General features: G+C 42.0%; 42 protein-coding genes and 1 pseudogene (2 of these 43 cut by a window edge). 26 read left to right on the forward strand and 17 right to left on the reverse strand.

Features of this window, described 5'->3' with window-relative positions:
- The 3 genes and pseudogenes from JMV76_RS00230 to msrB form a co-directional block, all read left to right on the forward strand.
- A pseudogene (locus JMV76_RS00230) lies at nt 1-681 on the forward strand (ABC transporter ATP-binding protein) (it extends 1013 nt beyond the left edge of the window).
- 222 nt (nt 682-903) lie between these two features.
- Nucleotides 904-2187 carry an iron-containing alcohol dehydrogenase gene (locus JMV76_RS00235; protein ID WP_201501203.1) on the forward strand — a complete coding sequence of 428 codons (1284 nt, stop codon included), beginning with the start codon at nt 904-906 and terminating at the stop codon, nt 2185-2187.
- A gap of 287 nt (nt 2188-2474) precedes the next feature.
- Nucleotides 2475-3680: a peptide-methionine (R)-S-oxide reductase MsrB gene (gene msrB, locus JMV76_RS00240; protein ID WP_201501204.1), complete on the forward strand. Its 1206-nt coding sequence runs from the start codon at nt 2475-2477 to the stop codon at nt 3678-3680.
- Nucleotides 3681-3810: 130 nt separating this feature from the next.
- Here the strand turns inward: msrB and folE are convergent, their stop codons facing one another.
- Nucleotides 3811-4407: a GTP cyclohydrolase I FolE gene (gene folE / locus JMV76_RS00245; RefSeq protein WP_193008042.1), complete on the reverse strand. Its 597-nt coding sequence runs from the start codon at nt 4405-4407 to the stop codon at nt 3811-3813.
- A 353-nt stretch (nt 4408-4760) separates the two neighbouring features.
- Here folE and JMV76_RS00250 point away from each other — a divergent pair, with 353 nt between their 5' ends.
- Both JMV76_RS00250 and JMV76_RS00255 read left to right on the forward strand, forming a co-directional pair.
- Nucleotides 4761-5567: an enoyl-ACP reductase FabI gene (locus JMV76_RS00250; protein ID WP_060491067.1), complete on the forward strand. Its 807-nt coding sequence runs from the start codon at nt 4761-4763 to the stop codon at nt 5565-5567.
- Nucleotides 5568-5677: 110 nt separating this feature from the next.
- The gene (locus JMV76_RS00255) at nt 5678-6373 is read left to right on the forward strand and encodes a YoaK family protein (RefSeq protein WP_201501205.1); all 696 of its coding nucleotides are present in this window, start codon (nt 5678-5680) and stop codon (nt 6371-6373) included.
- A gap of 48 nt (nt 6374-6421) precedes the next feature.
- Here JMV76_RS00255 and JMV76_RS00260 read toward each other — a convergent pair whose 3' ends face one another.
- Complete coding sequence (locus tag JMV76_RS00260; protein WP_167541670.1) at nt 6422-6580, reverse strand: hypothetical protein; 159 nt, start codon at nt 6578-6580, stop codon at nt 6422-6424.
- A 531-nt stretch (nt 6581-7111) separates the two neighbouring features.
- On the opposite strand from JMV76_RS00260, the gene JMV76_RS00265 reads away from it, so the two are divergent.
- Complete coding sequence (locus tag JMV76_RS00265) at nt 7112-8533, forward strand: SLC13 family permease (RefSeq protein ID WP_201501206.1); 1422 nt, start codon at nt 7112-7114, stop codon at nt 8531-8533.
- A 142-nt stretch (nt 8534-8675) separates the two neighbouring features.
- Complete coding sequence (locus JMV76_RS00270) at nt 8676-9479, forward strand: metallophosphoesterase family protein (RefSeq protein ID WP_201501207.1); 804 nt, start codon at nt 8676-8678, stop codon at nt 9477-9479.
- Between the two features lie 36 nt (nt 9480-9515).
- Here JMV76_RS00270 and JMV76_RS00275 read toward each other — a convergent pair whose 3' ends face one another.
- Entirely contained in the window at nt 9516-10019 is a 504-nt protein-coding gene (locus JMV76_RS00275; protein ID WP_201501208.1) for a hypothetical protein, read from the reverse strand.
- 75 nt (nt 10020-10094) lie between these two features.
- Between JMV76_RS00275 and JMV76_RS00280 the strand changes: the two genes are divergently transcribed.
- The 5 genes from JMV76_RS00280 (at nt 10095) to JMV76_RS00300 (ending at nt 16926) form a co-directional block, all read left to right on the forward strand.
- Nucleotides 10095-10688: a DUF1543 domain-containing protein gene (locus JMV76_RS00280; protein ID WP_201501209.1), complete on the forward strand. Its 594-nt coding sequence runs from the start codon at nt 10095-10097 to the stop codon at nt 10686-10688.
- Nucleotides 10689-10859: 171 nt separating this feature from the next.
- Nucleotides 10860-11177, forward strand: coding sequence for a hypothetical protein (locus JMV76_RS00285; protein WP_060491072.1), 318 nt, complete (start codon nt 10860-10862; stop codon nt 11175-11177).
- A 45-nt stretch (nt 11178-11222) separates the two neighbouring features.
- Nucleotides 11223-11981: a hypothetical protein gene (locus JMV76_RS00290; RefSeq protein WP_201501210.1), complete on the forward strand. Its 759-nt coding sequence runs from the start codon at nt 11223-11225 to the stop codon at nt 11979-11981.
- A gap of 252 nt (nt 11982-12233) precedes the next feature.
- On the forward strand, nt 12234-16382 hold the full coding sequence (gene hrpA, locus JMV76_RS00295; protein ID WP_201501611.1) for an ATP-dependent RNA helicase HrpA: 4149 nt from the start codon (nt 12234-12236) through the stop codon (nt 16380-16382).
- Nucleotides 16383-16557: 175 nt separating this feature from the next.
- Nucleotides 16558-16926, forward strand: a complete 369-nt coding sequence (locus tag JMV76_RS00300; RefSeq protein WP_201501211.1) for a hypothetical protein — start codon at nt 16558-16560, stop codon at nt 16924-16926.
- A gap of 212 nt (nt 16927-17138) precedes the next feature.
- Here JMV76_RS00300 and JMV76_RS00305 read toward each other — a convergent pair whose 3' ends face one another.
- Nucleotides 17139-17468 carry a hypothetical protein gene (locus tag JMV76_RS00305; RefSeq protein WP_087814267.1) on the reverse strand — a complete coding sequence of 110 codons (330 nt, stop codon included), beginning with the start codon at nt 17466-17468 and terminating at the stop codon, nt 17139-17141.
- A gap of 293 nt (nt 17469-17761) precedes the next feature.
- Complete coding sequence (locus JMV76_RS00310; protein ID WP_201501212.1) at nt 17762-18619, reverse strand: AraC family transcriptional regulator; 858 nt, start codon at nt 18617-18619, stop codon at nt 17762-17764.
- A gap of 185 nt (nt 18620-18804) precedes the next feature.
- On the opposite strand from JMV76_RS00310, the gene JMV76_RS00315 reads away from it, so the two are divergent.
- The gene (locus tag JMV76_RS00315; RefSeq protein ID WP_201501213.1) at nt 18805-19218 is read left to right on the forward strand and encodes an organic hydroperoxide resistance protein; all 414 of its coding nucleotides are present in this window, start codon (nt 18805-18807) and stop codon (nt 19216-19218) included.
- A 294-nt stretch (nt 19219-19512) separates the two neighbouring features.
- On the opposite strand, the gene JMV76_RS00320 is transcribed toward JMV76_RS00315, so the two are convergent.
- Both JMV76_RS00320 and JMV76_RS00325 read right to left on the reverse strand, forming a co-directional pair.
- Entirely contained in the window at nt 19513-19884 is a 372-nt protein-coding gene (locus JMV76_RS00320; RefSeq protein WP_201501214.1) for an MliC family protein, read from the reverse strand.
- A 169-nt stretch (nt 19885-20053) separates the two neighbouring features.
- A complete protein-coding gene (locus tag JMV76_RS00325; protein WP_201501215.1) occupies nt 20054-20974 on the reverse strand; it encodes a DMT family transporter in 921 nt (306 codons plus the stop codon).
- 335 nt (nt 20975-21309) lie between these two features.
- Here JMV76_RS00325 and JMV76_RS00330 point away from each other — a divergent pair, with 335 nt between their 5' ends.
- Nucleotides 21310-21993, forward strand: a complete 684-nt coding sequence (locus JMV76_RS00330; protein WP_201501216.1) for a DUF421 domain-containing protein — start codon at nt 21310-21312, stop codon at nt 21991-21993.
- A gap of 134 nt (nt 21994-22127) precedes the next feature.
- Here the strand turns inward: JMV76_RS00330 and creD are convergent, their stop codons facing one another.
- The 4 genes from creD to pnuC all read right to left on the reverse strand — a co-directional run bounded on the left by creD (nt 22128) and on the right by pnuC (nt 25800).
- The gene (gene creD / locus JMV76_RS00335) at nt 22128-23720 is read right to left on the reverse strand and encodes a cell envelope integrity protein CreD (protein ID WP_201501217.1); all 1593 of its coding nucleotides are present in this window, start codon (nt 23718-23720) and stop codon (nt 22128-22130) included.
- A 193-nt stretch (nt 23721-23913) separates the two neighbouring features.
- The gene (locus JMV76_RS00340) at nt 23914-24444 is read right to left on the reverse strand and encodes a TIGR00645 family protein (RefSeq protein ID WP_374190027.1); all 531 of its coding nucleotides are present in this window, start codon (nt 24442-24444) and stop codon (nt 23914-23916) included.
- Nucleotides 24445-24506: 62 nt separating this feature from the next.
- Nucleotides 24507-25088, reverse strand: coding sequence for an AAA family ATPase (locus JMV76_RS00345; RefSeq protein ID WP_201501219.1), 582 nt, complete (start codon nt 25086-25088; stop codon nt 24507-24509).
- The gene (gene pnuC / locus JMV76_RS00350) at nt 25039-25800 is read right to left on the reverse strand and encodes a nicotinamide riboside transporter PnuC (RefSeq protein WP_201501220.1); all 762 of its coding nucleotides are present in this window, start codon (nt 25798-25800) and stop codon (nt 25039-25041) included. Before pnuC ends, JMV76_RS00345 begins: the two co-directional genes overlap by 50 nt.
- Nucleotides 25801-26097: 297 nt before the next feature.
- Here pnuC and JMV76_RS00355 point away from each other — a divergent pair, with 297 nt between their 5' ends.
- The 6 genes from JMV76_RS00355 to JMV76_RS00380 all read left to right on the forward strand — a co-directional run bounded on the left by JMV76_RS00355 (nt 26098) and on the right by JMV76_RS00380 (nt 34992).
- On the forward strand, nt 26098-27243 hold the full coding sequence (locus tag JMV76_RS00355; RefSeq protein WP_201501221.1) for a beta-ketoacyl-ACP synthase III: 1146 nt from the start codon (nt 26098-26100) through the stop codon (nt 27241-27243).
- Between the two features lie 233 nt (nt 27244-27476).
- A complete protein-coding gene (gene prfA, locus JMV76_RS00360) occupies nt 27477-28568 on the forward strand; it encodes a peptide chain release factor 1 (protein WP_201501222.1) in 1092 nt (363 codons plus the stop codon).
- 201 nt (nt 28569-28769) lie between these two features.
- Nucleotides 28770-30308: a lysine--tRNA ligase gene (lysS, locus tag JMV76_RS00365; protein WP_201501223.1), complete on the forward strand. Its 1539-nt coding sequence runs from the start codon at nt 28770-28772 to the stop codon at nt 30306-30308.
- Nucleotides 30309-30420: 112 nt separating this feature from the next.
- Nucleotides 30421-31683, forward strand: a complete 1263-nt coding sequence (locus tag JMV76_RS00370; RefSeq protein WP_201501224.1) for a hypothetical protein — start codon at nt 30421-30423, stop codon at nt 31681-31683.
- Between the two features lie 69 nt (nt 31684-31752).
- Complete coding sequence (gene dnaX, locus JMV76_RS00375) at nt 31753-33855, forward strand: DNA polymerase III subunit gamma/tau (RefSeq protein ID WP_201501225.1); 2103 nt, start codon at nt 31753-31755, stop codon at nt 33853-33855.
- A 234-nt stretch (nt 33856-34089) separates the two neighbouring features.
- Nucleotides 34090-34992, forward strand: coding sequence for a LysR family transcriptional regulator (locus JMV76_RS00380; protein ID WP_201501226.1), 903 nt, complete (start codon nt 34090-34092; stop codon nt 34990-34992).
- Nucleotides 34993-35101: 109 nt separating this feature from the next.
- Here JMV76_RS00380 and JMV76_RS00385 read toward each other — a convergent pair whose 3' ends face one another.
- Together JMV76_RS00385 and JMV76_RS00390 are read right to left on the reverse strand one after the other, a co-directional pair.
- Nucleotides 35102-36283, reverse strand: coding sequence for an aspartate aminotransferase family protein (locus JMV76_RS00385; RefSeq protein ID WP_201501227.1), 1182 nt, complete (start codon nt 36281-36283; stop codon nt 35102-35104).
- 47 nt (nt 36284-36330) lie between these two features.
- Nucleotides 36331-36522, reverse strand: coding sequence for a DNA gyrase inhibitor YacG (locus tag JMV76_RS00390; RefSeq protein WP_201501228.1), 192 nt, complete (start codon nt 36520-36522; stop codon nt 36331-36333).
- Between the two features lie 209 nt (nt 36523-36731).
- Here JMV76_RS00390 and JMV76_RS00395 point away from each other — a divergent pair, with 209 nt between their 5' ends.
- Nucleotides 36732-37406: an SAM-dependent methyltransferase gene (locus tag JMV76_RS00395; RefSeq protein WP_201501229.1), complete on the forward strand. Its 675-nt coding sequence runs from the start codon at nt 36732-36734 to the stop codon at nt 37404-37406.
- Nucleotides 37407-37501: 95 nt separating this feature from the next.
- Here JMV76_RS00395 and JMV76_RS00400 read toward each other — a convergent pair whose 3' ends face one another.
- Complete coding sequence (locus tag JMV76_RS00400; RefSeq protein ID WP_201501230.1) at nt 37502-38896, reverse strand: ABC1 kinase family protein; 1395 nt, start codon at nt 38894-38896, stop codon at nt 37502-37504.
- A gap of 298 nt (nt 38897-39194) precedes the next feature.
- Entirely contained in the window at nt 39195-40523 is a 1329-nt protein-coding gene (gene purD, locus JMV76_RS00405) for a phosphoribosylamine--glycine ligase (protein WP_201501612.1), read from the reverse strand.
- Between the two features lie 457 nt (nt 40524-40980).
- On the opposite strand from purD, the gene JMV76_RS00410 reads away from it, so the two are divergent.
- On the forward strand, nt 40981-45828 hold the full coding sequence (locus JMV76_RS00410) for an NAD-glutamate dehydrogenase (RefSeq protein ID WP_201501231.1): 4848 nt from the start codon (nt 40981-40983) through the stop codon (nt 45826-45828).
- 146 nt (nt 45829-45974) lie between these two features.
- Here JMV76_RS00410 and JMV76_RS00415 read toward each other — a convergent pair whose 3' ends face one another.
- Nucleotides 45975-49928 carry an AAA family ATPase gene (locus JMV76_RS00415; protein WP_201501232.1) on the reverse strand — a complete coding sequence of 1318 codons (3954 nt, stop codon included), beginning with the start codon at nt 49926-49928 and terminating at the stop codon, nt 45975-45977.
- Nucleotides 49929-50031: 103 nt separating this feature from the next.
- Nucleotides 50032-51612 (reverse strand): exonuclease SbcCD subunit D C-terminal domain-containing protein, encoded by a 1581-nt coding sequence (locus tag JMV76_RS00420; RefSeq protein ID WP_374190028.1) that lies wholly within the window; start codon nt 51610-51612, stop codon nt 50032-50034.
- Between the two features lie 342 nt (nt 51613-51954).
- Between JMV76_RS00420 and wecB the strand changes: the two genes are divergently transcribed.
- The 4 genes from wecB to JMV76_RS00440 form a co-directional block, all read left to right on the forward strand.
- Nucleotides 51955-53112: a non-hydrolyzing UDP-N-acetylglucosamine 2-epimerase gene (gene wecB / locus JMV76_RS00425; protein ID WP_201501233.1), complete on the forward strand. Its 1158-nt coding sequence runs from the start codon at nt 51955-51957 to the stop codon at nt 53110-53112.
- 26 nt (nt 53113-53138) lie between these two features.
- Nucleotides 53139-54383 (forward strand): UDP-N-acetyl-D-mannosamine dehydrogenase, encoded by a 1245-nt coding sequence (gene wecC / locus JMV76_RS00430; protein ID WP_201501234.1) that lies wholly within the window; start codon nt 53139-53141, stop codon nt 54381-54383.
- 142 nt (nt 54384-54525) lie between these two features.
- Nucleotides 54526-57462 carry a CgeB family protein gene (locus tag JMV76_RS00435; protein ID WP_201501235.1) on the forward strand — a complete coding sequence of 979 codons (2937 nt, stop codon included), beginning with the start codon at nt 54526-54528 and terminating at the stop codon, nt 57460-57462.
- Nucleotide 57463: 1 nt separating this feature from the next.
- A protein-coding gene (locus JMV76_RS00440) for a glycosyltransferase family protein (protein WP_201501236.1) crosses the window boundary here: on the forward strand, nt 57464-57671 show its 5' portion. The gene runs 1952 nt beyond the window's last position; 208 of the gene's 2160 nt are visible here — the first part of the coding sequence; it begins with the start codon at nt 57464-57466; its stop codon lies off the right edge, out of view.

A 57671-nucleotide genomic window follows, 5' to 3' on the forward strand; every position in this document is an offset into this window, starting at 1 on the left:
GACGCTACAGAAAGGGTGGGCGTTAGGCATTGTAGGTGAGTCAGCTCTGGAAAAACCACGATAGCGCTTGCATTAAGTCAATTGCTTAGCAATCAAGCGCGTGTGGGTGGCGAAATAATAGTCAATGGACAAGATATTTCAGTATTGTCCAAGGGTGAGCTACGTCAGTTTCGCTCGCAAATTCAAATGGTATTTCAAGACCCATTTGCCAGTATCAATCCACGTATGACAGTGATGCAAATCGTTGAAGAAGGATTGCTCGTACAAGGCGTTGATAAGGCAGCACGGCAGCAGGCAGTGATGGATAGCCTTACTACCGTGCATCTGCCAGCTGAGTTTGCGCATCGTTATCCGCATGAGCTATCAGGTGGTCAGCGTCAGCGTGTCGCACTTGCGCGCGCCCTTATTATGCAGCCGAGTCTATTGATATTAGATGAGCCGACGTCCGCGCTTGATAGTACCACGCAGGTGACCGTCGTTAATTTACTACGTGAAATTCAGGAAAAATTGCAAATCAGTTATGTGTTTATTAGTCATGACTTAAAAGTGGTGCGCGCCTTATGTCAGCATATTATGGTGCTTAAAGATGGCATATGTATTGAGTACGGACGTACTGAAGATGTTTTTAATAGCCCACAGCATCCCTATGCGCAGCAGTTGCTGCAGGCGAGTATGATTTAGCTTAGCCAAAAAGAGTTAAGCAGATATAGCCAAATAAGCAGAACATGGCAGTTCATACTAATTGCGATATCCTAAAAATAGCAGTGATACAATAAGTTAAACAGACGTTCACTTTAGTTGGATGCTTAGATTTGTTTAATTTTTAGTTAAAGAGCCGTTTAAATTGCTGCTTTAAAGGATTGTCATCGCTATTATTACCATCATTAAAAAGGATTTTTACTCATGAAAAAACAAAATAGTATTGTTAAATTAGTAAATAACAAGTTAGTAAATACCAATGGATTGCAGAATGTCGGTTATTTAGCCGTTGCTAAAACACGCGCTAAAGTCTTAAAAGCGTTCGCTTATGTTGTTCCAATTAGAAGACCAATGCTATTTGTTGGTGAGAGCTCTTGTGAAGAGCTATGTGATATGGCTATCAACGAAGGCAGCACCAATGTATTTATCGTCACTGATGCCGTGCTTAATAAGCTAGGTATCCCAGCCAAAGTGACTGATTATCTAGATAGCAAAAATATCAGCTATACCGTTTATGACGGCATTACCCCAGACCCTACTTTTAAGGTTGTCGAAAAAGGACTGCGCAAATCTATCGATGCTAAGTGCGATTCAATTATTGCCATCGGTGGTGGTTCGGTCATTGATGCGGCTAAGATGATTGCGATGTCACAAGGCAATAGCTGCAAGCCGCAACAACTTATCGGCATTCTTAAAGCCAGAAAGCCTTCTATGCCGCTCTATTGTATTCCTACCACGGCTGGCACAGGTTCAGAAGCAACCCTTGGTGCAGTAGTATCAGACGATAAAACGCATCAAAAAGCGCTGTCTATTGACCCAAGAATGGTGCCATTAGCAGCGGCTATTGACCCTGTTATTATGAAAGGCATGCCGGCTCATATCACAGCGGATACAGGTATCGATGTATTGACTCATGCGCTTGAAGCTTGGATGAGTGCCAATGCCAGCGTCGAGACCGACTATTATGCGGCTTCTGCGGTCAAATCTGTGATGCAAAACCTACCGCTGGTCTATAAAGACGGCGGCAATCTTAAAGCCAGAGAAGCAATGGGTATTGCCGCTCATTACGGCGGTATCGCCTTTAATAAAGCGGGTCTTGGTTACGTCCATGCTATCGCCCACCAGTTGGGGGCGTATTATAGTATTCCTCACGGTCGTGCCAATGCCATCGTGCTGCCGTATGTGCTTGATGTCAATCGTCAAGGAAGTAAAAAAAGACTGGCAGAGTTGGCTAGAAAAACAGGTATGGTAAAATCGGGACAAGCTAGCAAGAGTGATGCTGAGATTGCCGACCACCTCATCGCGCAAGTACGCAAACTGATTGCTACTTTGAATATAGATCCAACGGTGAAAGGCATGCAAAGCAGTGATTTTGATAAAATTGCCAAAGCAGCAGCAAAAGAAGTCGGTGATACCTATGCCGTACCAACGTATCTATCAGCGTCTGAAATCAAGGCTATTTTTAACCAAGATTCAGCAAGCCAGTGATGAGCATACTGCTGGAAAATAAAAGAGTAACTAAGCTACATAAGCTGCCTAAGATATATTGATATAATATAAAAGAGCACACTACGCTGTCCGTAATGTGCTCTTTTTTAATTATTGTACTTTGTAGCAAACTTATCTTATTAAGAAATTGGGTATAATTCAAGATTATACTGTTTAATTATATTAAATAATATCTAATTACTGTTAAATTTTATCACAATGTAGGTATAGTTTAGTGAGGTCAAAGAGTTATCATAGTTATATTATATTACTTTTAGGAGGTATCGATGAATCATAAATTAAAGACGGGCGCTATTTCGATGGCTGTAGCAGCCATCAGTATGGTTTTCGTTGGCTGTGCTGCCACCGAAAATACGCCCGCTGTAAAAAATACTGCCATCGATAATCCTTATGCGCCAACGGACCCAAATCTCGCAGTCGCTACGGTCGCTGGCGGTTGTTTTTGGTGCGTGGAAGCGGGTTATGAAAAAATACCTGGCGTTGTAGAAGTGGTCTCTGGCTATACCGGCGGTCAATCGACCAATCCAACTTATAGCACTGTATCAGCAGGCGGCACAGGGCATACTGAAGCTGCGCAGGTCTATTATGACCCGACGAAAATCACCTATAATGGTATCGTTCAAGCGTTATGGCGCATTGGGGATCCTACCGATGATAAAGGTCAGTTTGTAGATCGTGGTACTCAGTATCGTCCTGCTATTTTTTATAATAATGCACAAGAAAAGCAGATAGCAGAGGCGGCTAAGCAATCACTGCAAGACTCTGGTGTCTATAGCAAACCAGTTGTGATTGAAATTGTTGCTGCTAGCAAGTTTTACCCTGCTGAAGAGTATCATCAAGATTACTATAAGAAAAACCCAATCCGCTATAAGGCTTATACCTTTAATTCTGGTCGTTATCAGTTTATCGAAAGTGTCTATGGTAAAGACTACGAGCTGGATTTTAGCCAGTTTAAACCTATGGCGGCAGGTAGCGTACAGGCAATATCAAACAATGCGTCAGCTACTAAAGCTAGTACAGGATTCAATCCAGATACCTTTGTGAAGCCTGCACAGGATGAGCTAAAGCAGTCACTCAGTGACATTCAATATAAAGTCACTCAAAAAGACGGCACCGAACGTGCTTTTGATAATGAATATTGGGATAATAAAGCGCCTGGGCTGTATGTCGATGTGATATCGGGGGAGCCACTATATTCCTCTCGTGATCAATACAAATCTGGCACTGGCTGGCCAAGCTTTACCCGTCCATTGAGCACGGATATGGTCGTTGAGAAAGAAGACCGAGGGATATTCGGAAGCCGTACCGAAATCCGTAGCCGCTATGCAGACTCACACGTCGGTCATGTGTTCGATGATGGCCCAGCACCGACAGGCAAGCGCTACTGTATGAATTCAGCGGCAATGCGTTTTATTCCACTGGCACAAATGGAAGCAGAAGGTTATGGCAATTGGATTGATGAAGTAAGCTAGGTTAGTTAAGCCTCGTTATATTGTAATCAAGGATTGATTGCTAATTATTAATGATAGCTATATTGAAAGGTACGCATTAAGAAAGGATACTTAAGTATCCTTTTTTTATTATCTATTGTTATTTGAAGCGTTAGAATGCAGGCTGACGTCTAGGGATCGCACTCAAAAACTCATTGCGCGCTTGATTGTCATGTACGTACTCACCCAACATCGATGTTGTACGTGTGGTGGAGTGCTGCTTATTTACGCCGCGCATCATCATGCACATATGCGCTGCATCCATCACTACTGCTACGCCGCGACAGCCAGTGACATCCATGATAGTTTGTGCCACTTGCTCGCTTAAATTTTCTTGAACTTGCAAGCGACGGGCGAACATGTCGACGATACGGGCAAATTTTGATAAGCCCAGTACTTGACCATTGGGTAAATAGCCTACATGAGCGATACCATGAAAAGGCAGCATATGATGTTCGCACAATGAATAAAATTCAATATTTTGTACCAATACCAGCTCGCGATTGCTCGATGGAAACAGGGCGTCGTTGACGACTTCATCCAAGCTTTGATGATAACCTTGGGTTAAATGTGCAAAAGCTTTTGCGGCACGCATCGGCGTTTCTTCAAGACCGGGACGCTGTAAGTCCTCGCCAGTTGAGAGAATAAGTTGACGATAAGACTCAACGCTTTCTTGGTAATTTGATGCTATTGTTGGGGTGTTACTCATAAGTTTGGCAGCCATCCAAAATGTGGGTGTAGCTTAACGCTAAATCCCTAATTACGAACAGTTACAAATAACTATTGTAAAGGATTTTTATAAAAATTGTGCAAGCTGGGAAGGGCTGTGATTATACTTGAAATCTACTTAACTTCATACTGCTGTGGCGAGCAGTTGGGCGTTTAATCGATATTAGACGACATTATAAGGTAATACAGTTTACGACTGTTTACTTAAATTAATTCGTGTATAATGACTTATTTTATAATTTGTACTTTTTACGCTGTGATATTCATCGTATCTCATCACTCTAAATAACTTACTATGATTAAACAATTTTGATCGACCCAAAAGGAAATATTATGCTACTACAAGGACAACGATTTGTCGTGACAGGCATTGCGAGCAAACTGTCTATCGCTTGGGCTATCGCTGAGGCACTGCACCGTGAAGGTGCCTCATTAATTCTCACTTATCCTAATGATAAGATCAAAAAGCGTGTCGATATGGCAGCGGAGAAATTCGAAGCAGATTTGGTACTTGAGTGTGATGTGGCGTCTGATGAGTCTATCGCTGCCTGCTTTGAGCAAGTCACTGCCCATTGGGGTGATGGAATCGATGGTGTGGTACATGCGATTGGCTTTGCACCGATGGATCAGCTTGATGGCGATTTTGTTAAGGCAACGACCCGTGAAGGTAGTCAAATTGCCCATGATATCTCAAGCTATAGTTTTGTGGCATTAGCCAAAGAAGCTCGTGCTTTATTGGCCATGCGTCATGGTTCGATGCTGACATTGACATATGAAGGTAGTATCTCGGTATTGCCAAACTACAACGTCATGGGTATGGCAAAGGCCAGCCTCGAAGCCAGTGTTCGCTATTTGGCTACTTCGATGGGCGGTGAAGGCATTCGTGTCAATGCGATCTCAGCAGGTCCTATTCGCACGCTTGCTGCCAGTGGCATCAAATCATTCCGTAAAATGCTCGATATCAGCGAAAAAATCGCGCCGCTACAACGTAATATCACACAAACCGAAGTTGGTAATGCGGCGCTTTTCTTGCTATCACCTTGGGCATCTGGTATTACCGGCGAGATTATGTTTGTTGACGCAGGTTTTAATACCGTTGCTATCAGTGAGCAATTAATGATGCTTGATGAGCCGAAATAATGCTCTTCAATAGTCGGTTATAGGGTTCTATAGATCAGGAAGGCAGCCAATAGGTTGCCTTTTTTGGTTATAATAGATGCTTTTTGGTGATAAGCCATTAGGCGGCGAATATGATAACCAAATTACCAAAGTGGATATTGTGGGGCGGGGCAGTACTGGCATTCAGTGCTGGCTGTGTTAACACCGCTGCGTTAATGGGGTTTACCAATCTATCGGTTTCTCATGTCACGGGCAACGTAAGCCTATTTGCAGCGGCTATTGCTTACTTGGATGTGCGTAGTATCTTGTATATCGGTGCGCTGCTACTGTCTTTTTTGGCAGGTGCGATACTGAGCGGTTATGTGATTGGGCAGACATCATTAAAGTTAGGTAGGCGCTATGGTAGTGCGCTATATATCGAGGCGGCACTGTTAATGGCCAGCTACTGGTTGTATCAGCAGCATGATTATTTAGGACAGTTGGCAGCGGCAATGGCATGCGGATTACAGAATGCCATGGTAGCGACTTATAGTGGTGCGGTTATTCGTACCACCCATTTGACAGGTTTGACATCAGATATGGGCGCAGCGATTGGTAACTGGTTGGCGGGCCGATCGATTAGCAAACCAACATTAGGGTTTCAAGCCATTATTTGGTATTGCTTTTGCGGTGGCAGCGCCGTTGGAGCATTTTTATTCGCCAAGGTTGGCTATGAAGCACTATTTGTACCCATTGCTATCGTCTTGACGGCAGCATTTATATATAACTACGCCTCAGATCGCTTGCCAGAAAAAAGAGAGCCAAAACACGAAAGGCGCTCATCATAATGATAAGCACCTTTCGTGTTTTGGCTTGGGTAATCATAAAACGTTGTTTTACTTCTCACCTTCATGGTCTTCATGTTCATGCATGCCCTGCATCATATCGAGTGCAGAGTCATCGGTACGCTGCTGATCTTTTTTAGCCAAACCGTCTTGATTGATATCTCTTGGTGCCATTTTAGTGGTTGAGTCTGTTTTATTTGCATCTGTCATAAAGTACTCCTATTTATTGTTATTCATTTTCCGATATAAATACTAATAAAAAATAGTTGTTAAGCTATTACTGGTATTAGAAATTTATTTTGACTTATTTAGTATGGGATAGCACCATACGCTTGTACATACTAAGTGTACGCTTGTTTAGTGACGATGTGTAACCGCACCTCACAAGGCTTGCTGTTTAATGAAAAGCAGTTACTTGGTTATAAGTTGCTCTCACTCACTCTCGGCGTTCGGTTCAAAAATAAAAAACTCATGAGATAAATATCATCTCTAGAAAGTACCGTTTTAAAGTACCTTTCCTAAAACGCATTAAAGTAATTCTTTACCTATAAAATAACCATATTTATTGCAAATTTTATAAGGGTTTTTTTATAAAGGCTTTGTTGCATCAGCTTTTTGTTATATATCTGTTATGATAACGGCGTATTTTTTGTGGTTGCTGGTTGAATAACCATTAATCACTAACATGCGTTTTTATTTTAGCGTCTTTTTACACTGTCTTTGGGAAAATAAGGACATTTTATGTCAGAGCAAAAACTAGATAGCCATCTTCCTGATGATGGCAATGAGTATTTATTTACCGATACCTTTCCAAAGGGTACTGGTAAAGGGTTGATAGTGGTCGCTATTGCGGCAGTTATCAGTATGATTATTTATAATGTATTGCCATTCGATATCAATGCCAATAGGGGTCTTGCCTTATTGTTCTTCATCGGCGTATTGTGGCTAACGGAAGCGTTGCACGTCACGATTACGGCACTACTGGTAGTCGTGGTTGGTGCCTTAGTTGGTATACCAGAATTCGATGCCGAAATAGGCTTACAAAGCTTTGCCAATCCGACCATTTATTTGTTTTTTGGTGGCTTTGCTTTAGCGGCAGCCTTGCATGTGCAGCAATTGGATAAAAAAATTGCCCTGAAGATTTTATCGATGTCAGGTGGCAAATTAAGCACGGCGGTATTTTTGATATTTGGCGTGACCGCATTTTTGTCGATGTGGATATCGAATACTGCGACGGCGGCGATGATGTTGCCATTAGCGCTAGGTATTTTAACGCAAGTTGACCGCGAAAAAGACCGAGGCACTTTTGTATTTGTACTATTAGGTATCGCTTACTCAGCAAGCCTTGGTGGTTTAGGTACGATCGTTGGTTCGCCACCAAATGCTATCGCTGCAAAGGCGCTCAATATTGCCTTTGTGGACTGGATGAAGTTTGGTGTGCCGATGATGCTGGTATTATTGCCGCTATTGTTAGGCGCGATGTATGTGTTTTTGAAGCCCAACCTGAACCGTAAAATTGTATTGGTTGAAGATGAGCCTATTGTATGGAATAAACCTCGCGTAGTGACGATTATCGTCTTTATTGTCACCGCGTTGAGCTGGATTTTCTCCAAAAAAATTGGTGCTGCGCTTGATATTACGGATACTGATGCAGTTATTGCCTTATCAGCTGCTGCTGCTGTGGTCAGCTTAGGTTTGGTATCTTGGAAGCAAGTGTCTGATAATACGGATTGGGGTGTGCTCATGCTGTTCGGTGGTGGCATCGCCCTATCGACTATTCTGAAAGTGTCAGGTGCGTCCTTGGTTCTAGGGGAAACGGTCGCTAATGCGTTGTCTTCTGCACCGCTTATCGTGGTGATGATTGAGGTATCAGCATTTATTATTTTCTTAACGGAGTTTGCTTCTAATACCGCTTCTGCCGCACTGCTGGTTCCCGTATTTGCTGCCATTGCAGAGCAGATGGGTTTACCGCACGAAGTGCTGGTATTGGTCATCGGTATTGGCGCATCTTGTGCCTTTATGCTACCCGTTGCGACACCGCCAAATGCGATTGTCTTTGGTACGGGATTGATTAAACAGAGCGAAATGATCCGTACGGGTGTCATTCTTAATATCATTGCTACCTTTATCGTCGGATTGTGGGCTTATTTCTTCTTAATATAGTTTATCAATCACATTAATCATAATTTATGAAACCCAATGTCTCAATAATCACGAGCCATTGGGTTTTTTTTGTTTCTCTTTTCTGTTCCTTTTTATGGTTAGTCGATGTATAACATAGTGGTTTGTTAGGAAAATAAATAAGATGGCGCACTCTAACTCCAACTCTAATAACAAGCATTTAAATACTATCGCGGCTATTTCTGATATTCATAGTAATGTCTTCGCGCTTGTAGCTGTGTTGACTGATATTAAACAGCGTAATATTGATCAAATTGTTAATCTGGGCGATATTTTATACGGACCGATTGCCCCTAAAGATACCTATGCGCTCTTAATGGCACAGCAGAACGATATCATTACTATTCGAGGTAATCAGGATAGACAGATTTATGAAGCGACAACGGCGGAGATTGGCAACAACGCAACCATGGCTTTTATCATAGAGGACTTGCCAAAAGCAGCGGTTAATTGGCTACAGAATTTGCCATTTGATTGTCATCTGAGTGAAGATGTTTATCTGTGCCATGGGTCACCAACCGATGACATGGTATATTTGTTAGAAAATATCGAGACGGGTCAGCCGACCTTACGTGATAATCTAGCCATTTTGGCACTGCTTAACGGTATCGATAGCACCGTTATCATATGTGGTCATACTCATATCCCACGTACGGTCACGCTATCGACAGGGCAGATGGTCGTCAATACAGGTAGCGTTGGTTACCCAGCCTATGAAGATGATTTGCCTATTTTGCATAAGATGCAAACCTATTCGCCCCATGCCAGTTACGCGATTATTAAATGTGTTGATACTGAACAGGCCAAATACTGGCAAACTGAGCATATCAAGGTGCCTTATGATTATGAAGCTGCGGCTAAATTGGCTTCAATGAATGGTCGTGAAGACTGGGCGTTTGCACTGAGAACAGGGCGAGTATTGCCTTGATGAGCAATTAAATAAGTATCAGGATTTTGCCTATTTTTAGCATGATTTACTAAGTTGCAAGCTATTATATGCATCAATATCTCTATGACCACACCAAACCTCTTTCAATGCGGGTAGCGCTTGAATATCTATTTGCCTAAAAAAACCGTCTACATTAAGCTGTCGATAATTTGGTCCTCGCTCCATTAGTTGATTAGAAAATAAAGAAAAGCTTGCAACTGGCGTCTCAGAATAGCTATAGATATGAATACTAATAACATTAGCTCCCTCTTTGCCGCCTAGACCTTCACGCCAAAAACCATGGCTTTGACTGTTTATCTCATCGACTATGGCCTGCATTTTTTCAGGCTGATGCTTTGCGTCGTAAGATAGTAGAATAGGGTTTGAATAAGGGTTCTCAATTTCAACTTTGCTGATGTCATGATAAGTAGCTCTTGATGTTAAGCTTGATTCTTTATTTGTACAGGAAGTTAAACACAACACTATTGGCAAAAATATAGTCGCTATAAACGTCAGCTTAATAGCTATCAGAATGCCCATATTGATCCTTTTTATATGATTTATCTAACATCACACATTTTACTCAGAAGTTATTAACGTACAAGGTAATTCTTTATGCCAACACTATTTATGGTGCAGCTTGGTGGTCGCCCCAAAGGTCGTTTGATTGAGCAGCACGATATTTTATTCGGTGTAGCCAATCAGGTAAGCGAGCTAATAGACGATATCAATAATCATTGGCCGGAAGTCAACAATAAATGGCATATTGATTCATACAGAGCGATTACCAAAGTGGGAAACCATACTGTTAAATTGATTGAGTCAGATAACCAAGCCGCGAATGATAACAGTTTAAAACTGTTCTTTATTAATTTAGGCGGCTATCAGCGGGGGAGTTTTGAAGAGTTTCATCATAAGCTACTTATCGTTGCTGATAATCAAAAAGATGCTATTAAACAAGCAAAGCAAAGTGAGTTTTATCAACAACTTACTTTTAAAGATAAAGACACACCTTTTAATGCCGCATCGCACATTGATGATAAATTTCAGGTAGATATCGATGATATATACGACGTGAACGACCTTGTCTCAAACATACAGATTTTAATTGAGCCTAGGATTCATAATAGTCACGAACTTACAAATGCTGATGAAGATAAAGAGTATGTTGGTTATCTAAGTATCAAGAATTTAAGGAAGTTATTTTAGGCTTGTTCTCAATTGAGGAGACTAGAGTTTAATGGACTAAAAGCGGTTATATCTCAATCATGCTTTGCAAGTTTTTAGATAATATATTTACATTTTCTGCGAAACCTCCTTTGACTGACAAGAATTCATTTCATTTTTAGTCTCATTATTTAATTAAGGACACACCCTAATATGGCTTTAAATATGTACTATAAAAATGGCATGATTCGCAAATCGCGTTGCCAACTCTCTGATGAGCTATTACCGACCCTTTATCAGATTCATGATAATGCTAAGTTTCCAAAACTCACTTGGTTGATTGATAATGTGTATGAAAATCCTCAGATTCAACCTGATGTCGCACAAGCATTAGCTGATGAAATGGTAGCGTTTGAGAGGTTAATACTTTCGCTGCATCTGCCTTTTCCTAGGCTGCCATTGCAAAAGTTGCAGAATTTCTTTACGGGGGCTGCCATTCGTCAACAGATTATTTATACAAGTAGCGTTTGAGCTGACAAATAATTTATTCATAAAAATAACATAGGACTGGCAGGTTTGAAAAATTTGATAAGAGGATTTCTTAAGTGGGTTATCGCAGGTATTGGTCTTGGGATAGGACTTTTTATTGTCCTAGTGGCTATAACACTTTGGGATAAAAAGGATAAAAAAGACACATCGGACGACACTACAGCGGTACTGAATAACGATACTGACAATGCTCGAAAAGAGAATGATGAGTCGTTAAACCTCCAGTTTACGGTCGAAGATCAAGACGTACCAGCAGGGTATAAGTTGACTGAGGATGGAAGCCTCATGTTGGATGCGCCTATTATGGGAATGGAGTGGGAGAGTATAGTGGACGAGAATGTCACTACTGAACCACGAATCTACGAACCTTTTATGATCTATCAGTGCATCACAGAAGAGGGTGAGCATTTACGTTTGGATGTGATTAATAGCAATATTGGTTATATGCTGAAGTATTATTTCGCTACCCAAGGCAATCGTTTAAGATTAGAGGCGCAGCAAGCTACTGAGGATACCTATTATACGACTCTTTCTAATGGTACTAATCTCGTTATGCGGGATCCGAATAATTACTATGAGCTGACACAGTTTGAAGATAGCGATACTTCTTTTTATATTATTAATGCCATCACTGGTCAGGAGATGAATCATTTTTTATGTGAGGATAACTCAATTGAAAAGGATCAGTATGCTTTGATTGCTCAAATGGAGCCAGAGCATTTTAAATTTAAGCCTATGACTAATGAGCTTAGAAATATTTTGACTGAGCGTTTTGAAAATAGATAATAGTCTGCATAGTTGCCAACCAAACACTATAACCACCTTGAATCACGCCCAAATTACCCTCATAATCTAACCACTTCCAAACAATAAATAGCCTAAGTAAATATGCCGAATACTTCTAAGAGCACCTCAGATATGCCGACTGGAAACAATACCAATGGATTTAAATCCGATGAATTAAGTAAATTAACAAACCCAAGTGAAGATGATTTAAATATTACGGCAAACAGTAATGAAGCGTCTTCACAACCTGATATGGTTGTTGATTTACCAGTACTCGCTAAAGACAGTTATTATTTAAGTCGTCTTGAGCGTGAGCTGGCAAGGGCTGCCGTGGCTAAAAATAAAAAAGTTTCTGACGATAAAGCGGATGATGGGCTAACTAAAAAACGTGCGCAGTATGAAAAAATCAAGACCCGCTCACAGCAAGCGGTGCAGGCACGTATGGATAGTATTCCAGACAAACTGGCAGAAAAACTGAATCTTGATTTGCCCGTGAGTCAACGTGCAGAAGATTTAGTACAGGCGATTATTGATCACCAAGTCATTATTGTTGCAGGGGAGACGGGTTCTGGTAAGACGACGCAATTGCCTAAGCTGGCAATGCTGGCAGGTCGCGGTATCACTGGGCAGATAGGGCATACCCAGCCTCGACGATTGGCCGCGCGCAGTGTGGCAAACCGTATCGCTGAAGAATTGGGCGAGCAGCTCGGTAATACTGTCAGCTTCAAGATTCGCTTTAATGAGCAGGGTACGGCGCAATCTGTTGTTAAGCTGATGACCGATGGTATCTTACTGGCTGAATTAGGTCACGATAGATTCTTGAGTAAATACGATACCATCATTATTGATGAGGCGCATGAACGTAGCTTAAACATTGATTTCATTATGGGTTATCTGAAAAAGCTACTGCCCAAACGTCCTGATTTAAAAGTGATTATTACCTCAGCAACACTTGATACCAAACGCTTTAGTGAATACTTTAGCCGCTATGATAATAAGCTCAAGCGCAACGTACCTGCACCTATTTTCAATGTCGAAGGTCGTAGTTTTCCTGTTGAAGTTCGTTACCGTCCCCTCACTGATGAGCCAGTGAACAGCTCCGATGATGACAGCTACGATGACTTTGAAGAAAATCTGCCACGTGCGGTTGTGGCCGCCGTCGAAGAATGCTTTGGCGATGCACAAAATAAAGGTCATGCTGACCAAGCAGACATTTTGATATTTGCCGCCACAGAAGCTGAGATTCGTGAGCTCCAAGAGGTGCTTGAGCGTCATGGGCCAAAGCATACGGAAGTGCTGCCATTATTTGCACGGCAGACTTATGAAGAGCAGCAGCGTATCTTTCAGCCGTCAGGTCGTGGCAGGCGTATCGTTATCGCGACCAACGTTGCCGAGACTGCATTGACCGTACCGGGTATCCGCTATGTGATTGATTTAGGGTTTGCGCGGATTTCTCGTTATTCGTATCGCTCACGCGTACAGCGTTTACCGATTGAGGCGATCTCGCAAGCGGCTGCCAATCAGCGTAAAGGTCGTTGTGGTCGTGTCGCACCAGGGGTTTGTATTCGTCTGTATAGTGAAGAGGACTTTACTGGTCGTCCGGAATTTACCGAGCCTGAGATTTTACGAACTAACTTAGCCTCGGTTATTTTACAGATGGCCAATCTTCGTTTAGGTAGCGTTGATGATTTTGCCTTTATTGAGCCACCTGATAGCCGCTTAGTTACTGATGGTCATAAATTGCTCGATGAATTGGGTGCCATTACCTCGAAAAGCGAAGCAACTGCTGCTCATCAAACCAATAAGCCAAAACCCAAAAACAGCCTCGACCATTTAAGCCTGACGCCCACTGGGCAAAAAATGGCGCGTATGCCAATCGATCCAAGACTGGCACGTATGTTAGTCGCAGGTAGTGATTTTGATTGTATCCGTGAAATGCTTATCGTTGTCGCCGCGCTTGCCGTACAGGATCCACGCGAGCGTCCTGCCAATAAACGTCAGCAAGCCGATCAAAAGCATGCGGAATTTCGTCAAGATGATTCTGACTTTTTATTCTATTTGAGTCTGTGGAAAGCATTGTTTGAAAAAGATGAAGATGGCAATAAGCTGTCTGGCAATCAGCGTAAGAATTTTACCAAGAAAAACTATCTGAGCTTCCCGCGTGTACGTGAGTGGAATCAAACCCATCGTCAGTTAGTACAAATGGTCACAGACCTTAAGCTGACGGATGTTAAAGAGGCAAAAGCTTCCGATAAAGGAACCGATAAAAATACTTCGTTAGAAAACATGACTAGCGATCCTACCGCGATCGAAGATGAAGAACTTAAAGCGGTTAAATATGCCAATTTACACCGCGCATTATTGACAGGTCTATTGTCTACGATTGCGCATAAAACCGAAAATCGCGGTGAATACTTAGCCGCGCGCCAGCAAAAAGCCAAAATATTCCCAGCCAGTACAGTATTTAAACAAGTACCGCCTTGGGTCATGGCTTTTGAAGTGGTCGAAACCTCGCAAGTCTTTATGCGCACTGTTGCCAAAATTGAACCAGAATGGATTATCTCAGCCGCTGGTAATTTATTAAAGTACCATTACTTTGAGCCGCATTGGTCGAAGAAGACTGGACGAGTGAAAGCTTACGCGCAGATTAGCTTATTTGGGCTGATTATTATTAGTAAACAGCTGACCAATTATGAGCAAGTGAACTTAGTTGAGTCACGAGAAATCTTCATTCGTGATGGTCTGGTGACTGGTAATTTGGGGCGTCAAGCGCCATTTTTACAGCATAATATGGATAAAATTGCCGACATTGAACGCATTGAAGATAAGTTACGTCGCCGTGATTTGTTGGTTGACGAAGAAGCACTGTATCAGTTTTATGATAAAAAAATACCTGAGCATATTGCCAGTCGCAAAGCCTTTGAAGATTGGCGTGCCGAGGTCGAAAAAACTGATGCTAACTATCTATTTTTTACCGATGATGACGTGCTCAATAGCCAAGCACCGACCACAGGCGATTTCCCAGAAGTGTGGAAATTGGGTGATTTAAAACTACCGCTACGTTATGTCTTTGATCCGTCCAGCGATGATGATGGCGTGACCATTCGTGTGCCACTTGCCGCCCTACCGCAGCTTGATGCGATCGAACTATTATGGGGCGTACCCGGTTGGCGTTATGAGCTAGTATTGCAATTGCTTAAGTCACTACCAAAGGATATTCGCCGTCAAATTGTACCGATTCCTGATACAGCCGATAGCTTGTTTGATGAACTGCAACCCGCTGGTGGACAAGGATTGCTTAAACAGCTTTGCCAAGCGCTCAACCGTCGCGGCGTTATGTCAGTGACGCCTGATAGCTTTAATCCCTCTAGCATTGATCGCTATTTACAGCCCCAAATCTGTGTGGTCGATGACAAAAACCGTATTATCGAAAAGGGTCGCGACCTGCAAACCCTACAGATTCGTCATGCTTCTGAAACCCGCCAAGCGGTGAATGAGCAGCAAGGTACGCATACGAAATTCCCTGAGCATTTTGCCTTTAGCAAAAATCATCATAGTGCAGGAGTGGTGATGAAGCAGTTTGCTGCGCTCGTAGCAGATGCGACAGGTGAAGCGGTATCTATCCATCAATATACCGATGTCAATGCCGCGTTACAGGCACACCGTATCGGGGTTTTGACCTTGATAAAAGGTAAGCTTGGTGCGAAGAAAAAACAGCTGACCAGCCAAATTGATAAGATATTTAAATTGGCATTCGCGCCACTTGGTGATATGGAGAAGCTAAAAACCATCGTCATCGATGCGGCATTGGACGCGTCGCTTGAAGAGCATTATGTATTATTTGATCATAGTGCTGATTTACCTGAAAGTGCTGATGATGCTGCCGTAGCGCTTGCTGAAGAATTGCCCTTTACACCAGAAGAGTGCGAGAAAACCTTGGAAGTGGTGTCGGGTAACTTTCTATTGACCGGTCAAAACGTCATAAAAATCCTTAAAAATGTTTATACTCGCTGGCAACGTATTCGCCAAAGCTTACTCATGCTCGATCGAGAGGTATTTGGTGAGTCTATCGAAGATATCGAAGACCAGCTAGAAGATTTGCACTTGGCTGATTTTGTTTATCGTATGGATTATAGCCATTGGCAGCAGTATCCGCGCTATCTAGAGGCGCTTGAAATTCGTATCGAACGGCTTGAGCACAATCTCGAATCTGATCTCGAAGGTGTATACGCGCTTGATGTACATATGGAGCGGTTGGCAAATCGTGCCAATGATAAAGCCATTAGTGAATACCGCTGGATGGTCGAGGAGTATCGTATTCAGCTATTCGCGCAACCGATGAAAACCCGCATGGCAGTGTCACCAAAGCGCCTAAGCAAGATGTGGGATAAAATTAGTTAGGATAGCCTTAGATTTTTAAAACTTGCTAATTGACAGCATATGACAATTGTCTTGTATAGCTCTTTGATTTAGTCGATAATATTTGATTAAATGAAAGAGCTATTATTTTTTATACCAACGTTTTTTGGATGTTACCTAATATATTGATGTAAGTTTTTGAGCAGGATAAAAAATAATGATTAAAGGTAGATTGATAATACTAGCATTTGCATCAACTATATTTATGAGTACGGGCTGTGATGAGACACAAGCCAGTAATAATAAAAATGTGAAGGGATTTGCGCCAACAAGCGTAGAAAAAGAAGTGCAGTTACGCGGTAAGTTTAAAAGAAGCTTTGAAGTTCACGAGTTCGTTTCTGATAACATCATTTACTATGTGTCAGACCCAAAGCAATTATTAATTAAAGATTCGAAAAGTCTCAAGCAAAAAGGTTATTACAAATATTTCGAAATTTGTGTCATTGGTAACATTAGCCCTATCGGTCAATATGGGCCTCTAGGCAAATATCAAAATCAAATAACTATTCGTGAGATTTGCGCGTAGCTTTGATAGCGTAGGTTATCGTATGGATATCCTATTGATTTTAAGTAACTAACTTTCACTCACTATCGATAAAAAGGCTGGATTGGCAATTGCTAACCCAGCCTTTTGTTTAAGTGCCATTGTTTTTTTGCGACGGATAAATCTTTTATGAAACAAAAAAGCAAAGGTAGCGTCATGAGAACTTTGCTCTAAAATTTAGCATCTGAGTAAAATTAGTGGCTGATCTTTTCTGTCAGCACACCCATACTATAAAGCAAGAATGCTATAACGGTCAGTGCTACAATAAATGGCGTGAGTATCCAAATCACCACATTGATCAATAATGAGGGCAATAATCCATTAAATAATACCGTGTTTGGTGTAAAAAAGTCCGTCATAACATCGACTGCACGCTTAGCTACGGGGAATAACAAAGTGCTTAGTGCCAGCATATAAATATACTTGCTAAAACCAGGGTCGCTCATGACCACCATAAAATAAAACACCAAAAAATAAGTGACACCCAATGCCCAGCATTTGAGAGTATAGCTTAGACGAATCATGTTAGTGCCTCCCGAAATATTCTGACGATCACACGTAGAAAAATTATTATAATAGTTGCTAAATTATGAATATACATTATATGTTATAATATGAATATATAGACCAAGTCAACTGTTTTTTTTCTTGGGTAAGATATTTCGTCGTTTGTTTGGCTGGAAAGAGGGAGGGTGTAGGAATCTGTTAAACAGATAATTAAATTTTGTACGCAGTTGCTTATGAAGCTGTCAAGACGCAGAGGGATTGCCTTAGCCAGAAACCATTATAGTAGGGGCATTATGGTAGAAGCCTCATTCTAGATATTTAACTCACTGCTTGGGCTTACTCCAAATAGCCGCTTATATTCACGGCTAAATTGGCTGGGACTCTCATAGCCTACTTGCATGGCGATTTGCGATACTTGTGCTTCGCCGAGTTGAATCAGCTGCCGCGCTTTCATCAATCGTAGGCTTTTTTGATATTGAAGCGGGCTTAGTTGAGTGATTTCTTTAAAATGTTGATGAAATCCCGACACGCTCATACCGCAGCGACTGGCCAAATCTTCTATGATGACGGGCTCTTCTAAATGCGCTTTTAGCCAATCGGTAGCTTGGGCAATACGGTGGGTGTGACTGCCATTAACCACCAGTTGCCGAAGTTTATGACCTTGCTGTGCTGAGAGTAGCCGATAATAAATTTCTTGCTGAATTAAAGATGATAAAAAATCTATATCATTTGGATAATTAAGCAAGTCTATCAGCCGCTCGAATGCAGTTAATATGGTGTCTTCTAATGGCCATTTTATACCTAGATGCTCATAATCGGCATTTTTCCGAGGTGGTATTTGCGCCATGACTTCACGAATGAGCGCCAAATTTAATTTCATAGACAATACGATGACAGGCTTCTCTACAGTGGCGTGTTTGATATGCATGCTTATAGGAATATTTACAGGGCAGAACATCAGACTGCTGTCATCAAATTTCTGGCAATCTGTACCTAAGTAAATTTCACGCGTGCCTTGTAAGACGATACATATACTAGGTTCTTGGATATAGCTGACAGTCTTTCTTGGTCTGTCGGCACAATAAAAAAACAAGCCTGAAATGTCTGATTCGATGGTTTGGTTTTTGGGTAATATACTAAGTAGCTGCTCAACCGTTTTTGTTTTCATGATTTCTACTTACTTTATAATTTGCCTAATGATATAAATATTTATAGGAATAGGCAAGGATGCTGGAGTAATGCTCTATCAGATTAGCGTGTTCACTTCTATAATGATGGCATCAAAACGCAGTAAGATTGATTTGCAGCGTATTGCCCAATACCAATAACATGCCAATCCATAAGGAATATATGATGAAAATTTTCTATAAAACGTGCGCAACAGCAACCGGTGGTCGTTCTGGTCATACAGGTCTTGACGATGGTTCGCTAGCTTTTGATCTGGTCTCTTTTCAAGAAACAGACAAGGAAGGTGTCAATCCAGAGCAGCTTTTTGCAATGGGTTACGCAGCTTGTTTTGATAGTGCTTTAAATCTGACCGCCCAGCAAATGAAACTGCCAATCACTGCCTCAAAAACCTCGACCCAAGTGGGTATTGGTATGAAAGCCGATGGTAGCTATAACCTAGATATAGATTTGTATGTTGAAGTGTCGGGCATTGATGAGGCTCAAGCGCAAATACTGGTCGAAACAGCTCACCAAGTTTGCCCATACTCTAATGCTACTCGCGGTAATGTCGATGCACGTTTGCATGTGACCGTGGTTTAACGGTCAGCAGTAGTTAATACCTAACAACTGATTCAACAGCTGTTTCTAATAACTATAAACAAATATAAAAACGACATGACTTTCAACTGCTTGAGTACATAAAGTATTCAGGCAGTTTTTTATTGAGTGATTCAACGTTGATCATTAAGATCAAATTATCAAGCATAAAAAGTTAAGCACAAAAAAGAGCCAGTAGTTTGACTACTGGCTCTTTCGTTTTCAATAGATGTGAATAAAAACATGGGTTTTATTCAAATAACCATCACGTATTATTTACGCTTGTTTCTAAGATTATTATAGTTGGCAGTTCACTTGGTATTGTTGACCATTGTCTGATTTGATGGTCATGATGCCGTAATCCGCTTTGGTGTGCCAATCGTAAGTGGTTTTAGGGTTAACGTTATTGACATAACGAGCGCCAGAACCTGATACCGCTTGCTCCATAGTGATTTTTGCATTGGTCAAGCCAACTTTAGGCAAGGTCACGTTTAGGTTAGCAGTTTGACCATTGGCAGTGTAGGCAGCAGTGAGTTGACCGTTGTCTTCACAAGTGAATGATTGGACTACTGGCTGAGTATTGGTCTCTGGGATCGTAGTAGTTGGTGCATTAGTGGCGCAGGCAGACAATAATAGAGCAAAAGGTGCTACGGCTAATAATTTTTTCATAATATGCCTCAAAAATATCGGTAAAAGTAGGTTGTTACTTCAAGCAATATGATACCGTAGAGAATGTAACTTCATGTTGTGTTTGAGGGCTATGGTAGTAATCTTATCTGTCTTTTTTATCACTAAGCCTCTATTAGCCTATTAGTTTTAAATAACGAATGAGGATATTTCACGTAGGGGCTTTTTCTCTATTTAAAATAAATACCAATACTGCACCCAAGATAACCGAGCTTGCTATAACGAATGGCATGGTCAATTGTTCAGATAAAAACACCACGCCTAACATCGCAGCCAGTATAGGTACACACAATTGTACAACTGCTGCTTGGGTGTTTTTTAACAAAGGCATGGCCATATACCAGATGCTGTAGCCCATACCAGATGCGATCGCTCCTGATGCACAGGCCAAAAGTACTCCCTTGATAGTAACGTCACCTAAATGGATGTTTTCCAAGCCTATATTGTCTAGATAAGTCATGCTTATCACTAACAGTATGGGCGCTGCTATCAGACTCCGAATGAAATTAAAACCTGTGGCTCGCAGCGGTGACACGCATGATTTGCCGCGTATGCTATATATGCCCCAAGCAGCACCACTGATTGCCATGAGCACCGCTGCTAGTAACGAAGGCACCGCTGCTGACGGTAGCATCAAATAGACAAACCCTGCTACCGCTACGATGAATGCCAGCCATTGTAAGCCGCTCAATTGCTCTTTCTTGTAGATGCCCCAACCAATCATCGTCAGCTGAACCGCTGAAAATAGAATCAGCGCTCCTGTACCAGTATCCAACTCTACATAAGCAATAGAAAAGCATAGTGCATAAATCACTAAGCTCACGCTACTTAACCAGCTGCCTTTGTCACTTAAAATAGCAGCGTGAGCAATGCTGTCAGGCTCTCGCACATGCTGTCGTAACCGATAAGCATGAATGGCCATGATAATACCTAGGCAGACAGCAGCGCTCAGCAGGCGCAAGATGGTAAAGCTCCAAGCATCTATATGACCCTCTGCTAACGCCATACGGCAAAAGAGAGAGTTTGCAGCAAAGGCAATTAATGCAATAACGGTGTACAAGGTGGCTTTCAAAAATAATTCCTACAATAAAGAAGTTGGTTTTTGAATAAAATAGGCAAATTCGACTTTTAGGGATGTTGTTATTACCGCTTTTTTACCAGCAAAAATACTGGCTGAAGTGCGAAAACTGAGTTGCTAGCTGCTAATTGCCAATTGGGAGGTGTCTCACAACAGACCATATTTTATTGCACTCGCAGGCGAAAGTGTTTTTTAAATTGGACTGATGATAGTTGAATTGACAATAAAGACTGACTACAAGGGTGGTGGCAGGTCAAGCGCATACTCAGAACGATTGCTTAAATGAATCGTCATAAATCAAATAAAAACAATAGATAGGAAAAAGTAATATGGATTGGGCAAGTATCTTTATTCATGACACCACTTGGGCATTTGCGCTTGAGATATTGGTGCGTGTCAGCGTCATGTTTGTGCTAATTATCTCGTTTTTGCGTTTGACGGGCAAACGCGGCGTCCGTCAGCTGTCAATCTTTGAGTTGACCATTATTTTATCATTGGGTTCTATCGCAGGTGACCCTATGTTTAACGAGGATTTGCCGATTATTCAGGCGGTGCTGGTCATGAGCGCCGTTATCCTGCTTTATCGATTGTGCACGTGGATCATGATGGAATCCCAACCTTTTGAAGATCTGTTAGAAGGGAAATCGCTCTATATTGTAGAAGACGGGATGCTAGTACTCGATAAGATTAAAAAGGGTAAAATGTCTCATGATGAGTTTTTTACTGAAATGCGCCAACAAGGGGTTGAGCATTTAGGTCAAGTGCGTACAGGCTTGCTAGAGACAGACGGTAATTTTAGTATATTGTTATATCCGCCTGAAAACACTGGCTATGGTATGCCGCTTTTCCCTAAGCAGTATCAACCTGTCGAAGAGATAGAGTCAGAAACATATTACGCATGTATGCATTGCGGCTATGTCGATCATATATCTGACCCCAATCAGCTCTGTGAACGCTGTGAGAATGGATGTCGAGACTGGGCGAAGGCCTTGAATAGTGAGATCGTTAGATAATAATAAATGAGATGATAGCTATATTAAATTATCTATGAGTAGATCGAGCTGTCTTATGTTGGCAGGCTTAATAATAGCCAATTCTACCAACGTAAGAGCCCTGGACTAAACGCTTTTGATATGCCCTATCTGAATTAGGCAATTTTATACCAATCAATTTTACGGGTCATGACCATCACGCAAGCGAGTAGCACAAAACAGAAGACAGCACCAAGCAATAAATTCATATCTTCGGTGGTTAATATGCCGAAAAACGCCGCATACAATCCTGCCAGTGTGACAGTAAAAATCGCCGCTCGCTTGACGCCGCCCAGTACATAATAAGTATACCAACCAATGAGTCCAATACAGGCGCTGGCAGCAATGGCATACGCTTTCCAAAAGACAATTTGCTCAGAAAGTGGTAATAGTAAGACATAAAACACAAATAGCGCGCAACCGACCAACAGATATTGAATAGGGTGAATACGGCTGGATTTAATGACTTCAAATAAGAAGAAAGTGCCGAATGATACTAAGATTAATAATAAGGCATATTTCATCGTTCGTTCAGTTTGTAAATACACATCATTAGGCTCAGCAAAACTCACACCAAAGCTGTTCAGGCGCACGTTTCGATAGCTATCAGGTATGTCAGTAGCTTCTGCTGTAGCAGCGCCTTCCATTGCTATAAGCGCATCACCAGAAGCCATTGACTGGCTGTTGTTATCAAGAGTGGCTTGACTGGTGACGACACATCGGTTGTTAGCGATGCTGACACATTGCGACAAATCTTGATTGTTGGCTATTGTTAAATACTGATTTTGCCAACTGGCTTCAAAACCTTTAGCGGTAAGTTTTTTGGCATTGGGGAGCGCCTTACCAATAAAGTTTGGCGCATGCCAATTACTGCGCATCGTTAAGTTAAAGTTTTGTCCAGTCGGCACAGTGTTTACATTGCTAATACCAGCTAACGGTAAATCAATGACGATTTCTGTACTGGTCAATGACTCGCTAGCACTGTTCGTAGCTAGGATGTTATTGCCATTCTGCTGGCTCGTTATATTTTTTACTGAACGCTGTAATATATCTTGCGGAATAGCTACTTCTACATAGGTCAGGTTTTTCAGCAGCGCTGTCTGAGGGTAGGTTGCTTTTATCGGTTTTTTATCAATGGTCACCGTTGGTAGCGTCGCCACGCCGCGCAGATCTGATACTGGAATAATCAATTTTGCTGCATTCCAGTGGATGATGGTTTTTTCTGGCTGGGTGTTATTTTTATTGGCGGGTGTACTGACAGAACCTTGTGCGTCACTAGTTTTGCTCGTAGTGTCATATAAGCTGCTGATGGCTTGATCAAATGTATAACGCTGGTCAAATGTCAACGTACCATCATAACTGGTCGCATGATAGATGCCACGTTTGTAGGTATCAGTGCTGACTTCAAGATCTTGTAGGGCTTGGGTCTGACTGGCAAAGACAATTTCATTTTTTGAATAGGATGGTGCACACTTACTGGTTATTTCAGGTGCTGTAATCTGACATTCAGGTGTAATTGTGGTAGGGATGATGATAAATGGGGTGATGATTTCTTGCGGATTGACGTGCTGCTGGGCAATTTCTTTGACCACCGACGCGGCATAATTTTGTCGTTCGTAGATCACTGAGCCAATCATACCGAGACCGATGGCAAAAATAATACAAAGCCCGGCGATGATGGACAATTTAGTCAATAGTGTTTTTTGCATGAAAGCTCCTCATATGAATCTTTAGTCCAAAACTGTGCATATAACAGTCAGTAGGTTCAAAGAAGATCATAGAGGAGAGATGAAGAAAAAATATGTAAGAACGATGGAGAGTGTGTGGAAAAATAAGCCTTAGTATTTTCTGATATCAGTGTTTTCTGATACCAGTATTTTTTGATACTAGTATCTTCTGGCATCAGTGTTTTTTAGTATCACCAACCACTTTATCCATAATAGCAAATAATAAACCAGACAACACAAAAGTCATATGAATAATGACTTTCCACATGAGTTTGTCCGCTTCACCCTCACTCAATTCATTAGGAATATCCATAAACGATTTTAATAGATCAATCGCAGAAATAGCGACGATGGCTCCGATGACTTTTAGTTTTAGACCAGAAAAATCTACTTTTCCCATCCAACTAGGTCGATCAACATGATCACCAGTATCAATTTTTGAGACAAATATTTCATAGCCACTAAATATGATAATTAATAATAAACTGGCTACTAAAGAGAGGTCGACCAACACTGATATATTAACAATGACATCTGATACAGAAGCGCTAAATACAGTATTGAACATCATGACTGTTTTTTGAATGAATTTTATAAATAATAAAACAATCCCTAAGACCAGCCCTAAATAAAAAGGCGCTAATATCCAGCGGCTGTTAAAGATGGTTTTTTCTAGGTATCGTTCAATGTTTCTTAGCATGGACATCTCTTAATGCTCTTAAAGGTAAGGTTGTAGATCATTTACTGATAACGTGGTATAGGATGGGTTTAAGAAAGCCATTCGAGCACTTGTTGTACCCGCTCATCTCTATCACCACCTATGCGATGAAATGGCTTTTGGTGACGGGTCAGCTGACTTTCAAAATAAGCACTGATTTCATCACGTTGATGTGGGCTATCTCTTAGGTCATCGGCGACCCACGGGATATCAACTTCGGTTAATAGAATCAAGTCGTAATGATGCGTTAACGCCGCATTGGTGAGCGCTTTAGGGCAATCACCATAATACCAATTAGAATAAACCATTAGCTCAAACAGACTGGTATCACAAAATAAATAATGGTTGTGATCGCTTTGAGCTGCTTGTTCAGCGAGTTTATTTTCTAACTCAATTTGACCTTGTGCAATAGGGAGTAAATCCTCCCAAGTGCAAGTCAGGTGTTCCTTATCCCATTTTGCTTGTAGATAGGTGCGCATGTATTCTGGTACCCAAGGGCAGCCAAAATGCGCTGCCAAGTCGCGACATAGCGTGGTCTTACCAGTGCTCTCTGCCCCTAGGATAGCGACATTGATGACCGATTTAGGCGTATGCTGCTTTAGGTTGCAAGCGGTAACGTCGTTGCCATTCATAGTAAGCCCAAATTGCGATAAGAGTGAAGACTACGTATTGTAGCGCAGTAAAAGTGAGACCTTTATAAAAGTACAGCGGGACTGAAATAGTATCGGCGATTATCCAGAGTATCCAATGCTCGATTTTTCGCCGCGCCATCAGCCACATCGCCATCAAAAACAGCGCGGTGGTCAGCATATCGGTGTAATCGACCCACGTAAATAAATGCAAACCTAATACCGCGCCATCAAAACTAAAGTTATTATTGATGACTGGTCTGAAGTAATACACCAACGCGACAAAGGCAATAGTTGCCGAGGCTAGTAAGGCTAGTATTGGCAAATCTTTTTTATCGAGATGTTCTACTTGAATAGCATTCTGAGCGTTAGTCCTTGCTAACGACTCATTTTGCTGCTGACCAGTAGGGTTGATATAGTCTTGCTGTTTTTTTATGGCTGTGTTTTTCTTACTCTGTGTCCAATTGATCCAGCCATATAGACTCATCACCGTATAGTAGGAATTGATAAACATATCGCCAAATAATTGCCATTTCCACAACAGATAGACAAATATAGCGGTGCTGACGAGACCTATCGGAAATACCAAAATATTGGTTCTGCTGGCGAGTAAGCCACTTGCTACCCCAAATATGACAGCAATCAATTCAAGAGCAATAAAGACAGTGGGATAGTCAGCGTATTGTCCAAATAACCAGTTAAAAATTTCTACCATGAGTATTCCCAAATATGAGCGGGTTTATGTCTCGCAGTTTTATGAGCTCGAACTGTGAACGCGTCGCTAGCAAAATGCGCCAATTATAACGTAGCTGCTCCAAAATGAAGTCAGGACTTTGCTTATTTTTCGCAACAAACAGATTATTTGTAACAAAGTATTAGAAAAATAATTATATTCAGGCATAATAAAGGCTCTGATTTTAAGTTTACAGTTATTCACTGAAATCAAACGACTGTTATTTTTCCACTTTTATGCTTATCCCAAGCCCTATAGTAGTAGACAAGGAAGCTTATCATGACGACTTGTATCACAGGCACTGGCCTGTATATTCCGCCTTATAGCATCAGTAATGAAGAGCTAGTAGATTCATTCAATAAGTATGTTGAGAATTATAATGCAAAGCATGCTGACGAGATAGCAGCAGGAACTTTGACTGCCCTAGAGCCTTCTTCAGCGGCCTTTATCGAAAAAGTATCTGGTATCCAATCACGTTATGTGATGGAAAAGGATGGTATTTTAGATCCTGAAATCATGGCACCAGTGATTCCTTATCGTCATTTAGGTGAAGAGCTGTCTATCATGGCAGAAATGGGTACTGCGGCTTTGAAAGACGCGCTAGCAGATGCGGGTCTTGAGGCGAATGACCTAGATGGTATCATTCTTGCTTGTTCAAACTTCCAGCGTACTTATCCTGCGGTCGCTATCGAGATTCAAAATGCAATCGGTATGACTGGTGGTTTTGCTTATGATATGAACGTTGCTTGTAGTGCCGCGACTTTTGGTCTATCGCAAGCACACGGTTCTATCGTTTCTGGTCTGGCTAAGCGTATCGCTGTGGTCAACGTTGAGATTACTTCAGCGCATCTGAACTGGCGTAACCGTGACAGCCACTTTATCTTTGGCGATGTCGCAACAGCATCTATCGTCGAAGAGCTAGAAACGCCAAAAGGTTATGAGATTCTTAACTCTAAGCTATTTACCCAGTTTTCGACCAATATCAAAAACGAATACGGCTTTATGGATCGCTCAGAGTTCTTAGCGGCACAGACTGAGATGTATCCAGACATTAAAGAGCCTGTTACCGACAAGCTATTCTTACAAAATGGTCGAAAAGTGTTCCGTGAAGTCTGTCCAAAGGTTTCAGAAGTTATCACTGAGCATTTGCAAGAGAACGATATCGCAACGTCTGACGTTAAAATGATGTGGCTGCACCAAGCCAATGCCAATATGTTGGATTTAATTCTACGTACTGTGATTGGTAAAGAAGCAGATAAAGCGATTGTGCCAAGTGTCATTGCTGAATTTGCTAACACCAGTTCAGCCAGTCCGATGATTGTTTTCCATCGCTATAAAGATGAGCTGGCATCAGGTGATTTGGGTGTTATCTGTTCATTTGGTGCTGGTTACTCTATCGGTTCAGTGTTGGTGCGTAAGGTTTAACTTTTAAAGTAAAATCTGTTACTAATAAAAAATAGCTAAGAACAACCTTAGCTATTTTTTTTGTCTGTTATTTTTGTTATGAGCACTTCATCACATTATTTAAGCAATATATTATTCAAGAATGAGGCGCTATTTGCGAATATAACGGGAAGAATGCTTAGAGGTTTTAATTTACCCCGAAAAATTTGCTATAATCACGGTCTTATTCCTCTCATCCAATTAAAAGTCCTTTTATGAAAGAATCCTTACGCCTGCGTTTAGACCAGATGGTAGACCGTTATGAAGAGGTCACCGCCTTATTATCAGATCCTAGTATCATCAGCGATAATAATAAATTCCGTGAACTGTCTGTCGAGCACAGCGACTTGATGGATATCACTACTTTATGGCAGAACTATGTGCGTGCAGAAACGGATCAGGCTGATGCAGAGGCTATGCTGGCTGATGCATCAGATCCTGACATGAAAGAGATGATGCAAGAAGAGATTGATAACGCCCGCGAGACCATCGTAGAGATGGAAGAGGCGCTCAATGTCATGATGCTACCAAAGGATCCAAATGATAAAGTGCCTGCTTTCTTGGAAATTCGAGCGGGTACAGGTGGTGATGAAGCCGCGATTTTCTCTGGTGACTTGTTTCGAATGTACCAAAAATACGCGCAGACACAAGGCTGGACAGTGGAAGTACTGTCGGCAAGTGAAGGCGAGCATGGCGGTTATAAAGAAATCATCACTCGCGTATCAGGCAACAGCGTGAATGGTCGCTTAAAGTTTGAATCAGGCGTACACCGTGTGCAGCGTGTGCCTGAAACCGAAAGCCAAGGTCGCGTGCATACCTCAGCTTGTACCGTGGCGGTGATGCCTGAGGTTGAGATTGATGATACAGTAGATCTAAATCCAGCCGATATCCGCTTTGATACCTTCCGTTCAAGCGGTGCGGGTGGTCAGCACGTTAACACCACTGACTCAGCCGTACGTTTGACCCACATTCCAACGGGTACCGTGGTAGAGTGTCAACAAGAGCGTAGCCAGCACAAAAACCGTGCGCAAGCGATGAAAATGCTGATTTCAAAGATTCAGCAAGTCAAAGTACAGGCGCAAGTTGATGCCGCAGATACCATACGCCGTGATTTGGTCGGTAGTGGCGATCGTTCAGAACGCATTCGCACTTATAATTTCCCACAAGGTCGCATGACCGATCACCGTATCAACCTGACGTTATACAAGCTTGATGCCATCATGGAAGGCGACTTGGATGAGATTCTTGATGCACTGTTGCGTGAGCATCAGGCTGATTTGATGGCCAGTATCGGCGGTGGTGATTAGTAACCATTAGGATATTAATGACTAGAGGCTCAATAGCTGGTCGTGAATCCATTAATTCATAAAAGCGTGACACTGTCTAGATGACAGTGTCTGTTTGTTTATAGCTGTTTTTTTACGGCTATCGACTATGATAATAAGTATAGATTTAATTTTGCAGTTTTCATTTATTCCATTTAATTATCTAATAATATTGAGAGTGTTATGTCAAAGCACAATAATCAGAACCAAGACCAAACCCCAGTTGTAGAAGACGCTAACGAGCTGATTGCGCAACTGCAAGCCAAGCTAGACGATATCAGTGCTTCAGGCAAACAGCCGTATCCAAATACATTTAAACGTACTGATTATGCGCAAGATTTGCAAACTGCTTTTGACGGCGTCTCAAAACAAGAAATTGAAGAAAAAGCGGCGAATGGCGAAAAAACACAGGTCAACGTGGCAGGTCGCGTCATGCTGAACCGTGGTGCCTTTATTGTTATTCAAGACATGACGGGTCGCATTCAGTTATATGTTGCACGCAAAGAGTTGGATCCAGAGACGTTAGCGACCATTAAATCATTAGATTTGGGTGATATTGTTGGCGTATCAGGCTATATCGGTCGCTCAGGCAAGGGCGACTTATATGTGCATATCGAAGAGTTTCAGTTATTGACTAAAGCGCTACGTCCAATGCCAAACAAGTTCCATGGTTTAGCTGATGTCGAAGCTCGCTATCGTAATCGTCATCTTGATTTGATGACCAATGAGACGACTCGTGATACCTTTATGATTCGCAGTCAAGTCATTAGCGGCATTCGCAAGTTTATGTTAAATGAGCGTTTCATGGAAGTTGAGACGCCGATGATGCATCCTATCCCAGGTGGCGCGGTGGCGCGTCCATTTGTGACGCATCATAACGCTCTAGATATGCCTTTATATCTGCGTATCGCACCTGAGCTTTACTTGAAGCGCTTAGTCGTTGGTGGTTTTGAAAGAGTGTTCGAGATTAACCGCAGCTTCCGTAACGAAGGTGTATCAACTCGCCATAATCCTGAATTTACCATGATTGAGTTTTATCAAGCGTATGCTGATTATCATGACTTGATGGATTTGACCGAACGCTTATTTAATGAATTGGCGATGGATATTTTGGGCACGACTGAGATTACTTATCAAGAAGAAGCCATCAGTCTAAAAGCGCCATTTATACGTTTGTCTATGTCTGATGCAATTGCAAAATATGCCGAAAACTTCGATATGGCACGTATCAATGACCGTGATTATTTGGCAGAGTACGCCTCGACAACGCTTAAACAGCAAGTGAAAGAGGTGTTTGGTGTGGGCAAACTACAGACCATTATCTTTGAAGAAACCGCTGAACACCAATTGCGTCAGCCAACGTTCATCACTGAATATCCAGCGGAAACGTCACCACTGGCACGCCGTAGTGATGACAATCCTGAAATCACCGATCGTTTTGAGCTATTCATCGGGGGTCGTGAACTGGCAAACGGCTTTAGCGAGCTTAATGATCCTGCTGATCAGGCAGAACGCTTCCGTGGACAAGTCGCTGAAAAAGACGCTGGCGATGATGAAGCGATGCATTTTGATGAAGAATACATCGAAGCGCTGTCTTATGGCTTACCACCAACTGCAGGCGAAGGTATCGGCATTGGCCGTTTAGTGATGTTGTTTACCGATTCTGCCAGTATTCGTGATGTGATTTTGTTCCCGCATATGCGCCGCAAATTAGAAAGCTAGAACTGGTTTACTTGCCATAAATCCATGCTGGGACTAAACTGAACATAAGAAAGCTCTTTTGCTTTCAATGGAATGGTCCCAGATTCTTTGAGACCTCATTTATAGGGATATCATGGATACTCAGCACGAGTCACCCTCACTTTGGCAACAAATGATTCAACAAAGTTTCTTATCTTTGTATGAGTTACCAGCAGATAAAACAACCAATCCTAAGCAGTTTCAAGGTTATGATTTCGTTTTTGAGTTTTCTGGCGCTATCATTTATTTGATCTTCAATGATGTGGTGATGCAAGCGAGTAGGCAAAAAGTAGACAGCGCTCAAGTTCGTGAGTGGAGAAAAGAAGTCGTCAACCAACTAATTAAGCGTCACGCTCAGCTTTATCTAGAAAACGATAAGTCGATGGCAGAAAGTAATACCTCGACAGCTGGTAAGGATGTTTATTTCATTGGTTTGACGTCATTGTCTGTTACCCATCAAGATGACAAACTACAAGCATCCTCGCATACGGTTGATTATGAATATGGTAGTCAGTTTTTTGCTGAAGACTGTGTTTTAGATCTGGATGATGAGCAGAGTGTCTTACAGGTATTTAGCCATCAAAACTTTGTCGATATCATCAGCCAATTGGTTACGCCAAGCGATTTGTCCGCATTTTTAGACTTTCATCGCAGCCAGCTGACAGGGTTTGAGTCATTCCAAGACGAGTCGACATTACTTATCCAGTTTTTACAGTCGCCTGACTTTCATCAAAGAGCGATTAGGGTGCAAGAGCAATTGATTGACAATCAGTTGATCGATCAGATTGAGCAACGATTGCTCAAAGCTACAGAACCAGATCAGGCAGTCTTTGCCAAAGCACTCATGGCTGAGATTCAGAAAAATACTCGGATGTGGTACAAGCTGTTTAATAGTTTGATCAAACATTATTATGAGGCAGGTCAACCCCTACCAAAAAAGCCGGTTGATATTTTGGTCGATGAATCAATGTATACTTACGCTTGTTTGGTTGAAAAAATCTTAGCCTACAAAACGATGGATCAAGACTCTCGCTGGAATGGTTATGTTTGTCATGAGCACTCTTATCACGTGTTTGGACGCCATTATCTGATGGTTTTCTATGCGCAAGATGATAATAGTTCGCTGAGTGCTGATAAGGTGCGCACGTCTCAACAAGACTTGTTGTTGGAGCTCAATGCTCAAATGCAGGATCCAGTGATGGATGATTTGTTTTTGATTGGCGTGGAGTTTAGACCTTGTGATGATAGCGTCAATACAGAGGTGCATTTGGATGCCTTTTATCAAAAAGGCTCAGTGATTGACGCTAATACTCAGCGCTTATACGAACGTTTAGCACAACTTCAAGCGCAGTTATAATCTAAACCTAATATAGCCTACTGGTTTGACACTCCATCTATATCTGTATTATTTACATTGGCATTCATTATGACGCAGCAATATCAAGTTTTAGCGCGCAAATACCGTCCCAAAAACTTTCACGAGTTAATTGGGCAAACGCATGTTTCTCAAGCATTGATTAATGCGATTGATTATAATCGCCTGCATCATGCTTACCTCTTTACGGGCACACGCGGTGTGGGTAAGACCACGATTGCGCGTATCTTATCTAAATGTTTGAACTGCGATATGGGCATCACCAGTACGCCTTGCGGTGTGTGTGATAACTGCGTGGCCATCGATCAAGGGCGATTTATCGATCTTATCGAGATTGATGCGGCATCCCGTACCAAAGTAGAAGACACACGTGAATTGCTGGATAATGTACCGTATGCGCCAAGTCAGGGGCGTTATAAAGTATACCTGATTGATGAAGTACATATGTTGTCCACACACAGTTTTAATGCGCTTCTTAAAACTTTGGAAGAACCCCCTGAGCATGTAAAATTCTTACTTGCCACGACTGATCCGCAAAAATTGCCGATTACCATTATTTCGCGTTGTTTGCAGTTTGTACTACGTCCGCTACCGCAAACTTTACTTAGCGAGCATTTGGCAAATGTTCTTACCCAAGAGCAGGTAGGCTATACGCAACCTGCGCTCTGGCAATTGGCCAGCGCCGCCAAAGGCTCGGTACGTGATGCGTTGTCATTGACCGATCAGGCCATTGCTTTCGGTCAAGGTGCGCTCGATGATGTCACTGTAAACGCTATGCTTGGCTTAATTGATGCGGCTGATTTGGTCAGTTTAATTACTGATATCTATAACCATGACAAATCTGCTGTCGCGGCTCATATAGAACAAATGCGTGCGCAAATGGTTGATGCGACGAGTATGTTTGATGGTCTTACTGAATTACTGCATCAATTAGCGTTGACTCAGCTGTTGCCTGAAGTGGCATTAAATGTAAATGAGTCACAGGCGCAAGATATTAACACGCTTGCGCAGCATATGAGTCCAGATGTTCTGCAACTGTATTATGAGATTGTCGTGCAAGCACGTGAAGGTGTTAAGCTTGCGAGCACACCAATGCAAGCGCTGGAAATGTGCATTTTACGCCTGCTGGCATTTCGTCCGTTGCCAGTCGATGAGATATTAAATCATACTTATGCTGGCTCTGTAGCACATGAAGTACCAGCTATAGAAGATGGGACATTTACACGTTCTACACAGTCATCGAATAAGTCATCAAATAGCCAATCGGCTTCTGCACCGCCATTACAGTCTTATGGCGTTGATTATCAAGCACGAGATAATGATGATTTACAAGTCAAAACCTATAACAATTTTGAGCCAAGTTTGGCTCAAAATGATGAGCAAAATCATGATGTATTAGTTACTAGCCCTGAACCAGTTGTTGAGCCTGAACCAGTTGTTGAGCCTGAACCCGTTGTTGAGCCTGAACCCGTTGTTGAGCCTGAACCCGTTGTTAAGCCTGAACCCGTTGTTGAGCCTGAACCCGTTATTGAGCCTGAACCCGTTATTGAGCCTGAACCCGTTATTGAGCCTGAACCCGTTATTGAGCCTGAACCCGTTATTGAGCCTGAACCCGTTATTGAGCCTGAACCCGTTATTGAGCCTGAACCCGTTATTGAGCCTGAACCCGTTATTGAGCCTGATGCAAATAATTCTCAGTTAACAACGCAACTGGATGATCCTCGTACTTTGCTGCGTTGCTCACCGCAAGAACTGCTAGGTGAGTGGACACCAGAAAAATGGGATTATTGGCTACAAACGGCTCGTGAAGCGGAAATATTGGCTCAAGACGAATTGGCACTTGCGCGTCAAGGTATGATGACGGGCTTATGCGATGGCAAGGCAATATTTATAACCAGTGTAGATAGTCGGCATTTACAAACCACTTTTCAGCAATTAGCGGCTAAACTGCAACAGCAGTTCACTCAAGCAGAAATTGACTTGCAAATCGATGGCAGCGTCATGCAAGCAGAGGATAAGACGCCTGAGCGTCGCCAACAAAAGCGCTTGGTGCAAGCCAAAACGGTTGCAGAAGCAAGACTGCTTGCTACGCCTGTGATGCAGTATTTGAATGAACGCGGTGAAGGAAAAATGGGTAAGGTTCAGTTGTATTAAACAGTCAGAAAAACTGTTGTTAAAATTATTTAAAAGTCTATACAGTTATTAAATACAACTTTCATATAAAATATCAAGGCGATGTTGTACTATCGCCTTGATATTTTTGTTTTTATTGCAGAGTAAATGGGCTTTTTTAAACAAGAGAGAAATATTTAATAACGATAAGATAAATTAAGATTCGTTATAATGGTTAAGTTATATTAAAAACTGAAATGAAGTTTAGGTGAGAATATGTTGGATAATTTACGCGGTATGGCTGTGTTCGCCAGTGTGGTTGGACATGGCTCTTTTAGTGGCTCAGCACGTGAGCTTGGCATTACAACCAGTGCAGTCAGTCAGCAAATCCGCTCATTAGAAAATGAGCTGGGCGTCGTGCTATTACACCGCTCAACTCGTAAGCTGAGCTTAACAGAAGCTGGCGAGAGCTTTTATGAAGCCGCAAAAGACGTTGTCAGTGCTGCTGAACAAGGGCGGATTAAGGTCAATCAGTTGCGTGATGAGTTGGCAGGCAGCTTACGAGTGGCGACAACACCGGAGCTTGGCGTTAATCATATTTTGCCGGCACTTTCTACGTGGATGGCGGCACATGATGATCTTAGCATTACCTATCTGGCAGACAACCACTATATTGACATGATTGATGAGCGGATCGATATTGCGATTCGTATGAGTCCATCGATTAATGACTCGAGCCTCAGCAGTCATCCACTGACTGATGTGCGCCAAATGTTGGTTGCGTCACCGCAGTATCTACGTCAACATACCAAACTGCAAACGCCTAAAGATTTGGCTGACCATCAGCTGATTTGTATTGAAATCATGAAAGATGCCAATCAAATTGATCTCATTCAGACAGAAACGGGTAAAAAGACGCGCACGAAAATGAATTCACGCATTTATACCAATAATGTCTTTATGGCGACCACCTTGGCAAAAGAAGGTCATGGCTTGGTTAGAATGATGGAAATGGACATCAAAAAAGAGCTTGAAAATGGTGATTTGGTCGAAGTGTTGACCGGTTATCAATTACCAAGTTTTGTACTATATGCTGTCACCTTAAACCGTGATCAACAGCCAGCCAAAATCACTCGCTGTTTAGAGGTGTTAAAAAGTACTTTCATGCCAATTAGGTGACGTTTGAATAATGCACGGTAGAGAGTAGTTTAAAGCTCGTAAAGCAAAAAGCCTATAGACATATTATCTATAGGCTTTTTTAGTGTTAGCGTTTAGTGTGACCAATCATTTAAAATGATGGTTTTAGCAAGTCAATCAGACGCTCAGCCACTTGTGTGCTCTCATCGCGGCTCATATTAAGCGGCGGTAGCAAGCGCACAACATGCCCACCAGTGACATTGATGATTAGCTTTTGTACATCACGCGCACGATCAACCAACTGACTACAGTCCATGTCCTCAGGCAAAGCGATACCAATCATCATACCTGCACCACGACTGCTGACGCCGTATTGTCCTAGTGTATCGACCAGCGTCTCTCGAATAAACAGCCCTTCGGTTACGGCATTGGTCATGATATCACTGTTAGCCAATACGTCATATACGCTATGTACTACACGACTGGCTAGCGGCGTTCCGCCATAAGTAGAGCCATGACTACCAGCACCAAACAGGCCATTAGCGCGGCCACGTACCATACATGCGCCTACTGGAAAACCGTTACCCAAGCCCTTAGCTGTCGTCAATACATCAGGACGCGCATTACTATGTTGATAAGCGAAGTATTTACCCGTACGGCCATTACCTGTTTGCACTTCATCCAGCATAAATAGCCAGTTATGGGCTTCACACTCTGCTTGTAATTCTTCAAGATACGTAAATCCGTTGGCAGCAGTATTTAAACCCCCTTCACCTTGAACAGGCTCTACAAAGATGGCGCAAATTTCATCATGATCTTGCGCGGCTTGCTTAATCGCGGCAATATCGCCAAAGGGTACACGGATAAAATCATCATCTAATGTATAAAACCCTTCACGGGCTTTTGGGTTGGCGGTGGCTGACAATGATAGTAAGGTACGACCATGGAATGACTGCTCCATAACGATGACTTTTGGGCGTTTAAAACCTTGCTGATAGGCATATAGACGCGCCAATTTGAGCGCCGCCTCGTTCGCTTCAGCACCACTATTGGCAAAAAACACACTGTCCATTTGGGCGGCTGTACATAGCACTTCACCCGCACGCTCTTGCCAGTCGATACCGAATAAGTTACTGGTATGTACTAAAGTCGCTGCTTGCTGCTGAATGGCGTCAGTCACTTGCGGGTGGCAATGCCCTAGACCGCATACAGCAATACCAGTCAGCGCATCTAAATAAGGCGTGTCATCTTTGGTATATAGCCAGCTGCCTGAACCGCGTGTAAAGCTGATTGGCTGACGGTTATAAGTGGGCATCAGATAAGTAGCAGACATATAAAACATCCTTAAGATGATAAATTAGTTAAAAGAGAAGGTATTGATTATAGCTCGTCAGAAAAAGGCGTGGTTTCTGCAGGTAAGGTATAGTCTTCATTTGCCCATGCACCTAAGTCGATAAGTTTACATTGACTGCTACAAAACGGCTTGTATTTATTGTCTTGCCATGCTGTTTTGGTACCACAGCGTGGGCAAGGATAGGTTTTAGGGGAGGTTTGGGGGGTAGATTCAGTCATGATAAGGGTGGGAGTATCCTCGATTTATTTGTATGATGAACATCATTAGCGAGCGGCAGTCGGTAATTGCATCTATTTTCATCTCGTATGCGCTTGATAGACTACGATAGCGCGTTACTCGCTGTCGCCATATTACTATTGAAGTGGATTGGCTATATAATAGCATGCGCCCGAATAATGGCAAAAGACAAATACTTTAAGGATAGTAGATGAGCAATAATATTGAGCTTACACATCAGCAACAGCGAGCATTTCAACCAAAAAAGCTTTCAGCACCACGTGATTTTATTATGCCAAATATCATTCACGACAATAAAGGCACTGTCCCTTTAATATTAGAAATTGGTGCAGGGAAGGGTAAGCATGCGCTTGGTTTCGCCGCAAAAAATACCGATAAGCATTTGATTGCGATCGAACGTACGCGTAATAAATTTGACGCTTTTGCCAAACTGGCAGTGCTACAAGACTCGCCGAATTTAACGGCCATTCATGCCGATGCGATCGCATGGATTGTGCATGCCATTAAACCCAATAGTATCAGTCAAATCTTCATACTGTACCCCAATCCTGAACAGCACAATCCCAACCAGCAATGGCTAAACATGCCTTTTTTCGAGTTTTTATTGTCACGCTTGCAAGTAGGTGGAGAGGTGGTACTAGTAACCAACATCGAAGCCTATATAAATAATGCAGAGCAGCAAGCAATGGAGATATGGTCGTTGCCTAATGAGCGCTATCAAGTCGCTGATGACGGTCAGCGCACGCATTTTGAAATAAAATATTTAGCCCGTGGAGAGGTATGCTGGGAGCTTAATATGTGTAAGCCGGAAGGTTATAAAACTAGGTTTGATGAATGGCAGGCCAACACTGTGAATCACAGTTAAATAGCCTAAGTAAATAAAACACTAAAAAATAAAACCGCCAAAAAAGGGCGGTTCAAAAATTACTTACTATTAGAAAAAATTTTCTTCAATCAGAATTACAAATAAGGTTTTACTAAAGTATCCGAATCGGTATAAGCATCAAGCACCGTCAAAAAGGTGTAAGCACCAATAAATTTTCGACTAATAAACATAAATTCTTTTGGTGGTAAGTTAAACTCAAAAGACTGCATCGCTTTTGTAGCTTGTGTTGAGAGGCGAGAGTGGAGTTTGCTGTTCGCCCAAATATAACGGTGGTCCTTATCTAGACAATCGCTAGGAATATCAGGATTGGTCGCTGGATCACTAAACGGTTCGGTTGCCAATAAAAATAGTGACGCCATATCAGAGCGTACTTTATCACTCATACTATCAAAGAAGTCATAACCCGTCATCGCAAGCATCATCGCCTGATGGTCATGGCGGTAACCAGCTTTTAGTAAGCCATGCGCAATGGTCAAAAGGTTGTTATCAAATTGACGAATAGCACCAAAATCTAATAATACTAATTTATCGATATCGCCTTCATTTTCACTGACACGAACCAGATAATTACCAAAGTTGGGGTCCGTCTGCATTTCACCCCACACAAAAATCTCTTGCATCATGATTTCGATGGCTGCCTGACCAATAGCGTTACGACGCTCATGAGGTAATAATTGTAATGCCTCAGAAACTACGGTAATACCTGGCTCATAAGACATACAGAGTAGGCGTTTTTTGGAATAAGTGCGATCAATCTTGGGAACTATGTAACGCGGATCATTACTCAGACGGTCATAAAACCGTTCTGTCGTCGCGGCTTCAGCTTCATAGTCCACTTCATGATGGAGTAGGTCACGTATCTCTTCGAACCAAGCATCGAGCGAACGGGTCTGCGGAACGATATTACTTACTCTTAATAGTTGCTTAAATAAAGCAAGATCTGAGTTGATCGCATCAGCAACACCCGGATACTGAATTTTTAATACAACTTGCTCGCCAGTTGCAATCACCGTAGCGCGATGAACTTGAGCGAGAGACGCAGTGCCTATAGGAACCGTATCGACATCTAATTCATGTAGTTTTTCACCCAATAATTGTTGCAGGGTTTGTTGCATGGTTGACCATGATAACGTAGCGGTATCGTCATTGAGCGTTTGCAAGGCACGGGTGATTTCTGGTGGCAAAATATGTTCACCATAAATCGCTAGCATTTGACCAATTTTGACGACCGAACCTTTTAGCTTACCTAGCTCTTCTGCGAGGTAGTTTGCTTGGGCTTCCATAAATACTTGGTTGCGTGCTGTACGAGCTTCTTTATTTAAGAACATGCCAGACACACTATTACCCGCCCAGCGGCGACCAATATTTAAGGAAGTTTTGGCAATCGACATTCGTCTATCAAACCCTGAGGTTTTTAAGTTATCGATGGATTGCTTGGTGCTAGAAGGTTTAGACGTATCATTTGCCATAAATATAATCATTCATCCAGTTGGTATTGATTTGTGGGTTCAAAACCTACAATACAAGGGAGATGCGATGTACGGGTACAAAATTGTATCATATAAAGCACATTTGGCTGATGAGCCTAAGCTTGCCAATAGCAGTTACTTTCTAAGCCGCAGTATATATTTGCAGATTATAACTTCGTAAAAAATAATATCAAAAAATAAGACCTAGCATGATGCTAGGTCGAATCATAAAAGCTAAAAGTAATTTGGTATATCAGACTGAAACTGCGAACAGCTCTCGCCTGAGTAATATTGATTTTTAACTGTCTCCAGGAGCAATGGCATGATGACCAATATCACGGCGATACTGTGCACCATCAAAACTAATCGCACCTGTTACCGCAAGTGCGGCTTGCTGAGCATCTGAAATACTATCTGCAAGAGCAGTCACGCATAATACACGTCCGCCATTCGTCACTACTTCTTTCTCACGGTCTATGGCATCGCTGTCAGAAAAAGCAGTGCCAGCATGGAAGACTTTGACAGCGTTGTCATTATTGTCATCTAGTTCTGGCAAGCCAGCAATCACATCACCTTTTGATGATGTTTCAGGATAGCCTTTTGAAGCAATGACGATACCGAGGGCAGGGCGGCTATCCCATTGAGCATCACTAGGCAACTGTCCTGCTAGACCTTTCGCCACCAAATCTACCATTGATGATTGTAAACGCATTAAGATAGGCTGAGTTTCTGGATCACCAAAACGGCAGTTAAATTCGATCACATAAGGGTCACCTGCTTCATCAATCATGAGACCTGCATATAAAAATCCCGTATAAGGGTGACCAGCATTATTCATTGCATCAACCACTGGCTGAATGACTTGGGCCATGACTTTTTCATGGACATCTTGAGTGACCACTGGCGCAGGAGAGTATGCTCCCATACCGCCTGTGTTCGGACCTGTATCGCCTTCAAAAGCCCGTTTATGGTCTTGGCTTGTTGCCATTGGCAAGATATTTTTACCATCAATCATGCAGATAAAGCTGGCTTCTTCACCTTGCAAAAACTGCTCAATCACCACTCGGCTGCCTGCATCACCAAACTTATTGTCCGCAAGCATATCATCGATGGCCTCATATGCCTGTTCGATAGTTTCTGCGACGATGACCCCTTTACCAGCGGCAAGGCCATCAGCTTTGATAACGATGGGTGCACCTTGTTCATCGATATAAGCTTTAGCAGCTACTGCTTCGGTGAAGCCTTTGTAGGCTGCGGTGGGGATATTGTTTTGTTCCATAAATTCTTTGGCGAAGGTTTTGGAACCTTCTAATTGCGCACAGTATGCTGTTGGCCCCCACGCTTGAATCCCAGCATCGCGGCAAGCATCAATGATACCAGTGACCAAAGGCGCTTCTGGTCCAACAATGACCATATCAATGGCATTGTTTTGGCAAAAATCGATGATTGCACTATGCTCACTAGCGTTCTCATCTGTCGATACTAGGACAACGTTTTGGCATTTAGGTTCAAGCGCTGTACCAGCATTACCAGGCGCGACGTAGACATTATTGACCTTATCGTCTTTTGCACATTGCCATGCTAGCGCGTGTTCGCGACCACCTGAACCAATCACCAAAATATTCATCATACGTCTTGCCCTTAGCATTAAAGTTAGTTATGAGTTAGCCACACACTCTCAAATATACTGGCATATTCTAACAAAAAAGTCGTACTGATTGCCATGAGTATCCACTTGCCAGCAATTAATCATCAATAAACGGAAAAACTTGTCTCATGAGCAAATGTTATCGACATGTTGCTGATTCATGAAATGATGTTGTACGCTTTAGCTGGCGCGCTATGTACGTTACACTTCACTAAATTAATGGTATTAAATCCCGATTGCGACATATTCCTAAAAATAAGGGTAAAAAAAGGAGAGAAACTTAAAATATCAAGAAAAAACAGAATAAATTGCGTAAATGGATATACTGCTCCGCAGCACCAATAATGTTTCACATATTTATGCGGTGCCATTAGTTAGTACGAATTAATAAACTTAAATAAATGATAAATCAAATCTATAAAAAAGGATGAAGGACATGCCAAACTCCCTCAGTATCGCAAAAGAGCGCATCAGCCAGATAAGCGATATTGCTACCAGTTATGTACAAAAAGACAAATCATTATTTGATCATTTTATTCATAGCTATTATCAGCCACTGCACGCAGAGGCAGCTGAGACTATCAGTAATGCTGACCTAGCGGGCATGGCATTACATCATTTTACGTTGCTCCAAGCCTATGATGGCAGCAAGCCACAACTGAAGGTGCTGAACCCCAAAGCAGAAGAGCAGCATTTTCATAGCTCACATACGGTTATTCAAATTGTTGCCTATGACAGACCGTTTTTAGTCGATACGATTTTGATGAGTCTTGAGTCTGAAGGTATCGATGTTCATCGTACTTATAACATCATTGTCAGTGTTGCACGTGATGATAATGGTCATATTACTCATGTCGAAGGCGCACATGAAAGCGCGACCTCTCATTTGTCTTTGATTCATTGTGAAATTGCCTATCAAGATGATGAAGATCTGGCTGCATTACAGCAAATGTTATTGGCAAAAATTGATACGCTAGATACAGTCGTTGGCGATTGGAAGCAGATGCGTGCGCAGTTGACGGATATCAAAGCTGAGCTATCAAACAAGCCACTGCCAGAAGTTTTTTACTCGCAGCAAGAGATACAAGCGTTTTTAGATTGGATATTAGACGATCATTTTATATTCTTGGGTTATCGTGAATACCGTTTGGAAGGCGGGCAGGCTGTCGAAGTGAATGCTGAACCTGCTGATTTAGATTTATTCGCCATTGGTAATAGTGGTCTTGGTCTATTACGCGGTGCTGAAGAAGATAAACTTTCAGAGAGTTTTAGCCAATTGCCAAAAGTATTAAAGCAACTATTGACTGAACCGCGAGTGTTGATGTTGTCCAAATCAAGCCGTGTATCGCCTGTGCATCGTCCCGTATATATGGACTTTTTGGGTATTCATAAATTTGATGATAGTGGTAAGCTGGTTGGTGAATATCGATTTATTGGTCTATTGACCTCACAAGCGTATCAACTAACGGTACAGCAAATTCCGCTATTACGTGACAAAGCCAATAAGATTATGGCGATGGCAGAATTGCCACGTGACGGTCATGCGCACCATAAAATGATGCATGTGATTAACACCTTGCCGCGTGACGACCTCTTTCAAGCCAGCGTCGAAGAGCTATATCCTATCGTTTCTGGTATCAGCCAGTTGCAAGATAAAAAGAGCCTGCGCCTATTCAGCCGTGTGGATCATTATCAGCGTTTTGTCTCATGTTTGGTCTATATCCCGCGCGACAAGTTCAACACTGAGCTACGTATCAAAGTACAGAACGTCCTAAAAGAAGCCTACGGTGGCACATCATCAGGGTTTACCACAGAATTCAATGAATCAGCTCACGCACGTGTGCATGTCCATGTGCGTACGGTGCCAGGTCAAGTGAAAGACGTCGATACTGCTGCACTTGAAGCAAAACTATCTGCTTTAATGCAATCATGGAGCGACAGCTATCAAAAGATGCTGCTGGATAATGTAGGTGAGCAACAAGCCAATGCTCTAAACCGTCGCTTTTTAAATTATATCCCTGCGGCTTATCAAGAGCGTTTTGATGCCCGTACTGCGGTTGAAGACACCAAGCGTTTGGCTGTATTGACAGCAGAACAGCCGATGATTTGGCATTTATACCAATCAACGGGCGATGCAAGCAATCAATTACACCTAAAACTGTATGGTCGTGAACAGCCTGTTATTTTATCCAAAGTCCTGCCAATCCTTGAAAACTTTGGTGTGTCTGTCATTTCAGCACAAACCTATGAGTTTGATTTACCAGAACAGCCGATTTGGATGCAAGAGTATGAGCTAACACTGGAGCATGTCGATACTGTCAACATGCAAGTAGTGCGTGGTCAGTTTGAAGACAGTCTCAAGCAGATTTGGGCGGGACATGTCGAGAGTGACTCCTTTAACGAATTGGTATTGACGACCAATTTAGACACTTATGATGTGGTGGTACTACGAGCATTGTCACGTTATATGATGCAAGCGAAAGCACCATTCTCTAGTACGTATATTCAGCAAACGGTAGTAAAAAATAGTGACATTAGCGTGGCGCTCGGTAGTCTGTTTGATGCCCGTATGAACCCTAAGTACAGTGAAGATGAGCGCTCAGAAAAAACCGCGCAGATTCAACAGCAAATCACAGCGGCATTGGCAGGTGTGGATAGCTTGGATGAAGACCGTATCTTACGCTGGTACTTAGATTTAATTAACGCCATGGTACGCACCAATTTCTATCAAACCGATAGCGATGGTCAGCGTAAAGATCGTTTATCGTTTAAGTTTTTGGCAGCAGATATTCCTAATCTACCAAAACCAAAGCCGATGTTTGAGATATTCGTGTATTCGCCGCGTGTTGAAGCCGTGCATTTGCGCGGTGGTAAAGTGGCTCGTGGCGGTCTGCGTTGGTCAGATCGTATGGAAGATTTCCGCACCGAAGTGCTTGGTTTGGTCAAAGCACAGATGGTCAAAAACGCGGTGATTGTTCCTGTTGGTTCAAAAGGCGGTTTTATCGTCAAAACCAAAACCATGGCAGATGGTCGCGACGCATTCCAAGCCGAAGGCATTGCTTGTTATCAAGCATTCCTACGCGGTATGCTCGATGTGACGGATAATATCGTTGATGGAAAAATTGTCCCGCCAGCCAACACCGTGCGTCATGATGGAGATGATCCGTACTTAGTGGTGGCGGCTGATAAAGGAACGGCTAGCTTCTCTGATATTGCGAATGCTTTGTCTGCTGAATACGACTTCTGGCTCGACGATGCCTTTGCTTCAGGCGGCTCGGTTGGTTACGATCATAAAGCCATGGGTATCACTGCACGCGGTGGTTGGGAATCGGTCAAACGCCACTTCCGTATGCGCGGCATGGACATTCAGAACCGTGATAACTTTACCGTGGTTGGTATTGGCGATATGAGCGGTGACGTATTCGGCAATGGTATGCTGCTATCAACCCATACCCAGCTGGTCGCCGCATTTAACCATCTACATATCTTTATTGATCCTAATCCAGATGCTGCTACTTCACACGCAGAACGTGCCCGCTTATTTGACATGCCGCGTTCGACGTGGGATGACTATGAAAAGTCACTTATTAGCCAAGGAGGTGGCGTTTTCTCCCGCCAAGATAAGAGCATCACGCTCAGTGCTGAGATGAAACAGCGTTTTGATATCGCTGAAGACAGCATGGCACCCAACGAGTTAATCAGTGCGTTGTTAAAATCGCCTGTCGATCTTATTTGGAATGGCGGTATCGGTACTTATGTGAAAAGCGTGAATGAGAGCCATGCTGATGTCGGCGACCGTGCCAATGACGCGGTACGGGTCAACGGCAATGAGCTACGTACATCTATCGTTGGTGAAGGTGGTAACTTAGGCTTTACCCAGCAAGGGCGTATCGAATATGCACAAACGGGCGGTCGCATTTATACCGACGCTATCGATAACTCAGGCGGCGTAAACTGCTCAGATCATGAAGTAAATATCAAAATTCTACTTGGTAAAGTAGTCGAGCAAGGCGACATGACCTTAAAGCAGCGTAATGAGTTGCTTGAGAGCATGACTGATAGCGTGGCAGAACTGGTATTGCGTCAAAACTACCTTCAACCACAAGCCATTGAGCTTAGCCACATTCGTGCCGCGGCTAACTTAAGTGATCATCAGCGTTTCATTCAGATGTTAGAAGGCGAAGGGCGTCTTGATCGGGCGATTGAATATCTGCCATCAGATGAAGAAATTGCCAAACGTCAAAAAGCAGATACTGGCTTGACCAACCCTGAGCTGGCAGTTGTCATGGCTTATGGCAAAATGTGGGTGTATGACAACTTGTTATCATCAGACTTGCCAGATGATGCGTACTTTATCAATGAGCTGCGCAAGTATTTCCCTGATGAGTTGGCGACGCGGTTCTTTGATGAGATGACTGAACACCGCTTACATCGTGAGATTATCAGCACCTATTTGACAAATAGTGTGGTCAATCGTTTGGGCATTGAAGCACTGTTCCGCCTTTATGAAGAAACAGATCAATCGCTGGCGACCATCGTGCGTGGTTATGCGATTAGCCGTGATGTGTTCAATGTATCAAAAGCTTGGAACACCCTTGAAGCGCTGGACAATCAAGTCGATGCTACATTGCTGCTAACTCTTGAACTACGTCTACGTGACGCGCTTGAGCAAGGTGTGGTTTGGTTTATCAATGCCTTTGGTCAAGAATTGCAAGTCGCTGACATGATCAGTCGCTTTAGTGATAGTGTTGAGAAATTAACCAAATCAGGCGGCTTTATTGAGCAACAATTTGCAGAATACTTGCAAGAAGATACCACTAGCCTGATGCAGAATGATTTGTCTAACAATGATGCCGCGTTGTTTGCGATGCTGCCTTATCATGTTGATGCACTTGATGCCGCACTGCTTGCTGAGCAATATGAGCGTCCTGTTGATGAGATTGCAACATTGTACTTTGATGCCTATCACGTCTTGCAGTTAGATTGGATGATGGACAACATCGCAACGTTACCACAGCAAGACTACTGGGATCGCCGCGCACGCCATGCGTTGATGAATGAGCTGTCACGTAGTCTCCGTCTACTGATGGATGCCATATTATCTAAACCAGATGCGAAGCAAGCGTTTGGTGAATGGCGTTCACGTCACTTGGATCATCTGGAGTCTGTCACCACAGAGATGAGCAAGTTAGATAATCTGCATAGAAATGATGAAAATGGTCAAATTGGTCTTTCAACGTTGTCAGTATTGATGAGTGAGCTAAGCGGTTTGGTAACTAAGTAAGTAACTAGTCATTCAATACACAACAAGATAAAGGTCTTTTCAAAAAAACCACCGTTATTAATTAACGGTGGTTTTTTATTGTCTGGCTAAGCGTAAAAAGTAATCAACGGCGTGATGCAAGCTCGACTCTTGATGACCGCTTTAGCTTACGAAGCTTTTTCATTAGTAACATTGACCACTCGGCGACAGCCTTGACCACTGATTTGGCTAAAACCACCCGAGATTTTTTCAACCTTGATTTGAGTCAAGATGCGATCTTTTAACGCCTGTACGTGAGAGATAATACCAATAAGCTTACCTTCTTGTTGTAAGCTCGTTAAAGTATCGAGCGCAATATCAAGCGACTCTTCATCAAGCGTACCAAACCCTTCATCCAAAAACAGTGAATCCACGCGAATGTTGTGACTCGCCATTTGGGATAGCCCAAGGGCGAGCGCCAAGCTGATAATAAATCCTTCGCCGCCCGATAGGTTTTTGGTACTGCGAATATCACCACCTTGATAGTTATCAATCACATTAAGCTCCAGCGGATTACTGTCATCATGAATAAGCAAATAGCGGTCACTCATTTTTTGCAGTTGCGTATTGGCATGGCTAATCATGACCTCAAACGTTAAGCCTTGAGCAAAGGTGCGATATTTTTTGCCATCAGCAGAACCAATTAACGTATGTAGCTGCTGCCAAACTTGTAGTTTTTGTTTTTGTTCATCGATTGCAATCAGCTGTGTCGCCTGTTGCCCTTTTTGGCTGTCGTTATCCTTGAGCTTTTGGTCAATCGCACCGATTTTTTGACTTAACTCATCGATATCCGCCTGTATTTGGTGATGCTTGCCAGCAAGTGTTTCTCGGTCTTCATCTTTCATAGGTGTGGCAAGTTTTTGCTCTAACGCTTGCTGGGTATTATTTAACTGAAACTTAGCTTGTTGTAGGGCATTATCAATCGCTAGTTTACGTATATGTAATGCCTCACGCTCTTCTTTAGGCAGACGCGCACTCAAAAAATCTGCTTCATCGACGAACTTTGACTCTATGAGTAAGTTAGTAAAAATGCTGTCCTGTGTATTTACGGTAGTAGTCGCCGACTGTCGCTCTGTGGCTAGCTGTTGCTTTCTGAGCTTTAATTGCTCTAAAGATTGCAGTACAGAATCTAGCTGTCTTTGCGCTATGATTTGTTCGGCTTTAGCTTCATCAGCAGCGCTGCGTAACTGGTTTTCTTCATAGTCTGTATCTTTATCTGCGAATAGCGCTTTTCTAGCTTTCTTTAATTGTTCGATATCATCAGTTTTATTATCAATTAATGTCTCTAATTCTTTGAGTGCTGTCTCATCATTGGTGAGCTGTGCTTGCTTACTCTCAATATTCGCAGTCAGGCTGATCAGAGTATTTGTGAGTTGCTGTTGGCGGCTACTTTGCTCATGATGATATTGCTTTAACTGCTTCAAAGCATGACGTTGTGCCCGCAACTGGTCAATATGCTCATCATAATCTGCGCTTGCTAATACTGTTTGCTTATGAAGGCTTTCAATGAGCTGCTGCAGTGCGCCTTGAACGTCAGTCGCTTTGAGCGCTATCGTTAAATGATTCTCGTATTTAGCCGTTGGATACTTACTCACCAAAGATGAAATATCGGTCATCATGAGTATGAGTTCAGAAAAATTAGTGGCAATCTTATCTTCGACACTTTCAACTTTTTGAGCATTTAGCTTGATATCAGTCGCCAGATTATTAATGGCGCGACTAAGTAGCTGTTGCTGCTTTTCATCGGCTTCGATGGCAATACTGAGCGTTGCAGCACTTTCAGCTAGGTTGTCATATTTGACGACTATCGTTTTAAGAGACTGTTTATGCTCAGTCAGTTTGAGTTTGATGATGCTTAATAAGGATAAGCCCTGATCAATATGAATATCAGTATCGTTCGTAATCTGCGCAAGTGGATCGATAATTGCCACAGTCGATTTCGAATAACTATTTTCAGTGTTAAATAGCGAGGAAAGGTTAGACTGAATATCAGCGTGTAAAATTTTAGATTGCTGCTGCAAGGGCGCTAACTGCTGCTGTTGATTATTGATGGCTTCTTTTTTGGTGGCATGGTCGATATGATGTTTAGATAAAATCTGCTCAAGATTATCAATAGCAGTTTCTAATTCAGCTATGTGCTGCTGAGTTAATTGCGCCTTAGTCTGTTTTATTGTAGACGACTGGTTTTGATCGTCATTGGCGTCGGTATTATTATTTTTGCTACTAGGGTCTAATAACGGATGATGTTTACCATAAGGATGCTCATGTGCACCGCAAAGCGGGCAGGGCGACCCATCCTCTAGCTCCACTATATAATCTTCAAGCTTAGCGACCTTTTGTAGTAGATGTAGATGCTCTTGCCTATCTTGCTTTTTGAGCTTAACCTCTTCAATATTTATCTTGTGACTGTCAATCAAACCTTCTAAAGTATTAAGCTCTTGATTCAGTTTGGGTAACGTTGCATTGATGTGTTGAATTTGGTTGGTACGCTCAGACAGCTGCTGTAATTTAAAGCTGGCTTGCGCAATCTGGGTGCTGATTTGATCGACTTGCTCTTGCTCGCTACGCATATTAGCAATGGGCTGGTTTTGAATGAGTGTGGCTTGCTGCTTTTGTACGCTGGCAAGTTGCTCGCGCTGCTGCGTTATCAATAATTTCTCTGCACCTTGCTGCTTATATAACTTATCAAAATCAGTCTGTAGCTGGCTGGCTTGATTACTATAAGCAAGTTTATCCGCTGTTAGATTGGCATTATCTTCCAACAGCGCCTTTAATCGGCTACAGCTGTTATCAAAGGTCACCATATCTGTATCGAGGTCGTTTAGCTCTTGGTAATCGCGGAAGTATTTTTCTATACTGCTAAGCTGAGTTCTGACATCTTGCTCTGTTTGCTTGTGGTCAGCTATATCTTGACCTAATTGTTGAGTGTTACTAACTAATGCATCTTTACTTTTATTATCGCTAGCTAAAGAATAAGAGTGCTGTTTTATCTCAGTATCCAACTCGCGCGTCTTTTTAATAATAGGCAAAGTAGCATGTAGGCTATCTGTGGCTTGCTTTTCAATGGTATTGATATTCCCTAAATGGGTATTGGCGTGTGCCAGCGCTGCTTGCTGTTTTGGAATCTCCTTAAGCAAATCTTGCTGCTCAATCTCTAACTGCTTGACCAAATTTCGGCTGTAGCTAAGCTCGCGGAAATAGCTATCAATCTCTAAAGCCTTATTAGCGCCATCTAAACGCTGGGCTTCTGGCATAAAGGTTTGCTGCGTATGCTGTGCCGCTGCAAAATCGGTCTGATAGGTCGAGAGATTTTGCTGTAGCTGCTGAACGCTATCCAGCCACTGTAGCTGTTCACTTAGGGTTTTAAAGGTTTGCCGTTTTGTGCTTTGCTGCTGGTTAAAGCGCTCTAAATCTGCTACCAGTAGCTTTTCGTCTTCAATATTTAATAACGACAAGCTATTCACGCTTGCCTGTAGTTTGCCAAGCACTTCCTCTTCAGAGCGTTTCTTTTCATGAACGTTTAACGATATTTTGGCATAAATAGCAGTACCCGTTATTTTCTCTAAAATCGCGGCTCTATCGCCAATATCAGACTTTAAAAACGCGGCAAAACTGCCCTGTGCGAGCATGATGGAGCGCGTAAATTGATTAAAATCCATGCCGATAAGGTTTTGTATATAGGCAGAAGTTTTGGACTTTTTCTCTTCTAAAATCTTGCCGGTCTGCACCTCACTAATCTCATGCTTAATTGGTAATAAATTGCCCTTGGCTTTTTTGTGGGCACGATGTTGATACCAATAGCATTGATAACGCTTGGAATCAATCTCTATAATGACTTCTGCTGAGCATTCACCTGTACCTTGGGTCATTATCTCGTTCGTTGAACCAGTGATATCGCCCAGTCTTGGCGTCTGGCTATAGAGTGCTAAGCAAATCGCATCCAATATGGTCGTCTTGCCAGCACCCGTTTGCCCAGTAATGGCAAAGATGCCTTCATTAAGAAAAGCGGGGTCACTAAAATCAATGTGCCATTCGCCTTTTAAGGAGTTGAGGTTTTTAAGTCTTAGTTCTATTAGGCGCATGGCAGGGTCTTATTTTTATAGGTAGTAATAAAGAGGGTAATAATGAGAAATGAAGCCTTTATTCTAGTTAGCTTCGATCAAAAGCGTTTATGATTAAATAATACTATTCAGCCTGAGTATCTTCGTGACGTAAGTTATAAACGATTTGTTCATAGGCGTCACGTAAGGATGATTTTTGCTCATCAGGAATATCATGAGCAGTCAAGCAACGCTCGAATACTTCTTCCTCATTTAAATCTTGTAGCGTTTCAGAGATCTGTTGTTGATTTAGTACTTTATTATAGGTACGAGTGTTTTTGATTTTTAACACCTCGCACGGCAAATTATCTACCATCGTTTGGATATGCTCACGTAACTCGCTGATAATCTCCTCACCCGTATAGATAATTTCGAGCCATACAGACTCTGTTGCGTCAAGAGATTGAATGACTTTATCTATAGCCTGATTAATGCACTCCAAATCACCTGAAACTTGCGCCAGTTTTTGAAACTTTGGAATAGGTAGCGATACTACTTGCATCTGATTAGAGTCATCTCGGTGCAGTATTTTTTTGGGAGTATCGAGATTTTTAAGCATTGATTGGTTGTTTTGATCTTGCTGATCAGGGATGTTTTCTGTAGCAGCAGTTTTTGTCACCTCATTACCTGCTGATTGCTCGTCAAAACCAAACAAGTCATCCATAAATTCTGTCGTCTGACTGGCTGCTTTCTTAACAGGTTTTTCAATCGGGGCAACGGTATTGGTCAGCTGAGGAATAATGCTTTCAACTGCATTGTTTGAGGCTGGTTTTTGATTATTAACATCATTTTCTACTGTACCAAACTGTACCAGCAATACTTGTTTTTGTTGCTTAGCCTCACCAAATCCCATCGCGATTGGCGAGCCTGAATAGCGAATGCTCTCACGACCACCGACGCGTTGCGGTACGTGCAAATGTCCAAGCGCCACATAGTCAAAAATTTCATCGAACATGTCAGCAGAAATCTTACCGAGTGAGCCGACATAAAGCTCACGCACACCATCGTCTTCAGTAGTGGTGCCACCAGCTGCAAATAGATGCCCTGTGGCAATGATGGGAATGTGACGCTGGTTTGCGTCGGCTAATTTAGCTTGCTTCGCCTTAGCAATGCTAGCTACTTCATCATAATGGGCGCGAATGCCTTTAATGACATTGGCATCTTTGCTATCAGCCGACTCGCCAGCCTGACTGCTACGCACGTCACGATCACGCAAATAGGGGACAGCCGCAATAATACAATGCGGGTTTCCATTTGTATCTTCTAACACCAATACTTCATCGTTTAATTCTTCACAAGCCGTACCGATAACATGGACATTGAGAAACTTGAGTACATTACTTGGTGCATCTAAAAATGTCGGGGAATCGTGGTTGCCAGCGACGATAACGATGTGTTGACAGCATGATTTTGAAACTTTTCCTAAAAATTCATAATATAGCGCTTGAGCTCTATTGCTTGGGGTCATGGTGTCAAAGATATCACCCGCAACGATTAATATATCCACTTTCTGCAAGCTAATGGTATCTTGCAACCAATCTAAAAACGACTCAAATTCGTCATAACGCATGCGTCCATAAAGCCTGCGCCCCAAATGCCAGTCGGAGGTATGGAGGATAGTGAGAGGTTTAATAGGCATAAAATTGGTATCGGCAAATGTGGGCATAGTTGAGCTTAAGAATATTTAATATAAAGGATTCATTCTAGCAAAATTTTCTATATTGGAGGTGGCTATCTAAAGATAGATATAGCATTCTGACCAAAGTTACAATTTATTTAACACTGAGTACAAAACCTATACGTCATACCTCATTGTTTCTAAAAGAAATTTAATTATCTGGTTCTGATGAGTGGTATCTAATGGTTGATAAACGTTTACTTTATCTCTAGTATATTACTGGTTATTTAACTGTGTTGATAGTGAAAAACTCTATATCTTAAAGCCTTTTAAAGCCTTTTAAAGTCTTATATGACGTTCTTACCCTCCCAAAACTAAAAAAGTATTGCTATGAAAAAAGTCCTTAGTATTTTTGGCACTCGGCCAGAAGCGATCAAAATGGCGCCTGTTGTCAAGGCTTTAGAAGCCAACCCTGATATTCAATCCATCGTTTGTGTGACTGCCCAACATCGTGAAATGCTAGATAAGGTGCTGACTCTATTTGAGATAGTACCCGACTATGATTTAGATATCATGAAAAGCAATCAAAGCCTCACTCAAGCTAGCTCTAGAATGCTAATGGCGCTTGAGCCTATTTTACAAGAATGCAAGCCTGATTTAGTACTGGTACACGGCGATACATCGACCACACTATGCGGTGCACAAGCAGCATTTTATCAACAAATACCGATCGGACACGTTGAATCTGGGCTGCGTACCTATAGTCTCTATTCACCTTGGCCAGAAGAGGCTAATAGACAACTGACTAGTGTCATTACCAAGTTGCACTTCTCTCCAACTAAAGCTGCCGCGCAAAATTTGTATGATGAGCATAACAACCCAGAATACATCTATGTTACTGGCAACACCGTTGTGGATGCCTTGTTAGATGTTAAGGATAAGTTGGAAAATAATGCATCACTACGATTGGACTTGCAGCAGCAATTTTCAGAATTGGACTTCAGTAAACGTCGGGTACTTATTACTGGTCACCGTCGTGAAAATTTTGGAGAAGGCTTTGAGTCAATTTGCCAAGCAATTAAAGATCTGGCTCAAAAGTATCCAGACTATGAATTTGTTTATCCTGTTCATTTAAACCCTAATGTTAAAGAGCCTGTCAATCGCTTACTAAGCGGTCTTAATAATGTCAAACTTATTGCACCACAAGATTATCTACCTTTTGTATATTTGATGAGTACCAGCCATATTATTCTCACGGATTCAGGTGGTATTCAAGAGGAAGCGCCATCGCTTGGTATTCCGGTATTAGTGATGCGTGAAACGACTGAACGACAAGAAGCAGTCGAGGCAGGTACCGTTAAGCTAGTAGGTACTCATGGCCCTACCATCGTTGCTGAAGTGAGTAATCTGATTGAAAACGAAGCTATTTATTTAAAAATGAGCCAAGCCCATAATCCTTATGGTGATGGTAAAGCCTCACAACGTATTGCTAAGACTATCGTTGAGTTCTTATATGAGCAAACTGCTAAAACTGAAGCGTTAAGCTAACTTAATATTAAATAGACGGGATTAAGATGAAAAATATTTGTGTGTTCGGTTTAGGCTATATTGGTTTACCTACAGCAGCGATGTTCGCCCATCATGGTGCCAATGTCGTCGGTGTCGATGTCAATCAGCATGCGGTCGATACCATCAACAAAGGCAAGATTCATATCGTTGAGCCAGGTTTGGAAGCAATTGTTAAACAAGCTGTGGATAACGGTAGACTCAAAGCCAACCTAACGCCAGTACACTCAGATGCGTATCTGATTGCCGTACCGACACCTTTTAAAGGCGATGACCATACCCCTGATTTGTCTTATATTCATGCAGTCAGTAAAGCCTTGGCACCACTATTAGAAAAAGGCGATTTGGTCATCTTAGAGTCAACGTCACCCGTAGGGGCTACTGAACAGATGGTTAAGTGGCTTGCGGCCTCTCGCTCTGACTTAACTTTCCCTAAGTACCACGAGCCTGATACTGAAGCTGATATCTATGTGGCTTATTGTCCTGAGCGTGTATTACCAGGTAAGGTGGTTGAAGAGCTTATCTCTAACGACCGCATCATTGGTGGTATGACGAAAGAATCCACCAATAAAGCAAAAGAAGTTTATCGTATCTTCGTAGAAGGCGAGCTATTAGAAACCAACTCTCGTACCGCTGAGATGGCAAAGCTAACCGAAAATGCCTCTCGTGATGTAAGTATTGCTTTTGCTAATGAGCTGTCTATCATCTCTGATAAGCTCGACATCAATGTGTGGGAGCTGATCGAACTGGCTAACCATCATCCACGCGTCAATATTCTTCAGCCAGGTGCTGGGGTAGGTGGTCACTGTATCGCTGTCGATCCATGGTTTATCGTAAATCAAAATCCAGATGAGGCTAAGATCATCCGTGCCGCTCGCGAGATCAATGACAGCAAGCCTAACTGGGTAGTAGATAAAATCAATGCTGAAGTTGATAAGCTAAAAGAGCAGGGGGTGACTAGACCAACTGTCGCTCTACTAGGATTGGCATTTAAGCCTGATATTGATGATTTGCGTGAGAGTCCAGCAGTCAATATCGCTAAAAAAATACTTGATGCTGATAATGCAGAAATATTATTGGTTGAGCCTCATATTCAAACGCTGCCTGAAAAGTTATCAGCTGGCACGCTAGTGGCTTTAGAAACTGCTGTCGAGCAGTCTGATTTACTAGTGGTGTTGGTTGCTCATGATGAGTTTTCGGATAAGGCATCATTGGGTACTGTGAATGTAGTGAATGTGGTTGGCAATCATTAGTTTCTATATTTTTAACAATGTTGAAAATACCTTCTTTATTATTCAAAATGGTAACCTTGGAACTCTTATAGTCTCTATAAGAGTTCTAAAGTGACGTTCATACAATGTTTTATATTTTTGGCTATATTTAGGTACATATATTATGAAGAAACTTAAAAGGTTATTTAAGAAAAAAGAAGATAAAGAGACTGATGTAAAAAATAACAATAAAGATGTTATTACTCAAGTTGATAAGTTAAAAGAATACATGCATCTTATCGAAGAAGAAAATAAGCAGTTAAAGCAAAACCAAAAAGTATTGTTAGCAGAAAGTAATACGATATCATATCAACTGGGAAAAACTATTATAGATAGTCTAAACGACAAGTCTATTAGTAAGGAACTGCCTTCGAAGTTGTTAGATATATATGTGGAATCAAGAAAAAGAAGACATTCACGCATAGAAGATGCCCCATTACTAGATAAGTTACTTATATTTCTTAAAGATAATTCTCTGACAGAAGCACAAAGAATAAAAAATGTAAACCCAATAAAAAGTATTAATTATCATCAGGATAGCAGCTTTGATGATCATCATAATATACGCCTAAAGAAAGTCATACTAGATAATAAAAGTGGTTGTGAAGACAATGATCTTATACAGACGCAACAATCTTACGCATTGAAAATTCAGAAAGATGCACCCCTTAGTTTGTTCAAATCTCAAGATGCTATAGAGCTATCAGAAAAGACCACTATTTGGTATACAATACCAGTGAAAGCTGGACAAGCGCTGATAATAAAAGCGGCTTCTCAATATCGAAATACGGGAAACATTATCAATCGTAAAGCTATATTGTTAATCAAAAGCTATGATTCAAACGATAATGAAGTTCATAAGCCTTGTGGAAAGATGGCTCATTCTAAGCAATTGAATGCCTATTTCAGGTATCTGCCATCTACCAACAATGAAATTGAAGATTTGCATACCTTTGTCGTACCTAATGAGATCAGTCAAATTCATATTGGACTGCGTAGTTTTAACACGACTAAAGATGAGCAGGTCTTTATTAGCAACTTTAGTGTTGAGCCAAAGGTAGATGCGTCTCAGTTAGAGGAAAAACCATCGTTTGGTTCTTTTAGCCATTTAGACACTATAGAGCTATTACAAAATGTTCCTGTTTGGTATGAAGTGCCAGTGCAAGCTGAACAAGTTCTAACAATAAAAGTTGCTTCTGAATATCTAAATACGCAGGCTACTGATCGTAAAGCTATACTGCTTTTGAAAAATTTTAACTCCATTGGCGATGAGATTCATGAGTCATGTGGGAAAATGTCTTATTCTTCCAATTTAAAAGGCTATTTTAAATACTTACCTTCTACTAATAACAAAGTTCAAGACTTACATACTTTTGTCGTACCTAGTGGGGTCAGTAAAATTCATATTGGACTGTGCGGCTTTAATATGGCTAAAGATGAGCAAGTCTTTGTTAACAGCTTTAGTGTTGAGCCAAAGGTAGATGCGTCTCAGCTTATTAAATTTGTCGCTCCAAGCGAGCAGGCAGCAGAAATTAGTATTATCGGCTGGCCCTACTACCCGATTAATAATAAACCTAATATTATAGGTATTATGGATGAATTCACTACAGGCTCTTTCGAGCAAGACGTAAACTTAATCCAGCCTAGACCAGACAACTGGTTTGCTTTGGCAGAAAAATACAAGCCAGTACTATTTTTCATCGAAAGTGCGTGGAAAGGCAATTATGGAAGTTGGCAGTATCGCGTGGGCCAATACGCTAATAAACCAGGTTATGAGATTGAGCATATCTGTCAGTACGCTCGTGATAAAGGCATACCTACATTATTTTGGAATAAAGAAGACCCTGTTCACCATGACAAGTTCATGTGCAGTGCCAAACTAGTAGATCATATTTATACAACCGATGCCAATATGAAAGCATCATACACAGCAAAAACTGGAAATACTAACGTACATTCATTGCCTTTTGCAGCGCAACCTGCTCTGCATAAACCAGCACCGTTATTAGGCCGAAAGTCACGGTCATGTTTCGCTGGTAGTTGGTATGGCAATCGTCATGCTGAACGAGGTGAGGCGATGAACTGGTTGCTACAAGCGGCTAATAAGTATGGTTTAGATATTTACGATCGCAATTATGGCACTGGTATTTTCCCTTTTCCAGAAGAGTATCAAGCAGGTACCAAAGGTAGCTTACCTTATAAAGAACTTTGCAAAGAGTATAGCCGTTATCGAGTGTTTTTGAATGTCAACTCAGTCACTGATTCACCTACTATGTTTTCGCGTCGTGTTTTTGAGCTCATGGCTAGCGGGACACCAGTTGTGAGTACTTATGCTAAAGGCATCGAAACTCTGTTTGACTCAGATGCTGTATGGTTAGTTAATAGTCAAGAAGAAGCTGATAATGCGATACGCACATTGATGAGTGATGATGTAGAGTGGCGTAGACGAAGTTTAGCCGGTATCCGTGAGATATTCTCAAAGCATACCTATGCTCACCGTCTCAATAGTATTTTTTCAGATCTGAATATAGAAAGTCGTATCACTACGAACCCTAATATTATGCTCTTCGCAAAAGCTAATAGCCTAGAAGAAATTGATATTTTTAAACAATTTTCTGAGAAACAAAGTTATAAAGAATTCCTTTTGGTTATTGAGTATGCACACAGTACATCTTTAAAGAAAACCACGCTATCTGAAAACATCGTTCTTATTGAGCCAGATGAAAGGAATACTTGGGCCGCCAAAAACCAAAAATATTATGCTATCGCCGGTTGGGTGACGTCTCATAATTACTATGGTGAGCATTACTTACGTGATCTTATCAATGCTAGTATTTATGAACCAGATGCCAAAGGTTGGGCTAAGGCACTTAATAATGATGTATTTGGTTATGGTGAGCAAGGGCTATTAAGCGGCGCACTTTGGGACACAAATGAATTTCTTAGAGGTCATATTGATGCTCAAGCTGATGTTAGCATTATAGATGCTGACCTATATTTAGCGGACAGTGATCAGTTTAAAAATATAGCTTTAGAACGCCAACAGGTGAGAGGAGCTTAAAATGTTAAAACGTGTATTAATATGCGCCAATCCTGACCTTAATTATATAGATGGCTCTTCTATTTGGGCACAAACCATAGCCTTAGCAACAGCGGCAACCGCTACTGCGCAAGTTGACTTCATAGCTAAAAGCACGCCAGAGCGCGATGAGTTGTTTGCCCCACTCAAAACTGCACAGCATCTTAATATTATTGATGGTACTAAACATC

The organism is Psychrobacter cibarius, from assembly GCF_904845955.1.
In the GTDB taxonomy this organism is placed as follows: domain Bacteria; phylum Pseudomonadota; class Gammaproteobacteria; order Pseudomonadales; family Moraxellaceae; genus Psychrobacter; species Psychrobacter cibarius_B.

What these genes read in the sequence shown, in the direction of transcription:
- JMV76_RS00280 (WP_201501209.1), top strand. Translation starts at nt 10,095, where the DNA reads ATGCCAACACTATTTATGGTGCAGCTTGGTGGTCGCCCCAAAGGTCGT.
- dnaX (WP_201501225.1), top strand. Translation starts at nt 31,753, where the DNA reads ATGACGCAGCAATATCAAGTTTTAGCGCGCAAATACCGTCCCAAAAAC.
- JMV76_RS00305 (WP_087814267.1), bottom strand. Translation starts at nt 17,468, where the DNA reads ATGATTCGTCTAAGCTATACTCTCAAATGCTGGGCATTGGGTGTCACT.
- wecB (WP_201501233.1), top strand. Translation starts at nt 51,955, where the DNA reads ATGAAAAAAGTCCTTAGTATTTTTGGCACTCGGCCAGAAGCGATCAAA.
- JMV76_RS00315 (WP_201501213.1), top strand. Translation starts at nt 18,805, where the DNA reads ATGAAAATTTTCTATAAAACGTGCGCAACAGCAACCGGTGGTCGTTCT.
- purD (WP_201501612.1), bottom strand. Translation starts at nt 40,523, where the DNA reads ATGAATATTTTGGTGATTGGTTCAGGTGGTCGCGAACACGCGCTAGCA.
- JMV76_RS00390 (WP_201501228.1), bottom strand. Translation starts at nt 36,522, where the DNA reads ATGACTGAATCTACCCCCCAAACCTCCCCTAAAACCTATCCTTGCCCA.
- JMV76_RS00270 (WP_201501207.1), top strand. Translation starts at nt 8,676, where the DNA reads ATGGCGCACTCTAACTCCAACTCTAATAACAAGCATTTAAATACTATC.
- JMV76_RS00415 (WP_201501232.1), bottom strand. Translation starts at nt 49,928, where the DNA reads ATGCGCCTAATAGAACTAAGACTTAAAAACCTCAACTCCTTAAAAGGC.
- folE (WP_193008042.1), bottom strand. Translation starts at nt 4,407, where the DNA reads ATGAGTAACACCCCAACAATAGCATCAAATTACCAAGAAAGCGTTGAG.
- creD (WP_201501217.1), bottom strand. Translation starts at nt 23,720, where the DNA reads ATGCAAAAAACACTATTGACTAAATTGTCCATCATCGCCGGGCTTTGT.
- hrpA (WP_201501611.1), top strand. Translation starts at nt 12,234, where the DNA reads ATGGTTGTTGATTTACCAGTACTCGCTAAAGACAGTTATTATTTAAGT.
- JMV76_RS00275 (WP_201501208.1), bottom strand. Translation starts at nt 10,019, where the DNA reads ATGGGCATTCTGATAGCTATTAAGCTGACGTTTATAGCGACTATATTT.
- JMV76_RS00385 (WP_201501227.1), bottom strand. Translation starts at nt 36,283, where the DNA reads ATGTCTGCTACTTATCTGATGCCCACTTATAACCGTCAGCCAATCAGC.
- JMV76_RS00395 (WP_201501229.1), top strand. Translation starts at nt 36,732, where the DNA reads ATGAGCAATAATATTGAGCTTACACATCAGCAACAGCGAGCATTTCAA.
- JMV76_RS00255 (WP_201501205.1), top strand. Translation starts at nt 5,678, where the DNA reads ATGATAACCAAATTACCAAAGTGGATATTGTGGGGCGGGGCAGTACTG.
- pnuC (WP_201501220.1), bottom strand. Translation starts at nt 25,800, where the DNA reads ATGGTAGAAATTTTTAACTGGTTATTTGGACAATACGCTGACTATCCC.
- JMV76_RS00340 (WP_374190027.1), bottom strand. Translation starts at nt 24,444, where the DNA reads ATGTCCATGCTAAGAAACATTGAACGATACCTAGAAAAAACCATCTTT.
- JMV76_RS00265 (WP_201501206.1), top strand. Translation starts at nt 7,112, where the DNA reads ATGTCAGAGCAAAAACTAGATAGCCATCTTCCTGATGATGGCAATGAG.
- JMV76_RS00310 (WP_201501212.1), bottom strand. Translation starts at nt 18,619, where the DNA reads ATGAAAACAAAAACGGTTGAGCAGCTACTTAGTATATTACCCAAAAAC.
- JMV76_RS00235 (WP_201501203.1), top strand. Translation starts at nt 904, where the DNA reads ATGAAAAAACAAAATAGTATTGTTAAATTAGTAAATAACAAGTTAGTA.
- JMV76_RS00260 (WP_167541670.1), bottom strand. Translation starts at nt 6,580, where the DNA reads ATGACAGATGCAAATAAAACAGACTCAACCACTAAAATGGCACCAAGA.
- JMV76_RS00355 (WP_201501221.1), top strand. Translation starts at nt 26,098, where the DNA reads ATGACGACTTGTATCACAGGCACTGGCCTGTATATTCCGCCTTATAGC.
- prfA (WP_201501222.1), top strand. Translation starts at nt 27,477, where the DNA reads ATGAAAGAATCCTTACGCCTGCGTTTAGACCAGATGGTAGACCGTTAT.
- JMV76_RS00410 (WP_201501231.1), top strand. Translation starts at nt 40,981, where the DNA reads ATGCCAAACTCCCTCAGTATCGCAAAAGAGCGCATCAGCCAGATAAGC.
- JMV76_RS00300 (WP_201501211.1), top strand. Translation starts at nt 16,558, where the DNA reads ATGATTAAAGGTAGATTGATAATACTAGCATTTGCATCAACTATATTT.
- JMV76_RS00345 (WP_201501219.1), bottom strand. Translation starts at nt 25,088, where the DNA reads ATGAATGGCAACGACGTTACCGCTTGCAACCTAAAGCAGCATACGCCT.
- msrB (WP_201501204.1), top strand. Translation starts at nt 2,475, where the DNA reads ATGAATCATAAATTAAAGACGGGCGCTATTTCGATGGCTGTAGCAGCC.
- JMV76_RS00330 (WP_201501216.1), top strand. Translation starts at nt 21,310, where the DNA reads ATGGATTGGGCAAGTATCTTTATTCATGACACCACTTGGGCATTTGCG.
- lysS (WP_201501223.1), top strand. Translation starts at nt 28,770, where the DNA reads ATGTCAAAGCACAATAATCAGAACCAAGACCAAACCCCAGTTGTAGAA.
- JMV76_RS00380 (WP_201501226.1), top strand. Translation starts at nt 34,090, where the DNA reads ATGTTGGATAATTTACGCGGTATGGCTGTGTTCGCCAGTGTGGTTGGA.
- wecC (WP_201501234.1), top strand. Translation starts at nt 53,139, where the DNA reads ATGAAAAATATTTGTGTGTTCGGTTTAGGCTATATTGGTTTACCTACA.
- JMV76_RS00420 (WP_374190028.1), bottom strand. Translation starts at nt 51,612, where the DNA reads ATGCCCACATTTGCCGATACCAATTTTATGCCTATTAAACCTCTCACT.
- JMV76_RS00400 (WP_201501230.1), bottom strand. Translation starts at nt 38,896, where the DNA reads ATGGCAAATGATACGTCTAAACCTTCTAGCACCAAGCAATCCATCGAT.
- JMV76_RS00250 (WP_060491067.1), top strand. Translation starts at nt 4,761, where the DNA reads ATGCTACTACAAGGACAACGATTTGTCGTGACAGGCATTGCGAGCAAA.
- JMV76_RS00370 (WP_201501224.1), top strand. Translation starts at nt 30,421, where the DNA reads ATGGATACTCAGCACGAGTCACCCTCACTTTGGCAACAAATGATTCAA.
- JMV76_RS00435 (WP_201501235.1), top strand. Translation starts at nt 54,526, where the DNA reads ATGAAGAAACTTAAAAGGTTATTTAAGAAAAAAGAAGATAAAGAGACT.
- JMV76_RS00320 (WP_201501214.1), bottom strand. Translation starts at nt 19,884, where the DNA reads ATGAAAAAATTATTAGCCGTAGCACCTTTTGCTCTATTATTGTCTGCC.
- JMV76_RS00285 (WP_060491072.1), top strand. Translation starts at nt 10,860, where the DNA reads ATGGCTTTAAATATGTACTATAAAAATGGCATGATTCGCAAATCGCGT.